53 protein-coding genes and 1 pseudogene (1 of these 54 running past the window's edge) are annotated in these 57,671 nt (G+C 37.0%); 16 read left to right on the top strand and 38 right to left on the bottom strand.

Going from position 1 to position 57,671, the window contains the following annotated elements:
* On the top strand, positions 1–269 hold the 3' portion of the coding sequence (locus MSG66_RS03940; protein WP_262474390.1) for a DUF2062 domain-containing protein. 301 nt of this gene lie to the left of the window's left edge; the window shows 269 of its 570 coding nt (coding positions 302–570); its start codon lies beyond the left edge, outside the window; the stop codon is at positions 267–269.
* Positions 270–301: 32 nt separating this feature from the next.
* Here the strand turns inward: MSG66_RS03940 and MSG66_RS03935 are convergent, their stop codons facing one another.
* The 3 genes from MSG66_RS03935 to MSG66_RS03925 all read right to left on the bottom strand — a co-directional run bounded on the left by MSG66_RS03935 (position 302) and on the right by MSG66_RS03925 (position 3,154).
* The gene (locus MSG66_RS03935; protein ID WP_133975129.1) at positions 302–1,174 is read right to left on the bottom strand and encodes a 5'-methylthioadenosine/S-adenosylhomocysteine nucleosidase; all 873 of its coding nucleotides are present in this window, start codon (positions 1,172–1,174) and stop codon (positions 302–304) included.
* Positions 1,175–1,317: 143 nt separating this feature from the next.
* Complete coding sequence (apbC, locus tag MSG66_RS03930; protein ID WP_324652440.1) at positions 1,318–2,508, bottom strand: iron-sulfur cluster carrier protein ApbC; 1,191 nt, start codon at positions 2,506–2,508, stop codon at positions 1,318–1,320.
* Positions 2,509–2,653: 145 nt separating this feature from the next.
* A complete protein-coding gene (locus tag MSG66_RS03925; protein ID WP_324652438.1) occupies positions 2,654–3,154 on the bottom strand; it encodes a hypothetical protein in 501 nt (166 codons plus the stop codon).
* A 284-nt stretch (positions 3,155–3,438) separates the two neighbouring features.
* Between MSG66_RS03925 and metG the strand changes: the two genes are divergently transcribed.
* Positions 3,439–5,505, top strand: coding sequence for a methionine--tRNA ligase (gene metG / locus MSG66_RS03920; RefSeq protein ID WP_324652516.1), 2,067 nt, complete (start codon positions 3,439–3,441; stop codon positions 5,503–5,505).
* Between the two features lie 89 nt (positions 5,506–5,594).
* Here metG and MSG66_RS03915 read toward each other — a convergent pair.
* The 3 genes and pseudogenes from MSG66_RS03915 to MSG66_RS03905 all read right to left on the bottom strand — a co-directional run bounded on the left by MSG66_RS03915 (position 5,595) and on the right by MSG66_RS03905 (position 6,885).
* Positions 5,595–5,930 (bottom strand): annotated as a pseudogene (locus MSG66_RS03915) (calcium-binding protein).
* Positions 5,911–6,099 (bottom strand): NF038215 family lipoprotein, encoded by a 189-nt coding sequence (locus tag MSG66_RS03910; protein ID WP_324652436.1) that lies wholly within the window; start codon positions 6,097–6,099, stop codon positions 5,911–5,913. Before MSG66_RS03910 ends, MSG66_RS03915 begins: the two are co-directional and overlap by 20 nt.
* 162 nt (positions 6,100–6,261) lie before the next feature.
* Positions 6,262–6,885, bottom strand: a complete 624-nt coding sequence (locus tag MSG66_RS03905; RefSeq protein WP_042896864.1) for a LysE family translocator — start codon at positions 6,883–6,885, stop codon at positions 6,262–6,264.
* Positions 6,886–7,062: 177 nt separating this feature from the next.
* Between MSG66_RS03905 and MSG66_RS03900 the strand changes: the two genes are divergently transcribed.
* From MSG66_RS03900 to MSG66_RS03880, 5 genes are all read left to right on the top strand, one after another.
* Positions 7,063–7,632, top strand: coding sequence for a TetR/AcrR family transcriptional regulator (locus tag MSG66_RS03900; protein WP_042896863.1), 570 nt, complete (start codon positions 7,063–7,065; stop codon positions 7,630–7,632).
* Positions 7,629–9,272, top strand: a complete 1,644-nt coding sequence (locus tag MSG66_RS03895) for an MFS transporter (RefSeq protein WP_262474400.1) — start codon at positions 7,629–7,631, stop codon at positions 9,270–9,272. Before MSG66_RS03900 ends, MSG66_RS03895 begins: the two co-directional genes overlap by 4 nt.
* 40 nt (positions 9,273–9,312) lie before the next feature.
* Complete coding sequence (locus tag MSG66_RS03890; RefSeq protein WP_324652432.1) at positions 9,313–10,431, top strand: HlyD family secretion protein; 1,119 nt, start codon at positions 9,313–9,315, stop codon at positions 10,429–10,431.
* Between the two features lie 64 nt (positions 10,432–10,495).
* Positions 10,496–11,374 carry a 1-aminocyclopropane-1-carboxylate deaminase/D-cysteine desulfhydrase gene (locus MSG66_RS03885; RefSeq protein WP_324652430.1) on the top strand — a complete coding sequence of 293 codons (879 nt, stop codon included), beginning with the start codon at positions 10,496–10,498 and terminating at the stop codon, positions 11,372–11,374.
* A 109-nt stretch (positions 11,375–11,483) separates the two neighbouring features.
* On the top strand, positions 11,484–12,683 hold the full coding sequence (locus MSG66_RS03880; protein ID WP_324652428.1) for an NAD(P)/FAD-dependent oxidoreductase: 1,200 nt from the start codon (positions 11,484–11,486) through the stop codon (positions 12,681–12,683).
* 1 nt (position 12,684) lies between these two features.
* Here MSG66_RS03880 and MSG66_RS03875 read toward each other — a convergent pair whose 3' ends face one another.
* The 3 genes from MSG66_RS03875 to MSG66_RS03865 all read right to left on the bottom strand — a co-directional run bounded on the left by MSG66_RS03875 (position 12,685) and on the right by MSG66_RS03865 (position 15,104).
* The gene (locus MSG66_RS03875; RefSeq protein ID WP_075431236.1) at positions 12,685–12,855 is read right to left on the bottom strand and encodes a hypothetical protein; all 171 of its coding nucleotides are present in this window, start codon (positions 12,853–12,855) and stop codon (positions 12,685–12,687) included.
* 128 nt (positions 12,856–12,983) lie between these two features.
* A complete protein-coding gene (locus tag MSG66_RS03870) occupies positions 12,984–14,648 on the bottom strand; it encodes a mechanosensitive ion channel (RefSeq protein ID WP_202743676.1) in 1,665 nt (554 codons plus the stop codon).
* A 222-nt stretch (positions 14,649–14,870) separates the two neighbouring features.
* Positions 14,871–15,104 (bottom strand): hypothetical protein, encoded by a 234-nt coding sequence (locus MSG66_RS03865; protein ID WP_202743677.1) that lies wholly within the window; start codon positions 15,102–15,104, stop codon positions 14,871–14,873.
* A 290-nt stretch (positions 15,105–15,394) separates the two neighbouring features.
* On the opposite strand from MSG66_RS03865, the gene MSG66_RS03860 reads away from it, so the two are divergent.
* Positions 15,395–15,814, top strand: coding sequence for a hypothetical protein (locus tag MSG66_RS03860; protein ID WP_171056780.1), 420 nt, complete (start codon positions 15,395–15,397; stop codon positions 15,812–15,814).
* Positions 15,815–15,862: 48 nt separating this feature from the next.
* Here MSG66_RS03860 and MSG66_RS03855 read toward each other — a convergent pair whose 3' ends face one another.
* Positions 15,863–16,624, bottom strand: a complete 762-nt coding sequence (locus tag MSG66_RS03855; protein WP_324652424.1) for a ferredoxin--NADP reductase — start codon at positions 16,622–16,624, stop codon at positions 15,863–15,865.
* Positions 16,625–16,710: 86 nt separating this feature from the next.
* Between MSG66_RS03855 and gigC the strand changes: the two genes are divergently transcribed.
* Complete coding sequence (gene gigC, locus MSG66_RS03850) at positions 16,711–17,595, top strand: LysR family transcriptional regulator GigC (protein ID WP_004641477.1); 885 nt, start codon at positions 16,711–16,713, stop codon at positions 17,593–17,595.
* A gap of 198 nt (positions 17,596–17,793) precedes the next feature.
* On the opposite strand, the gene MSG66_RS03845 is transcribed toward gigC, so the two are convergent.
* From MSG66_RS03845 to ndhC, 15 genes are all read right to left on the bottom strand, one after another.
* Positions 17,794–18,087 carry a cold shock domain-containing protein gene (locus tag MSG66_RS03845; RefSeq protein WP_202743679.1) on the bottom strand — a complete coding sequence of 98 codons (294 nt, stop codon included), beginning with the start codon at positions 18,085–18,087 and terminating at the stop codon, positions 17,794–17,796.
* A gap of 118 nt (positions 18,088–18,205) precedes the next feature.
* On the bottom strand, positions 18,206–18,841 hold the full coding sequence (gene upp / locus MSG66_RS03840) for a uracil phosphoribosyltransferase (RefSeq protein WP_262474411.1): 636 nt from the start codon (positions 18,839–18,841) through the stop codon (positions 18,206–18,208).
* A 100-nt stretch (positions 18,842–18,941) separates the two neighbouring features.
* On the bottom strand, positions 18,942–20,438 hold the full coding sequence (gene nuoN / locus MSG66_RS03835; RefSeq protein ID WP_003653461.1) for an NADH-quinone oxidoreductase subunit NuoN: 1,497 nt from the start codon (positions 20,436–20,438) through the stop codon (positions 18,942–18,944).
* A gap of 2 nt (positions 20,439–20,440) precedes the next feature.
* Positions 20,441–22,039, bottom strand: coding sequence for an NADH-quinone oxidoreductase subunit M (nuoM, locus tag MSG66_RS03830; RefSeq protein ID WP_202743680.1), 1,599 nt, complete (start codon positions 22,037–22,039; stop codon positions 20,441–20,443).
* A gap of 1 nt (position 22,040) precedes the next feature.
* Positions 22,041–23,930, bottom strand: a complete 1,890-nt coding sequence (gene nuoL / locus MSG66_RS03825; RefSeq protein WP_133975151.1) for an NADH-quinone oxidoreductase subunit L — start codon at positions 23,928–23,930, stop codon at positions 22,041–22,043.
* Positions 23,927–24,235 (bottom strand): NADH-quinone oxidoreductase subunit NuoK, encoded by a 309-nt coding sequence (gene nuoK, locus MSG66_RS03820; protein WP_003653467.1) that lies wholly within the window; start codon positions 24,233–24,235, stop codon positions 23,927–23,929. Before nuoK ends, nuoL begins: the two co-directional genes overlap by 4 nt.
* On the bottom strand, positions 24,235–24,753 hold the full coding sequence (gene nuoJ, locus MSG66_RS03815; RefSeq protein WP_014205902.1) for an NADH-quinone oxidoreductase subunit J: 519 nt from the start codon (positions 24,751–24,753) through the stop codon (positions 24,235–24,237). The genes nuoK and nuoJ overlap by 1 nt, the downstream gene beginning before the upstream one ends.
* A complete protein-coding gene (gene nuoI / locus MSG66_RS03810) occupies positions 24,753–25,247 on the bottom strand; it encodes an NADH-quinone oxidoreductase subunit NuoI (protein ID WP_420535660.1) in 495 nt (164 codons plus the stop codon). The genes nuoJ and nuoI overlap by 1 nt, the downstream gene beginning before the upstream one ends.
* A 66-nt stretch (positions 25,248–25,313) precedes the next feature.
* Complete coding sequence (nuoH, locus tag MSG66_RS03805; protein ID WP_004703499.1) at positions 25,314–26,330, bottom strand: NADH-quinone oxidoreductase subunit NuoH; 1,017 nt, start codon at positions 26,328–26,330, stop codon at positions 25,314–25,316.
* A 3-nt stretch (positions 26,331–26,333) separates the two neighbouring features.
* Positions 26,334–29,018, bottom strand: a complete 2,685-nt coding sequence (nuoG, locus tag MSG66_RS03800; protein ID WP_202743681.1) for an NADH-quinone oxidoreductase subunit NuoG — start codon at positions 29,016–29,018, stop codon at positions 26,334–26,336.
* A 12-nt stretch (positions 29,019–29,030) separates the two neighbouring features.
* Positions 29,031–30,362 carry an NADH-quinone oxidoreductase subunit NuoF gene (gene nuoF / locus MSG66_RS03795; protein WP_042896844.1) on the bottom strand — a complete coding sequence of 444 codons (1,332 nt, stop codon included), beginning with the start codon at positions 30,360–30,362 and terminating at the stop codon, positions 29,031–29,033.
* Complete coding sequence (nuoE, locus tag MSG66_RS03790) at positions 30,359–30,868, bottom strand: NADH-quinone oxidoreductase subunit NuoE (protein WP_042896843.1); 510 nt, start codon at positions 30,866–30,868, stop codon at positions 30,359–30,361. The genes nuoF and nuoE overlap by 4 nt, the downstream gene beginning before the upstream one ends.
* Positions 30,869–30,881: 13 nt before the next feature.
* Positions 30,882–32,669, bottom strand: a complete 1,788-nt coding sequence (nuoC, locus tag MSG66_RS03785) for an NADH-quinone oxidoreductase subunit C/D (protein WP_003653478.1) — start codon at positions 32,667–32,669, stop codon at positions 30,882–30,884.
* Between the two features lie 83 nt (positions 32,670–32,752).
* Positions 32,753–33,430 carry a NuoB/complex I 20 kDa subunit family protein gene (locus MSG66_RS03780; protein WP_002050353.1) on the bottom strand — a complete coding sequence of 226 codons (678 nt, stop codon included), beginning with the start codon at positions 33,428–33,430 and terminating at the stop codon, positions 32,753–32,755.
* Positions 33,431–33,436: 6 nt separating this feature from the next.
* Positions 33,437–33,988, bottom strand: a complete 552-nt coding sequence (ndhC, locus tag MSG66_RS03775) for an NADH-quinone oxidoreductase subunit A (protein ID WP_009393853.1) — start codon at positions 33,986–33,988, stop codon at positions 33,437–33,439.
* A 424-nt stretch (positions 33,989–34,412) separates the two neighbouring features.
* Between ndhC and MSG66_RS03770 the strand changes: the two genes are divergently transcribed.
* Together MSG66_RS03770 and MSG66_RS03765 are read left to right on the top strand one after the other, a co-directional pair.
* Positions 34,413–35,831 (top strand): diguanylate cyclase, encoded by a 1,419-nt coding sequence (locus tag MSG66_RS03770; protein ID WP_202743683.1) that lies wholly within the window; start codon positions 34,413–34,415, stop codon positions 35,829–35,831.
* 91 nt (positions 35,832–35,922) lie between these two features.
* Positions 35,923–36,276, top strand: coding sequence for a hypothetical protein (locus MSG66_RS03765; protein ID WP_133975161.1), 354 nt, complete (start codon positions 35,923–35,925; stop codon positions 36,274–36,276).
* A gap of 22 nt (positions 36,277–36,298) precedes the next feature.
* On the opposite strand, the gene bfmS is transcribed toward MSG66_RS03765, so the two are convergent.
* From bfmS to MSG66_RS18685, 3 genes are read right to left on the bottom strand one after another with little or no spacing between them, the layout of a single operon-like run.
* Positions 36,299–37,948 carry a sensor histidine kinase BfmS gene (gene bfmS, locus MSG66_RS03760; RefSeq protein ID WP_042896838.1) on the bottom strand — a complete coding sequence of 550 codons (1,650 nt, stop codon included), beginning with the start codon at positions 37,946–37,948 and terminating at the stop codon, positions 36,299–36,301.
* A 32-nt stretch (positions 37,949–37,980) separates the two neighbouring features.
* Positions 37,981–38,697 carry a response regulator transcription factor BfmR gene (gene bfmR, locus MSG66_RS03755; protein WP_003653488.1) on the bottom strand — a complete coding sequence of 239 codons (717 nt, stop codon included), beginning with the start codon at positions 38,695–38,697 and terminating at the stop codon, positions 37,981–37,983.
* Complete coding sequence (locus MSG66_RS18685) at positions 38,694–38,876, bottom strand: hypothetical protein (protein ID WP_016801725.1); 183 nt, start codon at positions 38,874–38,876, stop codon at positions 38,694–38,696. The genes bfmR and MSG66_RS18685 overlap by 4 nt, the downstream gene beginning before the upstream one ends.
* Before the next feature lie 353 nt (positions 38,877–39,229).
* Here MSG66_RS18685 and MSG66_RS03750 point away from each other — a divergent pair, with 353 nt between their 5' ends.
* The 3 genes from MSG66_RS03750 (at position 39,230) to MSG66_RS03740 (ending at position 43,674) form a co-directional block, all read left to right on the top strand.
* Positions 39,230–42,061: a ribonucleoside-diphosphate reductase subunit alpha gene (locus tag MSG66_RS03750; protein WP_202743684.1), complete on the top strand. Its 2,832-nt coding sequence runs from the start codon at positions 39,230–39,232 to the stop codon at positions 42,059–42,061.
* Positions 42,062–42,117: 56 nt separating this feature from the next.
* Positions 42,118–42,252: a preprotein translocase subunit YajC gene (locus MSG66_RS03745; RefSeq protein ID WP_133975165.1), complete on the top strand. Its 135-nt coding sequence runs from the start codon at positions 42,118–42,120 to the stop codon at positions 42,250–42,252.
* A 138-nt stretch (positions 42,253–42,390) separates the two neighbouring features.
* Positions 42,391–43,674, top strand: a complete 1,284-nt coding sequence (locus MSG66_RS03740; protein ID WP_262474421.1) for a ribonucleotide-diphosphate reductase subunit beta — start codon at positions 42,391–42,393, stop codon at positions 43,672–43,674.
* 725 nt (positions 43,675–44,399) lie between these two features.
* Here MSG66_RS03740 and MSG66_RS03735 read toward each other — a convergent pair.
* Positions 44,400–44,984: a recombinase family protein gene (locus tag MSG66_RS03735; RefSeq protein ID WP_324652406.1), complete on the bottom strand. Its 585-nt coding sequence runs from the start codon at positions 44,982–44,984 to the stop codon at positions 44,400–44,402.
* A gap of 844 nt (positions 44,985–45,828) precedes the next feature.
* Between MSG66_RS03735 and MSG66_RS03730 the strand changes: the two genes are divergently transcribed.
* Together MSG66_RS03730 and MSG66_RS03725 are read left to right on the top strand one after the other, a co-directional pair.
* Positions 45,829–46,416, top strand: coding sequence for a recombinase family protein (locus MSG66_RS03730; RefSeq protein ID WP_324652404.1), 588 nt, complete (start codon positions 45,829–45,831; stop codon positions 46,414–46,416).
* Between the two features lie 596 nt (positions 46,417–47,012).
* Positions 47,013–47,387, top strand: a complete 375-nt coding sequence (locus MSG66_RS03725) for a hypothetical protein (RefSeq protein ID WP_262474426.1) — start codon at positions 47,013–47,015, stop codon at positions 47,385–47,387.
* Positions 47,388–47,474: 87 nt separating this feature from the next.
* Here MSG66_RS03725 and MSG66_RS03720 read toward each other — a convergent pair whose 3' ends face one another.
* From MSG66_RS03720 to MSG66_RS03680, 9 genes are all read right to left on the bottom strand, one after another.
* Positions 47,475–47,882, bottom strand: coding sequence for a hypothetical protein (locus MSG66_RS03720; RefSeq protein ID WP_324652401.1), 408 nt, complete (start codon positions 47,880–47,882; stop codon positions 47,475–47,477).
* 600 nt (positions 47,883–48,482) lie between these two features.
* On the bottom strand, positions 48,483–49,469 hold the full coding sequence (locus MSG66_RS03715) for a hypothetical protein (RefSeq protein WP_324652399.1): 987 nt from the start codon (positions 49,467–49,469) through the stop codon (positions 48,483–48,485).
* Positions 49,423–50,937 carry a glycosyltransferase gene (locus MSG66_RS03710; protein ID WP_324652397.1) on the bottom strand — a complete coding sequence of 505 codons (1,515 nt, stop codon included), beginning with the start codon at positions 50,935–50,937 and terminating at the stop codon, positions 49,423–49,425. Before MSG66_RS03710 ends, MSG66_RS03715 begins: the two co-directional genes overlap by 47 nt.
* Before the next feature lie 10 nt (positions 50,938–50,947).
* Complete coding sequence (locus MSG66_RS03705) at positions 50,948–51,997, bottom strand: YheC/YheD family protein (protein ID WP_133975183.1); 1,050 nt, start codon at positions 51,995–51,997, stop codon at positions 50,948–50,950.
* Positions 51,997–52,791: a serine hydrolase gene (locus MSG66_RS03700; RefSeq protein WP_324652394.1), complete on the bottom strand. Its 795-nt coding sequence runs from the start codon at positions 52,789–52,791 to the stop codon at positions 51,997–51,999. The genes MSG66_RS03705 and MSG66_RS03700 overlap by 1 nt, the downstream gene beginning before the upstream one ends.
* Before the next feature lie 3 nt (positions 52,792–52,794).
* A complete protein-coding gene (locus MSG66_RS03695) occupies positions 52,795–53,520 on the bottom strand; it encodes a CatB-related O-acetyltransferase (protein WP_133975187.1) in 726 nt (241 codons plus the stop codon).
* Between the two features lie 3 nt (positions 53,521–53,523).
* Positions 53,524–55,182 carry a poly alpha-glucosyltransferase gene (locus tag MSG66_RS03690; protein ID WP_324652391.1) on the bottom strand — a complete coding sequence of 553 codons (1,659 nt, stop codon included), beginning with the start codon at positions 55,180–55,182 and terminating at the stop codon, positions 53,524–53,526.
* A 113-nt stretch (positions 55,183–55,295) separates the two neighbouring features.
* Positions 55,296–57,347 carry a type I secretion C-terminal target domain-containing protein gene (locus tag MSG66_RS03685; RefSeq protein ID WP_324652389.1) on the bottom strand — a complete coding sequence of 684 codons (2,052 nt, stop codon included), beginning with the start codon at positions 57,345–57,347 and terminating at the stop codon, positions 55,296–55,298.
* The coding region (locus MSG66_RS03680; protein ID WP_324652388.1) for a hypothetical protein at positions 57,260–57,671 on the bottom strand (412 nt) is incomplete at its 5' end. The genes MSG66_RS03685 and MSG66_RS03680, both read right to left, overlap by 88 nt.

Here is a 57,671-nt window from a genome sequence, read left to right as displayed (position 1 = left end):
GGTTTGGTGCACATATTTTTCATGTGCATATGATCAACAAAGAAATGCTACTAGGTGTATTGCACCAGATTTCCCGCTGGATTACTCATTTCGGCCATGGGCACATTGATTTTAGTCTTGCGAAAATTTTGATGACAGGCCTGATTGTAGAAGCTTTCGTCTTTGCGGTCATTTTATATTTATGCACAGAAATTTTCTGGCGTTGGATGGTCATTAAAAACTGGAAAAGTAGACATCGCCAGAAAAAGCAAAAAGAAGAAGTTTTATAAAGACTTCGGTCTTCTTGCTTAGTTTTAAATTATTATTTTGGTAGTTTTGATTTCATATATTCTTCAGCCACATTGAGAACATACTCTTGGCAAGCTTCTCCTGTGCCTGGGTCATAAGCTCCATTATTAGTAATGTTATTAGATAAAATTCGAATTCCTAGAAAAGGAACATTAAACTGGCTGGCAATTTGAGCAACTGACGCCGCTTCCATTTCCTCAACAGAAGTGCCATAACGTTGGTGGAAAAATTGAATACGATCAAGTTCATTATTCCAAACATCTGCTGAACCAATCGTTCCTTCAACCACCTCGCCTTTGTCATAACGGACTTTATGAGCCGCCATTAATAGCTCTTGGTTACCTTCAAACTTACGAATTGCAATAGGTTCTGGATCAGATTCATCAGTTGGCAAAACATCAAAAGCCTCAACCCATGTGAGTGAATTTGATCCACCACCTACTGGCTGCTTAGGCGTTCTAAATGCACCAATATTTGTCGCATATTTTCCTAAAACAATATCGTAAACGTGTAGGTCTGGGTCATGCCCGCCTGATGTTCCCTGATTAATAATCGCAATTGGTTTATAACGCTCGATAGCCAAAGCAGTTGCAGCAGCTGAGTTACTCATGCCCATGCGAGTTTTAGAGATAATCATGGGGTAACCATTGTAGGTTCCCTTCCAGAATATCCAACCACCTATAGTTTCAGCTTTCACATCTTGCAATTTAGAAGCCATCTGTTCCGACTCTACAGGTAAAGCACCTTGAATAATAATCGGTTGTAATTTCTGTTTTTGTTCCTGAACTGTTGGTGTTTCTGAGACGGTTGAGTTGTCATCATTACATCCAACTAAAAATAGGGCGCTACATAAACTGATTACGCCAAAAGCACATTTAAATTGCATTTTTTACCCTTTCTTTTTAAAAAGTGTAAAGTAGCAATCTACATGCCAATTTCAAGTTTAGCTTTGTTATTTAGATTCAGTACTTTAAATTTTACTTTTAACCAAATAATAAAAACCCGACTTAAAGTCGGGTTAGAGATGTTTTAGAAAATACGTTTGTCATCACGTGAACGCTGAGGAATTTTTTCAACCTGTTCCCACATCGCTTTGGCAATATCAATATAACTATCAGCAGCGTCATCCATTGCTACAACACTAGGTTTACCCTGATCAGCATGCTCACGGATCTGAGCATTTAGAGGCAAGCGACCTAATAATGGAATATGGTACTGTTCAGAGAGCTTGTCACCACCGCCAATACCAAAAATTTGCTCCTCATGACCACAGTTAGAGCAAATATGGGTCGACATGTTCTCAACGACACCTAACACGGGAATACCCACTTTATTAAATAGCTCAATTCCTTTGGTCGCATCAAGCAAGGCAACATTTTGTGGCGTAGTCACAATGATTGAACCAGTCACTGGAATACGCTGTGCAAGGGTAAGTTGAATATCACCAGTACCAGGCGGCATATCAATCATCAATACATCTAAATCAGGCCAAAGGGTTTGATTAAATAACTGCATTAAAGCACCCGTCGCCTTCGGTCCACGCCACGCGACAGGTGTGTTGTTATCACCAGTTAAATGTCCAATAGAAAGCACAGCCATACCGTAAGCATCTAAAGGTACAAAATTTTCACTTTCAATAAGAGGAGTTTTGCCAGCATTTCCCAGCATAGTCGGAATACTTGGACCATAGATATCGGCATCTAAAACCCCAACTTTCAGCCCCATCTTTTGCAAGGCAAGTGCCAAATTGACAGTGGTTGTTGATTTACCAACACCACCCTTGCCCGAAGAAACTAAAATAACATGCTTAATGCGAGGATGGAGTGGAACATCTCTCTGCTGTGGAGCAGCTTTTTGAATAGGAGGATTATTTGGATCTGGTTCTGATTTAGGTGAAGCATCTAACACAGGAGGTAGGTTCGAACTTTCTTGTGTAGTGCGCTTCTGTTGAACAACATGTAGGTTCAGTTCCTCAATACCACATTTTTCCAAAGCCCCAGCCAAATCATCATGAATTTGCTGCAAATGCTCTTTTTCATCAGGAAATGTATTAATAGTGAGTTGTAATACTCGACCTTGAACTTGAAGCTGACTAATGCGCTCTTTTAAAGCATCTTTTGAATGCGGTAGTAAATAATTTTGGAGTACGGTTTGGATTTCATCTTCTTTCACTTCTTGTGCAGGTGAAAAAACAGACTTTAATGAAGAAAGCCAAGACATATTGTTTACTCCAAAAACAGATCATTACAGCTTAATGGAGATAGTGTAACAGTATTGGTCCGCACTCGCTCGCCTTGGGATGAATAATTACTAACTTCCAATCTCATCTTTTAGGTAAGGAGTGCAGATTTTAGATTAAATAAACTTATTCATCAGAATCATGGTGCTTTAATTTATTTAACTTATCAGTTGCTGTTTTCTTCAACTCATCAAATTTCGCTGTTGCTTGCGTTTTTAACTCATCGAATTTTGTTGCAGCTTCATCTTTTAACTCGGCTGCTTTGGCTTTGGCATCATCAAGTTTATGGCTTGCCTCAGTACGCAAATGATCAAACTTATCTTGCAAGGTGTGTTGAGCATCCTCAAGTTTGCCTTTCAAATCACTTGCTTTATCTTCAACCGCCTCTTTACCAGCAGCTTGTTTCTCTTTTACATTTTCTTTTAAATCATCCAAAGCTTTTTCACCTTGAACTTTTGCGTCTGCCGCTTTTGCTTTTAATTCATCTACTTTATCTTGAACCGCTTCTTTACCAGCAGCTTCTTTAGCTTTTACATTTTCCTTTAAATCATCCAAAGCTTTTTCACCTTGTACTTTTGCATCTGCCGCTTTTGTCTTTAAGTCATCTAATTTATTTTCAGTAGTCATCGTTGTTATCCTCGTAGTTAATTAAAAAATTACCTGAATAAGTTATTAGTTATACATCTTTATGGCTTATTTTCTGAACGTAACTGCAATTTGAAACAAAGACAATACAGGAAGATTCAAATATTTTTCGATTTGTTTATCTGTTCTAAAGAGAAGCAACTTTTCAATTAAAATCCGTTTTTTACAAATTGCTTGTTCTCCAGCAAAGATTATTAATCTTTGCTTATCTCCCTGCATCAGTTAAAATCTTCCACCTTATAAATACGAATGAGAGAATGAAATCCGTGCGTAAAATTTTAGTCACTAATGCCCTCCCTTATGCTAATGGTCCAATTCACATGGGTCATTTACTCGGTTACATCCAGGCAGATATCTGGGTTCGTGCCATGCGGGCAATGGGTCATGATGTGACTTATGTATGTGCGGATGATGCTCATGGTACTGCCATCATGCTACGTGCTGAGGCAAATGGTATTAGCCCAGAAGAACAAATTGCGAATGTTCAAAAAGAACATATCCGTGATTTTGATGGCTTCGGTGTACATTTTGATCACTATGATTCAACTCATAGCGATGCCAATAAAGCACGTTCAACAGACATCTATATTAAAAACCGTGAAGCTGGAAATATTGCAGTTCGCCCTGTAACTCAATTATTTGACCCAGAAAAAGGCATGTTCCTGTCTGACCGTTTCATTAAAGGTACATGCCCAAAATGTAAGGCAGAAGACCAATACGGCGACTCATGTGAAGTTTGTGGTACGACTTATAATGCAACTGAGTTACTCAACCCACGCTCAACGTTAAGTGGCGCAACACCAGTTGAAAAATCTTCAGATCACTATTTCTTTAAACTACCGAATTTTGCTGAGTATTTACAGAAATGGACCCGTGATGAAGGTCGCTTACCTGTTTCGATTGCAAACAAACTCGATGAATGGTTTGAGTCAGGTTTAACCGATTGGGATATTTCCCGTGATGCACCTTATTTTGGTTTTGAGATTCCAGATGCGCCAAATAAATACTTTTATGTTTGGGTAGATGCGCCAATTGGTTATATGTCTAGTTTTGAAAATTACATCAAAGCGAAACGTCCAGATTTAAGTTTTGATGATTTCTGGAAAAAAGACAGCCAAAACGATGTGTACCATTTCATTGGTAAAGATATTGTTTATTTCCATGCATTGTTCTGGCCTGCAATGTTAGATGGTGCAAACTATCGCACTCCAACAGGCTTGTTTGTAAATGGTTTCTTGACTGTGAACGGACAAAAAATGTCTAAGTCTCGTGGTACTTTCATTAAAGCTGAGACTTATTTACAGCATTTAAATCCAGAATATTTACGTTACTACTTTGCATCTAAACTTTCAGATAAAGTTGAAGACTCTGACTTGAATCTTGATGATTTTATTCAAAAGGTAAACTCTGATTTAGTCGGTAAAGTCGTCAATATTGCGAGCCGTTGCGCTAAATTTATCAATAGTAGCTTTAACCATACCTTATCTGCTGAATGCGCAGAGCCTGAATTGGTACAAAGTTTTATTGATGCAGGTGACTCAATCGCTCAAGCTTTTGAGGCTCGTGAATTCTCGACCGCTATTCGTGAAATTATGGCACTTGCTGACCGTGCAAACCAATATATTGATGAGAAAAAGCCATGGGCTCTTGCTAAACAAGAAGGCCAAGAACAACAAGTTCTTGATGTGTGCTCGGTTGGTATCAACTTGTTCCGTCAATTAGCTGTGTATTTAGCTCCAGTTCTTCCAACTTTGGCTGAGCAAGTTCAAAGTTTCTTAAAACTTGAAAGCTTCAATTTTGAGTCACGTAAACAAATTCTTGTAAGCCATGAGATTGCACAGTTCCAACCACTCATGCAACGTGTTGATCCAAAAGCTGTTGCCGCAATGGTGGATGCATCTAAAGAATCTTTAGGTACTCCTGCTCCAGAAGCAACTAAAGCGACGGTGAAAAAGGACAAAGCTGCCGAGAAAAAAGCGGCTCCAGTTCCAGCAGTTGGTGAAGCAGAAATCATTGGTATTGAAGACTTCTTAAAAGTTGACTTACGTGTTGCTCAGGTCGTTGAAGCAGGCACTGTTGAAGGTTCAGATAAATTACTTCAACTTACTTTAGATGTTGGTGAAGCTGAACCACGTAACGTATTCAGTGGTATTCGTAGCCAATACGCACCAGAAGATTTAAAAGGCAAACTGGTAGTCATGGTTGCTAATCTTGCACCACGTAAAATGCGTTTTGGTATATCAAACGGAATGGTACTTGCTGCTGGAAATGGTGAAGGTATTTTCATTATTTCTCCAGATAGCGGTGCAAAACCAGGCGATAAAGTTTCTTAATCTGCCTTAATAAAAAAGCTTCCTAAATTGGAAGCTTTTTTATTTTTTAAAATCTGATTTTTAAAGAAACATAAATAAGTAAATTTAAATTACGACCAAGGCCATCCTTCACAAGGGTTATTAAATAAAACATGTATATTTCCTAACTCCTCACTTGTTAAATAGCCGTTCTTATTTTCATCTAAATAATGAAATAACTCTGTATGCTTGTTTTCGCCTTGAAAACGTTTATCGGTAGGCCAGTTATAAGGATAAAAATCCTCAATACGTTGAAATTCTTTTAGGCTGTATATTCCATCATGATTTAAATCATATTTTTCCTAAAAAAGCTCCCAATCTAAAGATGCAGGTTCACATGCATTTGCCACATTCAAAATACAGTAAGTTAAGCATCCAGCAAGTAACTTAATAGTTGGATTGCTCATGATTATTCGCTTGGATATCGGAAATTTTATAATCCTTTTCATGAACCGGAGTACCAACAATACTCATGGTCCGCTCATTTGCCAGTGGTTGCTTGCTCATCATTTTCATCTCACATCCTGTAGTTAAGATGAGAAAAACTACAGAAATGCTCACCATTAGTTTTTTCATAACGTGATCCTCATTTCTTTTTGTTTTATTTATTAAGTTACCACTTTTAAAGTGTTTAAGTGCTAAAAAAGATATTTCAAATTATATATATTTTACGCAAAAATAAAGCCAGACGATGAATGCCTGACTTTCTATTCTTTAGATATTTTAATTAAAGACTTATCATTTGAAGAAAATTAACTTTAAACCCAATAGGCTAACAATGCTTCCAGCAACTCGGTCAACACCAGTTTTTGCCTTTAAATACATTGTTCTAGGCTTCTCTGAAGATAACAACATCGCAACACATGAATACCAACCAGCGTCGATCATAAAACAAATAACTGGTAATGCTACGTAGTAATAATTTGGGATTTCTTTCGGCAGTAAAGCAGTAAATACACTTGCTAACACGACTGCGATTTTTGGATTACTTAACTGAGTAATCAAACCATATCGATATGCTTGTTTATAAGTCATTTTCGATTTTGAATCGTTTTCAACTGCAATTGGTTCTTTGGCGTGTTTAATAATTTTAAAAGCAAGCCAAAGTAAATAAAGCCCACCGCCAATTTTTAAAATTAAATATGCAGAAGGCACAGCCAATAAAACTGCCTGTAATCCCATAACAGCTAATAGGCCAAACAGAGCCGCACCTGTACCCGTTCCTAATGCTGTAAATAAACCATGTTTACGTGATTTGGAAATTGAATTTTGCGCTACATAAATAAAACTTGGCCCTGGGCTTATTGCTCCAAGCATCAATGCCATTGCAATTGAAAAGAGAGGAATAAGAGAGTCAAACATTGGGCTAGCCTAGCATCATGTAATTGCGCGGTATTCTAGCAGCTTTTTATGACGCATTTAAAAGAGCACAAAATATAAATGATGAAAAATGAATTTTCATGTTTTTACAATTTTTATCTTCACAACGGACAAAAATGTCCGTTAAATATCTAACTTCAAAATTCTCTAAACGATGACATGAGTAAACGTCAAAAAATTGCTGCCCATAATCGGGATGAATTACTCAATGCAGCCGAAGAATGTTTTCGTATTCATGGCATTAATGTCCCTTTACAAGTCGTCATTGATTATGCAGGGGTAGGAAGAGCGACGTTCTATCGTAATTTTGGTGATCGCAAGGTGTTAATTAGCGCCCTTTTAGAGCGTGCGATTACACAGCTAGAGCAAAAAGCAGCTTATTTTCAACAATTCGAGGATGGTTTATTTCGTTTAATTGAAGGACATATTGGACAACTCCCCAAGCTCGCAATTTTGCAAGATTTTTGGAGAGTAATTGATCGACAAGACCCAATTATGTTAAAAATTTATGAACGGCGAAATAATGCACTTAACCCACTGATTGAAAATGCGATAAAACAACAACTGTGCAGAGCTGATCTTACTGCCGATGACTATGCAATGGTCACAGCAATGTTAGGTTCTTCATTTCAAGGACATGAGCCAGAAGAACAGACTCGCTTAGCAAAACGAGCAATTGAATTACTATTTCATGGTATTCAAATACAAAAAATTCGAGGGATAGAATGAGTAAAACGCCTCGTTACTTAGAAACACCTCCAGATTGGACTCCAGAAGAACAACCAACTCTGCCTGGTTCACCAGCCGCCATTGTACATTCTGTACCTAAGCGATTTATTTACTTTTTTATCGGTTTATTTGTCGCCCTTTCGGCAAGTTTAAGTAATGGCTTTATTACGGCAAATTTACCTTTAATTCAAGGCGAGTATGGGCTCACTCCTTCTGAAGCGGCTTGGCTCCCTGCTGCCTATGTCATGGCAAATGTCAGCTCAAATCTAATTTTATTTAAAGCCAGACAACAATATGGTTTACGCCTATTTTCAGAAATAGGCTTAGCAATTTTTATTGTTGTGCTTATTTTACATATTTTTGTGCATACCTATGAAATGGCGTTATTTGCTCGGGTCGTTGCTGGTTTAGCGGGTGCGCCACTAAGCTCTTTAGGTATGTATTACACCATGCAGGCCTTTAAAAAAGCAGACATGGCAAAAGGAATATATATTGCCTTCGGTTTTCAGCAGCTCGGCGTACCTCTAGCCTGGATTATTTCTCCATTTCTTGTAAATACAGACAGTTGGTCTGTTCTTTATACCTTTGAGCTTGGTTTAGCGCTTTGTTGTTTAGCCATGGTCGTTTCATTGAAATTACCACGGAGCTTAAGAATATATGTATTCGAGAAACAGGATTTCTTCACCTTTGCTTTGCTAGCCCCAGGTTTTGCATGCTTATGTATTGTGCTGACACAAGGTCCAATTTTATGGTGGTTTAATAGTGAATGGCTTGCTTACGTATTAATTGCAGGTTTTAGCTTAGTTGTGCTCGGTTTACTCTACGAACACTATCGTGCTAACCCACTCATTATGACCCGTTGGCTAGGCGCCTCTTCAACTCTACGCTTTATTTTTGGTGCATTTGCAATCCGACTATTAATGTCAGAACAAAGCTATGCTGCCGTTAATTTTTTAAAAACGATGGGAATGGGTCCTGATCAGTTTGTTCCACTCTATGTCATCATATTGGTGGGAATTTTAAGTGGAACACTTTTTAGTGCGCTTACTTTTTCACGCGAACGAATTATCTTCCATTTACTTTTCGCAGAGTTTCTGATTTTGGTTGCATGTGGACTAGATTATCACTTAACCAGTGATGTTCGGCCGGTGAACTTCTTTGCGAGTCAGTTCTTGGTGGGCTTTGCAGGTGGCTTATTTATTGGACCATTACTTTTAATTGGCTTTGCACAAACACTGGCTAAAGGTCCATCTTATGTAGTGACCTTCATCGTATTATTTTCTGCTACGCAAACTTTCGGTGGCTTAGTCGGCTCCTCCTTCTTCTCGACCTATCAACAGCATCGTACGCAAAACTATCAAGCAGAGATGATTAAAGATTTAGAACAAGCAGACCCTTTAGTCGCTCAAAGACTTTCAACCTATCAACGTAGCGCGGCCATCACAACGAATGATCCAGCGTTACAAACTGCTCAATCCATGCGATCACTCAATCAAGTTGTGACTCGTGAGGCTCAGGTACGCGCCTACAATGATGTTATTGCATTAAATGGTATTTTTGCTGTCGCTCTGCTCTTATGGGGTGGATTTAATATTGCACGAAGCAAATATCTACAGCGCAGAGGAATTAGCCGTCCTTAATGGCTTTCATTTTTGATGAAATAGAAATTGAGATTTATATATGTCAGATGATCAAAACAAACCAGAACAAACTCCACCTCAAGCAGCCCCTGCTCCGTCTAACGAACCAGCACCTGCAAGTAAACTCATTCCGACCAAGCGCTCTACTTTATTGTGGATGCTGGTAGTTCTAATAGTCGGTATTTTAGTAATTTTATGGGCTTGGAGAATTGGACCTTTTGCAACCAGTGTCCAACAAACTGACAATAGTTATGTCAAAGGTAAAACTACCATTTTATCTTCTCAGATTAATGGCTATGTTAAAGACGTATTAGTAAAAGATTTTGACCATGTCAAAAAGGGTCAAGTGTTAATGCATATTGATGCAACCACTTACGATCAAAAAGTCACACAAGCTGCTTCAGGCGTTGAACAGGCTAAAAATACCTTAGCCAATCAAACCCAATCCATTGCTCAGAAACAAGCTGATATTGTGGCAGCACAAGCCAAAGTTGATCAAGTTAAAGCTCAATACCACCTCTCTTTAGCGCAGCTCAGACGTTATCAACAGTTGGGTAATAGTGGAGCTGCATCTAAATCTGAACAAGATAAAGCAGCAGCAGATGCAGAAAATAACCTTGCGGCACTCAAACAGGCAGAAGCAAATGTTTTAGTAGCCGAAGAAGCTTTAAAAACAGCACAAGTGGCTAAAGCGGGGTTAGAGGCACAGGTCTCTAGTGCTAAAGCTCAATTAGACCAAGCACAAACCACCAAAGACTATAGCGTTATTGTTGCCCCAATGAATGGGCAGCTTGGTGAGGTAAACCCTCGTGTTGGTCAATACGTAGCTGCTGGTTCACAATTACTCTATTTGATTCCCCAACAAACATGGGTAATTGCCAATTTCAAAGAAACTCAAATTGCCAATATGCGAGTTGGGCAAAAAGCATGGTTTACAGTCGACGCCATGAAACACAAAAAATTTATAGGCCATGTTGAACAAATATCACCAGCTGCTGGTTCAGAATTTAGTGTCTTAAAACCGGATAACGCGACTGGTAACTTTACCAAAGTGGTTCAGCGTATTGCAGTACGTATTACGATAGATCCAAATCAAGAAGGATTTGAATACTTACGTCCAGGTATGTCAGTTATTACCTCTGTCGACACAAGCTCTTAATTAGTTTTTTAAAATTCTGTTTAAAAAGCTACAATGTGATCAATCATTATTTTCTCAATTTCTAATGTTTGATCACATTGCTTCATCTGTTCCCTATCAGTCTATTAACCTACCTTATTCCGTACATCTCGATATTAAACGATTAGATTTAATTCACCCTCAAATTTCGGGTAATAAATTTTTTAAATTAAAATACAATATATTAGAAGCCCAAAAACAAGGGTTAACCCGTATTTTGACATTTGGCGGAGCTTATTCAAATCATATTGCTGCGACCGCCTATGCTGCTCATCTTTATGGCTTAAAAAGTGTAGGCATTATTCGTGGAGAAGAACTCGCCACACAACCACTTAACCCAACATTAGCAAATGCTCAAAAGTTAGGAATGCAGTTGCATTTCGTCTCACGCAATGAATATCGTTTGAGAAATGATGGGAATTATCTTCAACAATTACACAATCATTTTCCAAAAACCTATCTCATACCTGAAGGCGGTACTAATGATTTAGCAGTACGAGGCTGTCAAGAAATTCTCAGTCAAAGTGATTTGCAAAACTATGATGTCATTTGCTGTGCAGTCGGAACTGGAGGGACTATTTCTGGGCTGATTGAACGAAGTGCCCCACATCAAAAGATTTTAGGGTTTTCTGCATTAAAAGGTAATTTTCTAAAACGAGATATTATGCAGTGGACTAAAAAACAGAATTGGTCACTGACAGATGCCTACTGCTGTGGTGGTTACGCTAAAACTTCACCTGAGCTACTCGCATTTATCCAAAAATTTGAAGAGCAACATGTGGTACCACTTGAACCGATCTATACGGGAAAAATGATGTTCGGTCTGTTTGACCTTATCAAAAATAATTACTTTCCTGAAGGAACTCGTATTCTGGCAATTCATTCTGGTGGTTTACAAGGGAAAATCACATCAATAACTTACTAGTTTTTAGGTCACATTGTTCACTACCGTGATAAATGTCTTTAGCATGACTAAGCCTTAGCATGATAGTATATGCCCCTTTTAAATTTTCAAGATTAATCGAGAATCTCTTATGTCTAACAGTCATGTCGATGTCATTGTCTTAGGTGCAGGTGCTTCTGGACTCATGTTGGCTGCACATGCTGCTAAACGAGGGCGCTCGGTTTTAATTTTAGAAAAAGCCAATAAAATTGGTAAAAAGATTTTAATGTCAGGTGGTGGTAAGTGTAATTTTACAAACCTGTATGTCGAGCCTGATAACTTTATTTCTCATAATCCGCATTTTGTTATTTCTGCCCTGTCACGCTACAGTAACTGGGACTTTATTGGCTTGGTATGTGACTATAAAATTGCTTATGAAGAACGTAAACATGGACAATTATTTACTCTAAACGGTTCTAAAGAAATTTTAGAAATGCTTGTGAGTGAATGTAATAAAACTAAAAATGTGGATATCCAAACCCATTGCGAAGTTGGACAAATTACACCCTTGGAAAAAGGTGGATTTTCACTAAACACCAATCAAGGTCAATTTACTTGTGAATCATTAGTGGTGGCTACTGGTGGACTATCGATTCCAACTTTAGGCGGTTCTGGTTTTGGCTATGAACTGGCACAAAAATTTGGTCATCAGGTTTTCCCAACTCGTGCAGGTTTAGTTCCATTTACTTTTTCAGATCACATTAAAGAAGTAACCACACGCTTAAGTGGTAATGCTTTGGATGTGACGTTAAGCAACTCAAAAAATAGCTTTACTGAAGCGTTATTATTTACCCACCGTGGCTTGAGTGGACCAAGTTCTTTGCAGCTTTCAAATTATTGGAATTCAGGAGAAAGTTTTAAAATTGACTTTTTCCCGAGCCAAGATTTGGCAACTTATTTAAAAGATAAAAAGAAAGCGCAGCCTAAAGTTTTATTACGCACCCTTCTTAATGAGTTTACAGCCAAAAGTATTGTCCAAGAGTTACAACAACTCATCTGGTCAGAGCAGAGCGAAACAGCGATTGGTAATATCAGTGATGCGCAGCTAGATCATATTGCCGAGCAGTTACATGGCTTTGCAGTTAAACCGTCTGGAACAGAAGGATATCGTACCGCTGAAGTTACTTTAGGTGGAATAGATACAACGGAAGTATCTTCCAAAACCATGGAAAGTGAAAAGCAGAAAGGACTGTTTTTTATTGGCGAAGTACTTGATGTGACCGGACATTTAGGAGGCTACAACTTCCAGTGGGCATGGTCTTCTGCCTATGCTGCTGCCCAATACGTATAAGCTAATTTGAGTTTTTCGAACTATTTGATGCATTTTGTGCATCTTGCGGCTGAGAAGTAGCTTGTTTTGAGCTTTCGGACTTACTAAATACAAATTTATAAGCACTTGCTAAAAAACCTACCGTAATTCCGGCAATGACAATCGGTGCTAAAAAACGACCTGGTTTCTTCATCGTATTTTCCTCACTTATTTGTTTTTATAACGGCCAAAAAAGAACGACCACTCAATATAGAGTGGTCGAACTTATCACAAAAATCAAAGATTTTTTGTACTGTTTATCTGAAATTTAATTTAATTCCCTTAAATTTCATCATTTTCGCCTGTCGAACCAAACGGTTTATTCACTGGCGGTTGCGCTGGATTCACCTGTACAGAATCCGCTGGTTTTGCATCAGATGAAACTGTTGATGGTGGAGTTGTTGGCGTAGAGGTAGTGGTGGCTGGAGCTGCACTACTGGTACTTGAAGGTGGTTGGTAAAGAGGGTTTGGTTGATTCGCTTCTTTTTTAGCTTTATCAAGCAAATCAGTTAAAAGTCTTTCTGCTGGTTGGCGACCACCTAAACCGAATGCAAGAGCGAAAGCCACTGCAACCGCGCCTAGAGTCAAACCAAATGCAAGATTAACAATTGAATCCGCAATGCCCATCGCTCTTAAACCAAGCGCAAGTACAAGACCAATAATTAAGACACGAACTAAACTACCTAACCAACGCGAGCTATTATATTCGCCACGTTGAACCACATTCGCCACAATATTCGCTAGCCAGAAACCAATTACTAGAATTACAGCACCCAATAGAATGTTTGCACCGAAATGGATAAACATTGCGATTAGACCACTGATTTGGTCGAAACCAAGACGATCTGCTGCTTCAGATACTGCAAAAAGCATGGTGAAGAATACGATTAGGCAACCGACAGCACTAGAAACTTTAGTTTGACCTAAAAAGCGTTGTACATCTAATTTGGCCGGAATTTCATCAACACCAGTACCTGCAATTAACTCTGCAACCAAACGCCCAACAAAACGAGAAACAATATAGGCAACCAGTAAAATTAAACCAGCCGCAATAATGTTTGGAATTGCTTGTAAGATTTCATTCAGCATTGCTGTTGCTGGCTGAGAAATTGTCTCAATACCTAAAGCTTCGAACGCTACAATCAATGTGGTAATAATAATGATGGCAAAAACAAACGAACCTAGGAATTTACCTACATTAGAGCTTTTGAAAAGACCAATTTTTTCCGCTTGAGCCTGAACTCCTAAGCTATTAATTAGACCTTCAACAATGCCGCGTACAATTTTTGCCAAGATATAACCAACAAAAACGATAACGCCAGCAATAAAGATATTTGGTAGGAAAGCAACTGCTTCATTTACCATATTCTGAACTGGGATGAGTAAGCCGGTTAGTCCTAATATTGAAAGAACAATCGGAAGGAAAAGTAATAATACAAGCCAGTAAAGAATCTCACCAATATTTTGGCTAATTCCACCTACACCTACTTCATTACTTAATTTATCGTCGAGTTGAGTTCTGGATAAAAGATTGGTAACCCCTGCCCGCACCAGTCGAGCAACGATCCAACCAATAAAACCCACCACCACAGCAGCAATAATATTTGGAATGTAAACAAGTACCTGATTCACCATATTGCTGAACGGGCCACTCACTCCACTAATGTTGAGCACATTTAGAGCCGCTACAACAGCTAAGATCAAAATAAACCAGAATACAACCTTGGATATCAGTCCTTCAATATTTGGGGCTCGGCCAGTGGCTGAAGATAGTTTGGCATTAGTATTTACTTTTTGTAGAAGCTTTTTCACACCTGCTGCTACCAATAAAGCAATGATCCAACCAACTAATAAGATTACTATTGCAGCCAGAATAGGATGAAACTGGTCCCAGTAATACATGGCATCAAATTGAGCGCCGCGAGGCCCATCAAAAAAATCATTCATATTGTTATGTCCTCACTTGTTATGTTCTTTTTCAGTGTTATCTCTAGGAAACACCATTCGTTGTAAAAAATGACGATGAATGCGGTCTATCTCACATTATGTTTTGAATATTTTCTAATCAACACACTTCTGCATAAATACAACAAATTGATGCAAAAGGTTGCAAAAAAGCCTTCAGGTTTACACCTAAAGGCTTGATATCAAGATAAACTGATTCGTTTATTATCCTATATAGGTCTTTAAATTTAAATCAGTACTACCCTTAATTACATGTGGTGTGGTCTCATTTTGAAAAGCTCCCTCTTCTTTAGGAGTCTGTTTATGGTCAGCGACCATATAGACAATAAGTGCAAGAAGAAAAAGCCCAACAATAATTAAAATATAAACTGGCAATCTTCTTTTTTTCGCAGTTTCTTCAGGACTCGTCACATGAGGTGGTTTTGAAAAGTCATGCATCTTCTTTCCCCTCTTCTATTATCATTAGCTTTATATTCATCATAGCAATTTGCTTTGTTGCGTTGTGTGAAAAAGCATTATGCTAAGGTGTCTGTGATTGCAAAACTCTACTTTTAAAATAATAAAAATAGTATAAAATTTGCACACACAAATTTAGACAATTAAAAATAATTTCTAATTATTCACCCACTTCATCTATATCCCATTTGTAATACAATATGTTTTAGCGCTTACTTTTTAGAAAATAGGCTATAATAAGCCCCCTTGTTTTAAAGCCGCTCTATTTTATGATGTATCGTCAGCAAAACGTAACTCTTGATCTCGACACTGACGTCACACATCAATGTTATATCCACCAGACAAGAGATGAGCATCTCATTGGTATTATTGAATTTAATAAACCAAGTTATGAACTCAAATGGGGTGATCTGGAGTATTTTCGTCGTCGTACTGAAGAGTTTTCAGTCATGCCATTTCCTGACTGCATTAACGCCATGATTGTTGATATTCGTAATATCAATATTTTTCTGGACAATGAAGTTCCGATTTTGCCTTGGCGTTTACTTGAAGAAGATTGTCCTGTTCGCTTAGTTGTTCCCCAAGACCGTTTAGAACATTATGCAGGCCTTTTTGAACCGACTTGGCTTTCAAGCGATGTAGACAGCGCAATTTCTGAAATTCGTGAATTTATGGATATGTTTGTCCATTAATAAACATATCCATAAAAATAATTTTAAAGTTCTTTTAATTATCGTTTGTTACCAGTAATTTTCTACTGCAATATTTCCCTCACCTCGACGATTCATCGTCAAACCACGGCGCTTTAAAGCTTCTTTCGTGTCATCTACCATTTGTGGATTTCCACAAAGCATGACATGGCTTGTGGCAGAGCTCAATTCGATACCAGCAACTTTTTCTAATTCACCATTTTCAATCAAAACCGGCAAACGGTCATGTAACTGTACCAATGGGTCACGAGTAATAATTGAAATAAATTTAAAACCGACGTGCCCTTCTCCAAAAGTTTCAGCAATCTCTTGAATACGATCGACATAAGCTAACTCGGCTGCGGTACGTACACTATAAATCAAATTGATCTTTTGATATTTCGACCATGTATCGAAGTCTTGCAGCATCGACAAAAACGGCGCCAAACCAGTACCCGTTGCTAATAGCCATAAATCATGCGGTAAAGGCTGTTGATAACGAGCTAAAGTAAGGTAACCATAAGGTATTTTTTCTAAATAAAGCTCATCTCCTACCTTCAAATGTTGAAGATTTGAGGTAAATGCACCATCAGGTACCACAATTGAGAAAAATTCTAGCGTTTCATCAAATGGTGAAGACACGACCGAATAGGCACGAACAACAAGTTCTTCTCCAACTTTCAGTCCAATACGTGCAAATTGCCCAGCAGTAAATTTAAAATGTGCAGGGCGAGTCATGGTAAAACTGAAAAGAGTTGGGGTCCAGCGGTGTACAGATAAAACTTTTTCTACGCTAAATTTTTCAATTGACATGATTTCAACGTGGCATGAAATAGTGCGCTCATGTTAGCATGACAGCCGAAATAATGAATACTTTTAAACGTTAAGGCTTTTTAAACATGCGCATGACATTACGCCAGTTGGCTGTTTTTGTAGCAGTCGCTCAAGAAGGAACTGTCACCAAAGCCAGTGATGCGGTCAGACTGACGCAAAGTGCAGCAAGTATGGCTTTAGCCGATTTAGAGGATGGTCTTGGTGCCCCTCTATTTGATCGTTTAGGTAAACGCCTACAACTCAATGATCTTGGTCGCTTTCTATTGCCACAAGCGCTAGAAATATTGGGTCGCTGTGAAGCTTTTGAGCAAGCTGCAAAAGGTGAGTTACAAAGCATTGATTTACGTATTGGGGCAACTCTAACGATCAGTGATTATCTCATGCCAGATTTAATGGCGAACTTTTTACAATATCACCCTAAGGCACACTTGCAATTACAGGTGGGCAACACACGTCAAATGATTGAAGCGGTCAATCAGTTTCAGCTTGATTTGGCATTAATTGAAGGCTCGTGTCACCTGCCTCAACTTCAATGTATTCACTGGCGTGATGATGAGCTTGCAGTATGTTGCTCCCCAGATCACCCTCTAGCACGTTTAAATCGACCTTTAACAGCACATGATTTCTATCAGGTTGAATGGATTTTACGTGAAGAAGGTTCGGGAACTCGTGAAGTGTTTGATAATGCTATTTTGCAAGATCTACCAGACGCTAATATTCGTCTTACCCTAGGTCACAATGAAGCGATCTTGAAAATCGTTGCTGGTGGTTTAGGAATGTCTTGTATCTCTAAACTCGCTATTGAACCTTTAATTGAAAAAGAACAATTAGTTATTTTAGAAACGCCATTCTGGCAACTTACTCGCCCACTTTACATGTTGGTACACCGTCAAAAATACCAAGGTCCTGGCCTCAAAGCATTCTTACAATTCTGTGAAGAGCAGGTTTAAGACCTGATCTTCTAGTGCCATCTTGAGTTGTTCTCAGATAACTCACCATTCTTTTCATTTTATTATTTAAGACAATTAAGGGAAGCTTACACCTCCCTTAATTTATATTACTTACTCATTCCACACACTATCAAAAATCTTCCTTGCTGGTCTTAGCTAAACTCTGCCCTAAGATAGCCTTGAAGATTGAGAACACTATTAGCGTCGAAAATGTGATAACAACTCTGTTGTAATCGCTTTATTATGATCGGTGATTTGTGTTTTTTTGGTTTTAGACGGATTAGGATCGATACGCTCAATCTTTATAGCCTTAAATTTCCCCTGATTATCTACAGCAAGAAATTTTACTTTTTCATTTCTTTTCGGTTCGCCTTCTGATGCAGGAAAATCCGAAATATGAAAGAAAATATCTCCTTCAACCGTTCCAATAAAACCAAATCCTTTTTCAGGATCATATTGTTTAACTTTTCCAGTATAAAACTCTTGCTTCATGATCTTCACCCTACTTTTTCAATACTGACATTACAGTAGAAAATTAAAAAAGAGACTTTCAATCCGCCCTCAAAACTTTACGGTTTGATTAAGTCTCTTTTTATCGTTATTTCAAAAATTAGTCTTTTTGGACACTACCAAAAATTTTATCGCCCGCATCACCTAAACCAGGAACAATATAGCCTTGTTCATTTAAGCCATTATCAATAGATGCTGTATAAATCTGCACATCTGGATGAGCGGCTTCAACTTTAGCAACGCCTTCTGGGGCAGCTACTAATACCATAACACGTATATCTTTACAGCCACTTGCCTTTAACACATCAATGGCAGCCACTAATGAGTTACCTGTTGCCAACATTGGATCGATAATCATTGCAAGACGATTAGCGACATCTGGAACTAGTTTTTTATAATAAGTACGAACTTCTAATGTTTCTTCATTACGCTCAAGACCTAAAACACTCACTTTTGCACTTGGAATCAAATTAAGTACGCCATCCAGCATACCAATTCCTGCACGTAAAATCGGTACAATCGTTATTTTTTTGCCAGCAATACGCTGGGTAATAACAGTGCCAGCCCATCCATCAATTTCACAATCCACAACTGGTAAATCTTTTGTTGCTTCATAAGTCAACAACATAGTCACTTCCTGAGCAAGCTCACGGAAATTCTTAGTACTGATGTCAGAACGACGTAACAAACCTAATTTATGACGAATAAGTGGGTGACGAATTTCTTGAATGGCCACAGATGTTACCTAAAAATATAAAAACGTATTTATTATAATCTTTTTTTAATGCCCAATAAAAAAAAGCCTCCAGATTTGGAGGCTTTTTTGTACACTAGGATTATTGTTGTTGTGAAAGCATGAAATGTAATGGAGATAATATTTCGGCTTTTAATGCCAAATTAATCATTGGATCTGGGTAAACACCCAAAATAATAACTAATGCAGCAGCAGCCAATACCATTAAACCACCTACTTTTTGACCCCAGTGAGCATCTGCATCAATACGAGGGGTTTCTGGTGGTGTCATATACATTACAACCATCACACGTAAGTAGTAGTACAAACCAATACCACTACCCACAATAATCATTGCAGCCAAGAACCAGTGTTGAGTTGTTACAGCAGCCATTACAACCAAGAACTTACCAATGAAGCCTGCGGTTAATGGAATACCAGCCAAAGATAACATCATGACTGTTAAAGTTGCTGTAAGTACTGGACGACGCCAGAACAAACCACGGTAGTCTGCAAGGCTTTGTGCTTCATCTACGTTGTTATATGGGCTAGACATTAACGCTACCGCACCAAAAGCACCGATAGTTGTTAATACATAAGACACCACATATACAGTTACGCTACCCAAGCTCGCATAAGTCATGCTAATTAAAGCAATTAACAAATAACCAAAATGAGCAATAGATGAATAACCAAGAATACGTTTTAAGTTAACTTGACGAACAGCGAGTAAGTTACCCACTAAAATCGACAATACTGCAATGATTGTCAAAATAGTAACTAACGAGTCCACCATAATTGCGCCTGAAGCAAGCATATAACGCACGAACAAACCAATGGTTGCAACTTTAGCAGCGGTCGCCAAGAAAGTTGCCATTGGCGCTGGTGCACCTGCATATACATCTGGTGTCCATTTATGGAACGGCGCAAGCGATAATTTAAATGCAACAGCAAAAATAATGAGTGCTAAACCTAATAACACCATTGGCTGTTTGATTGCACCAAATAAAGCCTGTACAGAATCATAAAATGAAAGCGAACCAGTATATGCATAGATGTATGCCATACCCATCAACAACATTGCAGAAGCTGTCGCTGAAAGTACAAGATATTTAATACCAGCTTCAAGTGAACTACTACGTTGATAAGTATAAGCAAGTAAGCCATATACAGGAATCGACATTAACTCAAGGCTAATGAAGAACGATGCATAGTGAGAACTTGCAACCATCAACATTGCACCTGCTACTGAAGCAAGTAACAAAAGATATAGTTCTTCACGGTTATCTTTATAAGTTTCGATGTAAGCGTGAGACAAAGTACAACAAGCCAATGCCGCAATCAAAATCATAAATTGATAGAACATGGTAAATGGATCAACCATAAACATGCCCATCACATTTGCCGGTACAAACTTACCGCCAAATACTGCAAATAAAATATAAAGTGCAGCGAGGTTTAAACCAACAACAGAAGTTGTTGCGATTAAATTATGATTACGCTTAATAGAAATTAACAGCATGACGACGATTGTTGTCAAAGCAACAATCATCACCGGAGCTAAAGGCATAAGCGTAGAGAGTGATACTGTGAAGTTCATGATTATTGGATCTCCACATGGTCAAGTTGAGTAGCTGTTTGCTGAACAGTTTCAACGACTTCTTGAACTGGCATATAACTATTGACCAACCACTGCATACTTGAATGAGACATATCCAAGAATGTTTGTGGGTAGATACCAAGCCAAACGAGACCAATCGCACAAATCATCAAAATACCAACTTCACGAGCAGATAAGTCTTTTAGTGGACTAGTGTAATGTTGCTTTTGTTCAGGGTTTGGTTCACCAAATAAAGTACGGTGAATCAAAATCAAGCCATATAAGCCTGCAAATACAAGGCTGATAGAAGCAAGAATCGTGAAGACAGGATATTTATTAAATGAACCCATCAAGATCAGGAATTCACCAATAAAGTTACCCAAACCTGGCACGCCTACAAGAGCAGCCACGAAGAACATCAAGAAGAATGGCAAGTACTGAAGTTGGCCACGAAGACCACCCATTAAACGCAAGTCACGTGTATGCAAACGTTCGTAGATCTGACCAGACATAATGAACAATGCAGCTGATGACAAACCATGTGCCAACATCATGATCATTAGACCTTGGAAGGTCAAAATGTTACCTGCGTAGATTGCAAGTAAAATGAAACCCATATGTGAAATCGACGTATACGCAAGCAAACGTTTCATGTCAGTTTGCTGGTAAGCACACCATGCGCCGTAGAAAATACCAATCAAACCGAAAATAATCGCAATATCTGCAAACTGTGCAGAAGCTGTCGGGAAGAATGGAATAACAAAACGAAGCAAGCCATACGCAGCTGTCTTAATCAAGATACCTGCCAAGTCTACAGAACCTGCTGTAGGAGCTTGAGCATGCGCATCTGGCAACCAACCATGTAATGGAAATACTGGTAACTTCACTGCAAAACCAATGAAGAAACAGATCATGAAACCATACGCTAAGCTCGGAGGTAAGTGGTTTGCTACAGCTAATAAATAGTTGTAATCGAAACCGATCATTCCGGTCATCATGTAGCCATAGACTACAAGACCAAGAATACCGATTAACATCACTAAACCAGCGATTTGCGTGTAAAGGAAGAACTTGGTAGCTGCGTAAACACGTGAACGACCGTTTGAACCTTTATGACCCCATAACGCAATCAGGAAGTAGATTGGTACAAGCATCATCTCCCAGAAGAAGAAGAACAAGAACAGGTCAATCGCTAAGAATACACCGATAACGCCACCTAAACTCCATAAGAGGTTTAAGTGGAAGAAACCAACATTCTTTTGAATTTCACCCCATGAACAACCAACAGCAAGTACACCAAGTAATGCTGTTAATAACACCATGAGTAAAGATAAGCCATCCACTGCAAGGTGAATGCCAATACCGAGTGATTGAATCCACGGTAAATAGAACTCAGCAGACCAAGTTGGGATTTTTGAACCCAACTCATAGGTATAAGTTCCACTTTGCCAAAGTGCAAGACCTAAGCCCAAAGTAATGAGCATACCAATTAAGGCAATCCAGCGTGGCAAGGTTTTGTCGAGCTTATCGACTAACCAACAAATAAAACCAGCAATGAACGGAACAAGAATCAGCGCGGGTAAAATTAAATTGTTTTCCATTTTATTTCCCCACTACCTGAATAACGATCAAGATCATCAATAACACCACTACACCGAGTGACATACTTGATGCGTATTCACGCAATGAACCAGTTTGACGTGAGCTTGTAAAACTATTTCCGCCTTTCACAAGTGCAGGAAGAACTAACCACAAACTGTCAATCGGATCACGGCCAAAGATTTTGGCGAAGAATAAATAAGGTTTAACAAAAACGATGTCATACAATGCATCAAAACCAAAAGCGGTACGGCAAATATGTGCCAGACCTGCACCCAAACTTGTTTGAGCAAATGATTTCACTGCACCATAAGCAAATGTAAATAATGCTATACCAACAACTAGACCAACTAGCGCAATTCCTACTGCTAAATGCTCTGCCCCATGCATGCCTTCTACAAATTGTTCAGCCACATGGAATTCAGGAATTTTTGCAGTATTAAGAATACCAGCGACAGGTGCTTTTAATACGGCACCAACAAAAGTAGACAGTACAGCTAAAATGCCCAATGGAGCCCAGTAAGTTGCACCTTTAATTTCATGGTAAGGCGTGTTTTCTTGACCAAAAAATACAACCCAGATTAAACGGAATGTATAAATTGAAGTCAGGAATGCACCTGCTACACCCACCCAATATAAGGTGTGATATAAAGCAACTGATTGACCTTGTACCCATACTTCACCAAGAATCGCATCTTTAGAGAAGAAGCCAATTGTCAAGAATGGGATCGCTGCTAATGCACCGCCACCAATCGCGAAACAAGCAAATAGGAATTTGTTACGTTTGAACAAGCCACCCATTTTGAAGATGTTTTGCTCGTGGTGGTAAGCCAAAATCACCGCACCAGACGACAAGAATAATAATGCCTTAAAGAATGCGTGAGCCAACATGTGGAACAAGCCAGCTTGATAAGCTTCAGCACCTACAGCCATAAACATATAACCCAACTGACTCATTGTTGAGTAAGCCAAGATACGTTTGATGTCTGTTTGAACGAGTGCAGCAAAACCTGCAACTAACAAAGTCACAGCACCTGTTACCGAAATGAATTGCATCACTTCAGGCGCAAGTTCAAATACGCTGAATAGACGGCAGCATAAATACACACCAGCCGTTACCATTGTTGCAGCGTGGATTAATGCAGAAACAGGTGTTGGACCTGCCATTGCATCTGCCAACCATGTTTGTAATGGAATTTGAGCAGATTTACCAGCCGCACCCAAGAACAACATTAATGCAGTCCAGATGGTAAGTGACGAACTCTTCGTCATTACTTCTGCTGCATGTTCAACGATGTACTGAGTATTCAACGTACCAAATTGTTGGTAAAGCAAGAATAAAGCGATAAGTAAGAATACGTCACCTACACGGGTAACTGTAAATGCTTTGATCGCAGCCCAACCATTTGCAGGGTTTGCATAATAGAAACCGATCAGCAAATAAGAACAAAGACCTACGCCTTCCCAACCTAAGAATAACAACGCTAAGTTGTCGCCCAATACAAGCACAAGCATGCTGGCAACAAACAGGTTGAAATAAGAGAAGAAGCGCGCATAGCCCTCTTCACCACGCATGTACCATGATGCAAAGATGTGGATTAAGAAACCAACACCTGTAACCATGCCCATCATGAGTAAAGATAAGCCATCTAAATGTAAGCTAATGCCCGGTGCAAAACCGCCAACATTGAACCATGTCCACAGGTTTTGAACAAAAACTTGCTGACCACTGGTGGTAAATGCCATTCCAGCAATCAATGCAAATAATGCAGAGAAACCTACAGAACCCACACCAATAATTGCTGCAACATTTTCAGAGAGTTTGTCTCGTCCTGCCGCCAATAAAATAAAACCGATTAGCGGAAATAATACTGTTAGATATAAATAACTCATCCGCGCATCTCACTAGCAGCATCCACATCCAAATGATGGAAGCGATGATAGAACTGAAGAACAATCGCAAGACCGATACATGCCTCTGCTGCTGCAAGGGTCAAAATCAGAATGAACATGACTTGTCCATCTGGTTGTGCCCATACGCTACCCGCAAGAACAAATGCCAATGCAGCAGCATTCATCATGACCTCAAGGCTCATTAACATAAATAATAGGTTGCGTCGCACCATTACACCGTAAAAACCGAGTGCAAAAAGGATGGTTGCAACAATCAAACCATGTTCTAAAGGAATCTGGCCCATTATTCTTTTTCCTCTTCTGCACCTGGTTCACGTTTACCTAAGTGGTATGCTGCAACAAGGGCTGCTAGCAATAACATCGCGGCAACTTCAACCAATAGTAAATAGTGAGTAAAGAGTGCTTGACCAACTACTTTTGGTCCAATCACTTGTGCCCCAAGTGGTGCTGAAATTGTGGTGTATTCACCACCAAGCATCCAAACCAAAAGCAAGCCGAGTAAGAAACTCATGAGTGCTGGATATGCCCAAGCATCCGAAGAAAGCCATTTACGTTCTTGTTCAACGGTGTGTTGACCTAAATTCAACATCATCACCACGAATACAAACAGAACCATAATTGCTCCGGCATAAACAATGATTTCAAGAGCACCTGCAAAAGGCGCCCCCACGATCATGAAAATACCAGCAACAGCAAGCAATGAAACAATTAGACTAAGTAAAGCGTGTACAGGGTTCGTGTTAGTCACTACACGAACCGTAGAAACGATGGCCACGAGTGCCATCAAATAAAACGGCCACATCATGGTAATAGACTCCGTACATCAATTGGTGCACTTTCTTTCTGCGCCTGACCTTTCTCTTTACCGTTAATTGCCATACCCGCTACACGGTAGAAGTTGTAGTCTGGGTATTTACCCGGACCTGAAATGAGTAAGTTTTCTTTCTCATAAACCAAGTCTTGACGTACATATTCACCAAGTTCGAAATCTGGTGTCATCTGAATCGCAGTTGTTGGACACGCTTCTTCACACATACCGCAGAAAATACAGCGTGAAAAGTTGATGCGGAAAAATTCCGGGTACCAACGTCCATCTTCTTTTTCTGCTTTTTGCAATGAGATACAGCCAACCGGACACGCAACCGCACATAGGTTACATGCCACACAACGCTCTTCCCCATCTGGGTCACGCGTCAACACAATACGACCACGAAAGCGTGGCGGCACAATCTGTTCAGCTGGTACTTCTGGATATAAAATCGTGTCACGTTTACGAGTTACATGGCTAAATACCATAAACAACGAACGTACAATCGATCCGAATCCAGCTAGAAATTTATACATTTTGTACTCCCTGCTGTCCTAGGCCTGATTCATCAGAATCACAGCACCAGTCACTAACAAGTTGACCAACGCCAATGGCAAACAAATTTTCCAACCAAAGTTCATGACTTGGTCATAACGTGGACGCATTAAAGAACCACGAGCCAAAACAAACATCATTACAAAGAATGCTGTTTTAATCACAAACCAGAATACTGGCGGAACAAATGGAATTTCTAAATTGAATGGCGCTAACCAGCCACCGAAGAATAAAGTTACGATCAATGCAGAAATAAGTACTACGTTGACATATTCAGCAACGAAGAACATACCCCATTTCATACCACCATATTCAACATGGTAACCTTCAGCCAATTCTTGTTCTGCTTCGGGTTGGTCAAATGGATGACGGTGAGTTACCGCAACACCAGCAACCACAAAAATCAAGAAACCTAAGAATTGTGGAATGACGAACCAAACATCTCGTTGTGCTTCAACAATTTCACGAAGGTTAAATGAGCCTGCAATTGCAACCACACCCATCAATGAAATACCCAAAAACACTTCATAAGAAATGGTTTGAGCAGCTGAACGTAAGCCACCAAGCAATGAGTATTTGTTATTTGAAGCCCAGCCACCAAACAATACTGCATAGACTGCAATACCAGCCATTGCCATGAAGAACAACAAACCGATGCTCATGTCGGCAACACCCAGTGAAGGACTCACCGGGATTACCATGAACGAAAGAACCGCTGTTGCCATTGCAACAGCTGGTGCTAAACGGAATGTAAGTTTGTCAGCAAATTTTGGTGTCCAGTCTTCTTTGAACATGATCTTGAGCATGTCGGCAACGATCTGGAACATACCACCAGGACCGACACGGTTTGGACCATAACGGTCTTGCCACCAAGCAAGCAAACGACGTTCAATAAAAGACATCAACGCTGCAACTAAAACAACAACAAGCAAAATCACAACTGCTTGAACTACAGCGTAGGCAATTGGCCAGTTTTCAGCCCAAAGTGGCGTTTGACGTATAATTTCTTGATTCATGAATTACACTCCTAAAGCCACTGAAACAGGCTCAGCTAGGGACACCATTGGTGCTAAACCAACTGGGTAACCAATATAACCTGTAGGTAAATATTCAATTACTTGTACAGGCAAGCTCACACTGGTTTCGCCTGCTTTTACTGTAATGCGTTGACCTTCTTGAAGGTTCAAACGAGTTGCATCTTGTTCACCCACTGCAAACATTGCTTCTGGAATACGAGTTTCCATTGCAGGTGTTTTAATTGTGAATTCACCAGAACCAAAAATATGATGCATTGGTACTAAACGGAAACTTTCAGGGTTTGCAACTACTGCTACTGGAGCTACATAGCTACGTGCAGGACGTTTTACTAAGCGATCGAATAAACGAACACCAGAATCACCACCTTTTAAGTGACCACCCACTTCATCTTGGTATTTGTTCCAAGATTGTGGAGAGTTCCAGCCCGGAGCCCATGCAAATGGTACTAATGATGATGCTTTTTGCGGACCAACATAACCTTCCATCGAGAATGTTAATGCTGAATCTAAATCTGTAGGCTGTTTAGGTTCATGAACCGATAACGGCGCACGCATTGCTGTACGACCTGAATAACGACGTGGTTCACGTGCAATTTTCAAACCATGTACACGGTAACCTGCATCAGGTGCCACATCTTGAATAGCTTCAAGTACTGGTACATTTTTTACGATGCTTTCAATCACATCATCAAGCAATGTCCAGTCTACAGCTTTACCTTTAATGCCAGTTTCAATGGCATGTAACCAACGCCATGATTCTTTAATTGCATATTCAGGTTTGTAGTAACTTGGATCGTAAACTTGATAGAAACGCTGTGCACGTCCTTCTTGGCTTACAACAGTACCGTCACCTTCAGCAAAACTTGCTGCTGAAAGTACAATATCAGCCTGTTTCACAGTTTCAGTTTCACTGTGATCAAGCACAATGACTGTTTCAGCTTTATCAAGTGCAGCCTGCACTTGTACAGCAGGTAAGCGACGGAACAAGTCATTTTCAACAATAACAAGTGTGTCGTAGTCTTGAGCAAATGCTTGTTCAAGGCTTAAGCCACCAAACAATGCCAAGCCCATCGAGTTCACTTCAGGAACCACAAGACTTAAACCAGCTTTAGAACCCAAGTTCTGAGTCAACTCAGCCGCAGCTTCCATAATAGAAGCATCTTGCAAGCTAGTACCCGCAATGATTAATGGCTTGTTTGCCGCTTTTAACGTATCAGCAATGGTTTGAGCAAATGCTTTTGCATCGTCATCTAAACCATTCACTGTTTCGCCTTTCACTGCCGCAGCGACTGCAAAACCTAAACGAGCAATATCATTTGGAGAAGCAACAACTTCACCAGTTGCAACGTCGGCAAGACGAGTTTGAGTTGCAGCCAAGATATAGATCGGAGATTTTGCATCTTGACCAATACGTTGTACAGGCTCAGCCAACCATTCTGGCGTACGTGTTTTTGCAGCCATTTCGCGAGCTTTATTTTTCGCAGCTTGACGAACTGACAAAGCCATACGCGGTGCAGTTTGAGTCAGGTCTTCACCTAAAATCAGAACAGCATCATAACTTTCAATTTCACGCATGTTCGGGTTGTAAATACCCTCGGTTTGCATGATAGATGCAGCAAGTTCAACAAGGCTTTGCTCTTTTTGCGCAATACCAGTTGAGTAATTTGCCTGACCTACAAGCTCACGTAATGCATAGTTCGATTCCAAGCTTGCGCGCGGAGAACCGATACCCAAAACTTTTTTGCCTTGAAGCTTAGCAATCGTTTGATCTAAAGCTTGATCGACAGAAACAGTTGCAACAGTTTCACTGTTACGGAACTGAGGCTGACGTGGACGGTCTGCACGGTTTACATAACCTGTGCCAAAACGACCTTTGTCACAAAGGAAGTACTGGTTAACCGAGCCATTGAAACGGTTTTCTACACGACGGATTTCACCATAACGTTCACCCGGAGAAATGTTACAACCAGAAGAACAGCCTTGACACACACTTGGTGCATACTGCATGTCCCATTTACGGTTATAACGCTCTGAATGTGTCTTATCAGTGAATACACCTGTTGGACATACTTCAGTCAAGTTACCCGAGAATTCAGACTCTAAAGTACCTGATTCAGGGCGACCAAAATACACACGAGATGCATTGGCATACACACCAAAGTCCGTACCACCCGCATAGTCGTTGTAGTAACGAACACAACGGTAACAAGCAATACAGCGGTTCATTTCATGTGCAATGAATGAGCCGAGCTCTTGGTTGTAATGCGTACGTTTTGTAAAACGATAGCGACGACGGTCATGACCAGTCATCACAGTCATATCTTGTAAATGACAGTGACCACCCTCTTCACAGACTGGACAGTCGTGCGGGTGATTCGTCATCAAAAATTCAACAATAGATGCACGGAAATCTGTTGCTTCTTTGTCTTCAATCGAGATATAGGTATTGTCAGATGCTGGTGTCATGCATGACATGACCAAACGACCACGCGTATCTTCTGGATTCGCATATTGCGTAACAGCACATTGACGGCAAGAACCAACCGAACCTAAGGATGGATGCCAACAAAAATATGGGATGTCGATGCCCAGACTCAAACATGCTTGTAGCAAGTTTTCCGAGCCGTTGACTTCATACGATTTTCCATCGACATGAATTGTAGCCATAAGTCGAATTCCTTAAGCTTGTTCTACGTTGCTGGTTTGCACGACAGGACGAGTCGTCACTTTCGCTTCAAACTCACCACGGAAATGTTTGAGTGCGCCCATAAGCGGCTCCATCGCACCTGGTGCGTGGGCACAGAAAGTTTTACCGATCCATAATTTACGAGTCAATTCTTGTAAATGATCGATATCTTCTTTCTTACCTTCGCCTGCTTCAAGTGATTTAAGCGCTTTAACAGCCCATGGCAAACCATCACGACATGGTGTACAGAAACCACATGATTCGCGCGCAAAGAACTCTTCTAAGTTACGAGTGAGCGATACCATACATTGAGTTTCATCTACCACCATCAATAAACATGTTCCCAAACGAGAACCTGCTTTCATAATCGTGTCTGCATCCATTGGTAAATCAATGGTATCTGCCGGCAAAAAGTCAGTTGAAGCACCACCCGGTAACCATGCTTTAAGCTTTAAGCCTTCTCGCATACCACCAGCATGATCTTCAATCACTTCACGTGCAGTTGTACCAAATGGCAACTCCCAAAGACCCGGGAATTTCACTTTACCTGACGCACCATAAATTTTAGTGCCTGGGTCTTTTGATTTACCAGCAGATAGGCCGATATACCACTCTGGACCACGAAGCATAATTGCTGGCAAGTTGTTATAAGTTTCAACGTTGTTCACAATTGTTGGACGGCCCCATGCTCCTGCAACTTGTGGGAACGGTGGCTTAGTACGTGGGTTAGCACGACGGCCTTCAAGCGAGTTAATCAATGCAGTTTCTTCACCACAAATATAACGCCCTGCACCCGTATGTACATGCAGATCAAAATTCCAGCCAGAATCTAAGATATTTTCGCCTAAATAACCTTTAGCACGAATCTGTTCTAATGCTTCATTTAGATATTGAGCTGCCTCAATATATTCACCACGGATAAAGATATAGCCTTGAGTTGCCTCTAAGGTATAACCCGCAATTAACATACCTTCGATCAATTGATGTGGAAGTTTTTCCATCAACAAACGATCTTTAAAAGTACCTGGCTCCATTTCGTCGGCATTACAGATCAAATAACGTGGACCACCATCATTTGGTGCCATTAATGACCATTTAATACCCGCTGGGAAACCCGCACCACCACGACCTTTTACGGTTGCAGCTTTAATGACATCTAACACTTCAGCAGGTTTCATGCCTAATGCTTTTTTAAAGCCTGCATAACCTTCAAGTGCTTCGTAATCATCAGCACCACGAACTTCTTCACGTTTACTTAAACGCCAAGTTAGTGGGTGAGTTTCTGGATTACCGTCGCCATAAATTGGTTTTGGTTCAGTATTCATACATACTTCTCCAATAACTGTTTGACTGATGACACTTCAACTAAACCGTGAGTATCTTCATCAATCATTAAAGTTGGGCCTTTGTCGCAGTTGCCTAGGCAGCAAATTGGAAGTAGCGTAAAACGACCATCTGCTGTCGTCTGACCATACTGAATACCTAATTCGCGCTGGAATGCTTCAGCAAGTGTTTCTGCACCCATCAAGAAGCAAGCAATTGAGTCACAAAGCAAAATTACGTGACGACCTACCGGTTGGCGATAGATACGGTTGTAAAATGTTGCAACACCTTCCAAATCAGCAACACTCATCGACAATAACTGTGCGATGGCATTCATTTGAGCGTCATCTACCCAACCATTACGGCGCTGTACACACTTCAATGCATCCAAAGAGGCTGCACGAGGGTATGGATAGTGACCAATGTGATGTTCGATGTCGTGAATTTCTTCCGCAGTCAAAATCCCTTCAACATTCACACGTGGCTTTTTATCAGTCAAAATCATCATTATGTGTTACCTCTTAGCGATCCACGTCAGCCATAACCACGTCAATGGTCGCTAGATAAATGATTAAGTCAGATACCAAACTGCCGTTAATCACTGCAGGCATTTGCTGTAAGTGAGTAAAGGTCGGTGTACGAATACGAGTACGATAACTCATCGTCGATTTATCTGAAGTCAAGTAATACGTACTTGCACCTTTAACCACTTCAGTCATAAATGATGACTCGCCCGCTGGCATGACAGGACCCCATGAAACGCTCAAGAAGTGCGTAATCAAGGTTTCAATATCTTGTAATGTCTTATCTTTCGGTGGTGGAACAGCCAATGGATGATCCGCTTTATATGGACCAGAAGGCATGTTATCCAAACACTGTTGAATAATTTTTAACGACTCAGTAATTTCACGGAAGTGAACGAGTACACGTGCATAAGCATCGCCTTCATACTCAACTGGCACATCAAAATCGAAGTTTTCATAGCCACTGTATGGACGATATTTACGAACATCAAAATCAATACCTGTCGCACGTAAACCAGTACCTGTCACACCCCATGCGAGTGCAGACTTAGCATCGTATTGCGCAACGTTACGCGTACGACCAATAAACACAGAGTTTTTCAATGCTGCTGTGTAGTATTCGTTTAAGCGCTTAGGCATCCACTCTAGCAAGTCTTTAACAAGTTTTTGCCAGTTATTTGGAAGATCGTGTGCTGTACCACCAATACGGAACCATGCTGGATGCATACGGTAACCCGTGATTGCTTCAACAATGTCGTAAACTTTTTGACGGTCTGCGAACATATAGAATACTGGTGTCATACCACCGGCATCCTGAATTGCCGTACCACAGAACAACAAGTGGTTATTAATACGGAATAATTCGTTCAACATGACACGAATGACTTGAGCACGTTCAGGAACTTTGATTCCTGCCATTTGCTCTACAGCCATCACATACGGCATGTTCTGAGCGCAACCACCCAAGTAGTCCACACGGTCTGTATAAGGAATGAAAGAATGCCATGTTTGACGTTCAGCCATCTTTTCCACACCACGGTGGTGATAACCGATATCAGGAACACAGTCCTTCACTTCTTCGCCATCTAACTGCAATACAACACGGAACGCACCATGTGCAGATGGATGGTTAGGACCCAAGTTCAGAAACATGAAATCTTCGTCAGCGTTACCGCGCTTAAGACCCCAGTCTTCTGGAACAAAACGTAAGTGCTCTTGTTCAAAGTCTTGTTTCGCTTTGTCTTGCATGTACGGCGTATATTCTGTCGCACGTGCTGAATATTCTTTACGTAACGGATGACCTTCCCAGTACGTTGGCAACAAGATACGACGGAGCATTGGATGCCCTTCGAAATTGATACCGAACATATCGTAAGCTTCACGTTCATACCAGTTGGCATTTGGCCAGATATTGGTCGCTGTCGGAAGATTAAGATCATTTTCGTTCAAGGCAACCTTGATACGAATGTCACTATTACGCTCAAGCGATAATAAATGATAGAACACAGTGAAGTCAGATGCTGGCAAACCATCACGATGAACACGTAAACGCTCATCCATCGCAGATAAGTCAAACAGCATTACATATGGACGTTCCACTTTACGTAGGAACATAAGGACTTCTTGCACGCGTGCGCGCTCAACCCAGACTGTTGGAAACTCTTCAAAAGTCGCCTGCACGTAAAAGTTCTCACCAAATTTAGTTTTGAGCTCTTCTACGATTGCAAATGCTGGGCGTGAATCAACTGGTGTTGACTCTGGCATAGCAATGTCAGTTTCAGCCATTGGCTTGGCTTCCTATTTAATACAAATTCTGTCAATTTTCTCGATGAACATATCGTTAGATATGTCAACGCACCGTCAAAAAATTATTTAATCTCATCCATAGAGCGTAAGTTTTTAACGGCAATACGCTGCGCATTCTTACGGTCACGTTCTGGCATCATCTTTGGCTTATACACTGGCTGAAGATCATCACCGATCACGGCAGAAAGCGGGCGTCGCTCTAATTGAATCTGGTCTTGTAAAAGCATTAAAGCTTGAATTAATGCTTCAGGACGAGGCGGACAACCTGGGACGTACACGTCAACAGGAATAATTTTGTCTACACCTTGTACTACTGAATAGATGTCGTACATACCTCCAGAGTTTGCACAAGCACCCATCGAGATGACCCATTTAGGCTCTAACATCTGTTCATATAGACGCTGAATAACTGGTGCCATTTTTACGAAACAGGTCCCTGCAACAATCATCAAGTCAGCTTGACGAGGTGAAGCACGGATAACCTCTGCGCCGAAACGTGACAAGTCATGCACGCCTGTTAAGGTCGTTGCATACTCAACGTAACAACATGAGGTACCGAAGTTAAATGGCCACAAGGAGTTTTTACGCCCCCAGTTTACTGCTGTATGCAAGACATCCTCTAAACGAGTCATGAATACGTTTTTATTCACTTCCTCTTCGAGTGGATCTGTCACGATTTGACGTTCTTGCAATGGGTATTGGTCAGCATCCGGATTCGCGCGGGTCAGAGTATATTTCATCCCGACTTACTCCTTTTCAGATGACAATGCAGGTGTATTTTTTGACTTAACACGACCTGATGATTGAGCTGGAATCTGGCCTGTAGGGTCAGTTACGAGCTCTTCAATAGAGTTAAAGCGTGTAATTTCAGCAATGTTCATTGTTGGTGAACCGATTTTAATCGCCTCACCTGCTGATTTACGGCGATCTGCTGGTGACCAACTTAAAGCACCTACAGAGAAGGCATAAACAAGCGCAATCAATAAATCAACGACAAAGATCACGACAGTGGTATATCCCAACCACCCTACTTCACGCACAGAAGTAGACCATGCATAGAGGTAAAGTGCCTCTAAGTCGAAGACAACAAAGAAAATTGCAACTAAATAGAACTTTGCAGACAGGCGAATGCGAGCGCCACCAGCACTCACGACACCCGATTCAAACTGCTCTTGCTTAGCACGCCCCCACGATTTCCCCCCGAGGAGTAAGGGAACTGTGAGCATAAAGACGCAAAGAAATGTAACGCCGATCACGAAGGCGATAATCGCCCAGTCGTATGGAGTAATGGCACTCATGCGGGGATAACTCCTGGCAGGCCTATTATTTAACAAAGAATGTATGTATTGGCCTTCAAATACACCAAACACAAAATTAATCCCGCCAATTGTACCTGATTTCTAATTTCGCATGCTAGTTGAAGCGTCTTAGTCTTTCGGATGATTTTCTAAACAAAACTATTCTTCTATGGGTTGTAAGGGGGGTTTCACCGCACATAATCGGTTTATTTAATAGTTTTTTTGTTTATGATGATTTTTTTCATTTTTTAATTTTAGAATAATTACACAGTTCATCAACCATTAAGTTTTTATAACTTACTTTTTTATAATATTAGTTTGTTTTTTATTGTATTCAACTTCCCCTCTGAATTATGATGAATGTTTAGTCATGCATAATATTTTATTACTCTTGGATAAGAGTGTTTATCATTAAGGGCAGCTGATGCCATACTCACTTCGTGAATTTTCATTTTCCTCTTCTTTAAAATTTTTTCTCCTGTTTGGTTTTATTATTACGGTATGTTGTTTTATTGGCATCGCATCTCGTCCTTTAAGTTTTCTGGCGTTCTTTTGGCCTGCCAATTCTGTTTTGCTCGGGTTACTGATTCGCTTTCCAAGTACGCGTCGACCAAGCACATTATTAGGGGCCTATATAGGGTATTTGATTAGCGATCTATTTCAAGGTACTCCATTTACCCTCACACTTGTTTTAACAACGTCAAATTTTATTTATGTTGTCACTACCCTGGCCCTCTATATGTTTTTTAATCAGCATATTAAAGCGGCCTATCGAGGCTATTCCTACCTCTTTTTATTTGGTCTATGTGGTATAGGCAGCGTAGCAGGTGCATTGTTTGCAGCAACTTTCGTTCCTATGTTTAATACCAAATTTATGCTTGGGAGTTTGTGGGATGAATTCGGTTATTGGTTTACTTCAGAATTACAAAACGCTTTACTTCTTTTGCCAATCATATTGAACCTACCTCAATATAGTCAGGTAAAACATTACTTTTCGAGAAATCATGGCTTACAAGCAATTGACCTTTTACCTTTTTTAGCTGTCATTATTTCTATTGCCGCAAGCTATTATGACTCTGGCCCTGGTTCATTACTTTACCCAATTGCCGCACTCATCTGGTGTGCTATACGCTACAAACCGATCATTGTTGCACTCATTACGACCTTTACCAGCGCCTATATTATCTATCATGTCTCTGGACACTACCTTTTGCTTTATCCAAACGAATATTTAAGCAATACCATTTCAATTCGTATTGGACTAATTATGATGACGATTGCACCTCTTACCGTCTCTAGCATTAGTGTTTTACATTCAGAATTAATCCAAAAGCTTCAACACGCCATTGCACATGACGAACTAACTTCTAGCCTCACTCGACGCCAGTTTTTGCAATCGGTCAGACTACTTCAAGAAAAGGTACACAAAGAAAATAAAACCTCAGCCTTTTTCATGCTTGATGTAGACCATTTCAAACAAGTTAATGACAACTATGGCCACCAAATAGGTGACCGCGCTCTACAAACTTGTGTCACCACCATTCAAAATATTTTGCATCCTCATGATTTGTTGGGCCGTTTTGGCGGTGAAGAATTTGCAATTTTCATTGCAGATACCACCAAGGAAAGTGCCTTTGACCTTGCAGAGCAAATACGAATTAAAATTAGTCAGCAACCGATTTATATCTATGGAAAATTACCAATTTTCATACAAGTCAGTATTGGCATAAGTTTATATTCCCCCTCTTCTCATAGAGCAATTGAAAATTTATTTAAAGAAGCAGATGACGCTTTATATCAAGCAAAACGCCAAGGGCGTAATCGGGTCTTTATATCTTTATAGGTTTTCATTTAATCATCTAGTGTAATGAATTTTATACAATATCCCATATTTTGCCATGTATGCTAATAACAGATAATAAGGAGAAAAATGCATGACTCTAGAATATACGCATAAACCAAACTACTACCTGTTTGCACAGTTACTTGTGCGACATATAGAAAGCTATATTCACAAACATCCAGATGCTAACAATGCAATTTTTGACTTACGAGATGTCTATGAAATATTTAGGCAGGATTTTGCATCAACGACAACAAACCTAGAAAGTATTTTGCATATTGCAGATGAATATAAAATAGAAACGATTAATGGAGATCAACCTCTTATTCAAAAATACCAGATTGATGCAAAAAATAATTCATTACTGATCGACTTTAATTCCGATGCGTTGACCAGCTTAAGAAGCGGAAAACCTATTTTGGAACCAGATGCGACTCGATTATAAATGATGCAATAAAAAAGCACCTTTATGAAGGTGCTTTTTTATTGGCTTTCAACGGAGGTTGTTTAAAGCGTTTTGCAGGCCATGTCATGATAAAGCGAGCTCCACCTAAAGTAGGACTTTCATCTACTTTAATTTCACCACCGAACCAATAAGCAATACGACTCACAATTGACAACCCTAAACCATAGCCACCCGATGCACGAGTACGGCTATCATCTAAACGGGCAAACGCTTCAAATACTCTTTGACGATCTTGCTCAGGAATTCCAGCGCCATCATCTTCAACACAAACAAAAGCCATGCCATCGCTGTGAATACCACCGGTAATTCGAACTTTATTATCACAATAACGAACAGCGTTACCTACTAAGTTTTGAACAACCCGATGTAAATAACGACGTTCTGCATCTACCTTCACATAAAGAGGAGGAGCAACAAGTTCAATTTCTTTTTGCGTTTTTAAGGCTTCAGTTTCTACCGCAACCTGATCTAATACATCAAATAAAGTAATTTCAGCAAAATCTAATGAAGGTGTACCCTGCTCTAGTTTTGCATAAGTCATGATTTCATCGATTAAGGTATTGAGCGCCTCAATGTCTTTATCAATCATGTCGACCTGATGCATACGATGATTGTAATCATCTTCTTCTGCCAACATCTCTGTACCAAAGCGTATACGGGCAACTGGCGTTCTAAGCTCATGAGATACGGCTCTCATCAACTCACGCTGTGCCTCAATTAAACGCTGAATATGATCCGACATATTGTTATAACTTGATGCCAAGTTTGCCATCTCGTCACTTCCCTCAATAGGAACACGCAATGACAAGTCACCTGACTTCATACGGTTTAACGCATAACGCACTTGGCGAATTTTACGCTCTAACGGCAAGATGAGACCATAAACACCTAAACTCAGTAAGAATAGGCTAAATAAGGTAATCCCGGCAGAAAGCTGTAGCGGCATCCAGTTAAACATTGGAACCGGTCCAAGAACCAGAACTTGTGTCGGATGATTTGGGATTGGAGATACGATTGAAATGGTTGTACCACGCATTGTTGCACTATCTTTGTACAACATGACACTTTGATCTTGGCGTAAACGACCAATTTGCTCAGAGTCCAAATTAATATCTTGAATATTGTAGATATTAATTGGATATGAGAAATGTTTTTGAATCTTAGCAAGATATTCTTGTTCTTGCCCCGGATAAAACATTAAATAATCAAGTACAAAAATAGGGAGAGCCTTCATTTGGCGCTCACTAATTTTGTCCACTTTTATAGATAAAAAGTGCTGAGGATCATCACGTAAACCGATAATAATATACGCAATACTATTACTGGCATCGTAACGGACAACAGACTTTTGGGCTTCGATTCGTTTTTTCTCGGTACGAGATAACTCAACCTTGCTCGCATCAGTATAATAAATTGGAAGTTCCAATAAATCTGATGCATCTGAAACCCAGTCTATTTTCTGTTGCTTCCCCGGTTGTCGAGCGACTCCCTCACTAATGACATAAGAAATACCATCAGTTAAAGACTCTCTGTATTCTTGTGCTCGTTGATAATTGATAATTTGTACAAGCAAATAGCCAAAAACGGCAACCAAAACAACAAGAATTACCAGTCCCGCATATATTCGCAGGAATATGCTGTGTTTAAACACTCGACCAACCTTATAGGAAGTTTATACAGACCTTATAACCCGTTGGTTTCTTTAACGAACAAGTAACCTTTACTACGTACTGTTTTAATACGTTTTGGATTTTCAGGATCATCGCCAATTTTTGGACGAATACGTGAGATACGAACATCGATTGAACGGTCCTGACCATCGTATTCGATACCGCGTAAACGTTCGAAGATATCTTCGCGCGATAAGATACGGCCAGCATTTGATGCAAGCAACCATAATAGGTCATATTCTGCGCTAGTGAAATCAACAAGCTCACCATGCAACGTTACTGAACGACCGCCATTATCAATCACAAGGTCATCAAACTCGATACGTTGTGCAACTTCGTCCTCTACAGTTTTATCTGTACGGCGTAATAACGCACGGATACGGGCTAAAAGTACACGTGGCTGAACTGGTTTAGCGACATAGTCGTCTGCTCCCATTTCTAGGCCAAGTACCTGATCCATATCTTCTGTACGTGCAGTCAACATAAGAATCGGTTGATGATAATGTGGGCGAACTTCACGACAAACGGTTAAACCATCGGCACCCGGCAACATGACATCCAAGACCACTAGATCTGGTTGTTCACTAATAATACGACGAATTGCACGGTTACCATCAGTTTCTACACCAACTTCCAAGCCGTTGCGGATTAAATATTCTTGAGTTAATCGTGCTAAACGCTCGTCGTCTTCAACGATCAGAATCTTTGGTAACTTTTCTTCTTGGCTCATATCATTGCCCCTATAAATCTCATTACATGCATCTTAAAAATCTTGCAGATACATTCGTTTATCATTTGCAATATACACACGTTTACATTGTAAACAAGTAGGCGTTCACCAAACTGATACATGACAACCATGTTTTGTTGCATTTTATTAACCTTTGAATTTTCTCGTGTTTTTAGTATTTAGTTATTGTTATTAAATTTCATATTCTATTCATAATTCCAATGTATGAATATTAAACAAATTATTTCTTTAATTACTTTAATTGTATTTAAGTGCTTGTTTTTTGAGTTATCCACAAAGTTATCTATAAGTGTTTTTTGATAGCTTTGCTATGCTATCTCCCATCAAATCATACAGATAAAAAATTACTAAAAAGTCAAGATTGATCTGCTATGAAAAATCCCGTATCTTGTGTTCAAAATAAACTTTAACTACTAAGTCTTGTGTTTATCCCTCAAACATCGTGGCATACTTTTTGCTCGGTTCAAACGGTCTATAAACATAACAAAAGTGACAATGGAGCTATGCTGGCATGAGCGTAATTACTTCGACTCCCGGTCAAATTCAGGTGATCAAACGCACTGGAGATGTTGCTGCATTTGATGCAGAGAAAATTTCTGTTGCGATTGGTAAAGCTTTTCTTGCTGTGGAAGGTCAACAGAGTTCGGATTCAAGCCGTATTCACGACCGTATTACCCAACTGACGGAAATGGTATTAAATACTTTCACTCGCCGTTTACCATCGGGCGGTACGATCCATATTGAAGAAATTCAAGATCAGGTTGAACTTGCTTTAATGCGTACCGGAGAACAGAAAGTTGCCCGCGCTTACGTGATTTACCGCGAACAACGTACGACTGCTCGTCAGCAAACGAACTCAAACCACCATCCTACTTTACAAGTGACCGATGCAAACGGTCAGCTTCAGCCACTTGATTTAAGTGCATTGCAAGCGACTGTAGCTAAAGCTGCTGAAGGTTTGGAAGGTATTGACGTTCAAGCCATTGTGGATGAAACCGTTAAGAACTTATATAACGGCGTAAAAGAGACTGATATTGCCACCACCATGATGATGGCAACACGTACTCGTATTGAACAAGAACCAAACTATACTTACGTGACTGCTCGTTTGCTTTGTCATGAGTTAGTGGGTACAGGTTTAGCATTCTTAGGCTTATCAACAGACACGCCTGAAAATGAAGCGCTTGAAGCCTTCTTGAAAAAAGGTGTAGAGCTTGATTTGATCTCACCAGATTTACTCAATTTTGACTTAGAAAAACTGGCAGCCGCTATTCAGCCAGAACGCTCTAACCAGTTTACCTATTTAGGTTTACAAACTCTATTTGACCGTTACTTCATTCACTCAAACGGCGTGCGTTTTGAATTACCGCAATTATTCTTCATGCGTGTGTCAATGGGTCTTGCATTAAATGAGCAAGATAAAGAAGAACGTGCAATCGAGTTCTATAACTTATTGTCTAGCTTCGACTACATGGCATCTACGCCTACCCTGTTTAACGCTGGTACGTTACGTCCACAGCTTTCAAGTTGTTATTTAACCACGATTGGCGATGACCTCTATGACATTTATGGTGCAATGCGTGACAACGCAATGCTTTCTAAATGGGCAGGCGGTTTAGGTAATGACTGGACACCTGTGCGTGCCTTGAACTCTTACATTAAAGGTACAAACGGTAAGTCTCAAGGTGTTGTTCCATTCTTAAAAGTTGCGAACGATACAGCTGTTGCAGTAAACCAAGGTGGTAAGCGTAAAGGTGCTGTTTGTGCGTACCTAGAAACTTGGCACTTAGACATCGAAGAGTTTTTAGAACTTCGTAAAAACACTGGTGATGACCGTCGCCGTACACACGACATGAACACTGCGAACTGGGTTCCAGACTTGTTTATGCAACGTGTATTTGAAGATGGTGACTGGACATTATTCACCCCTTCTGAAACACCAGACCTACATGACCTAACAGGTGCTGAGTTTGCTGAGCGTTATGCTTACTACGAATCTGTAGCAAAAGAAACAAACATGCTACATAAGAAAGTACGTGCTAAAGACTTATGGCGCAAAATGCTTTCTATGTTGTTTGAAACTGGTCACCCATGGATTACATTCAAAGATGTGTGTAACTTACGTTCACCACAACAACATGTGGGTGTAGTTCACTCATCTAACTTATGTACTGAAATTACGCTTAATACAAATCAAGATGAAATTGCAGTATGTAACTTGGGTTCGATTAACCTTGTACAACACGTTCAAGGCGGTGTATTAGACCGTGAGAAGTTAGCTCGCACAGTTAAAACAGCAGTTCGTATGCTCGATAACGTTATCGACATTAACTATTACGCTGTTCCACAAGCGAAAAACTCTAACTTGAAGCACCGCCCTGTTGGTATGGGTATTATGGGCTTCCAAGATGCACTTTATGAAATGGGCATGGCTTACGGTTCTGACGACGCAGTTAACTTTGCTGACGAGTCAATGGAAGTGATTAGCTACTACGCTATTGAAACTTCGAGCAACTTGGCTGTTGAACGCGGTGCTTACTCAACATTCAAAGGTTCATTGTGGGATCAAGGTATCCTTCCAATTGACTCTTTGGAAATTGTTGCGAAATCTCGTCCAGAACGTATGTTCGAAGTTGACCGTACTCAACGTTTAGACTGGGACACTTTACGTGCCAAAGTTCAAAAAGATGGTATGCGTAACTCAAACGTGATGGCAATTGCTCCTACTGCAACCATTTCAAACATTTGTGGTGTTTCTCAATCTATTGAGCCAACTTTCCAGAACTTATATGTGAAATCTAACTTGTCTGGTGAGTTCACTGTTATTAACCCATACCTCGTTCGTGCATTAAAAGAACGTGGTCTTTGGGACACAGTGATGGTAAATGATCTTAAACACTTCGAAGGTTCAGTACAAAAAATTGCTCGTATTCCTGAAGAATTAAAAGCAATCTTTGCAACTGCGTTTGAAGTAGATACACGCTGGATCGTGGATGCTGCATCACGCCGTCAGAAATGGATCGATCAAGCTCAGTCGCTTAACCTTTACATTGCTGGTGCAAATGGTAAGAAACTTGACATCACTTACAAGATGGCATGGTTACGTGGTCTTAAAACGACTTATTACCTCCGAGCTTTAGGCGCAACTTCTGCTGAAAAATCTACAATCAACACAGGTGCTTTAAACGCTGTTAAGCCTGCATCTGTTGAAGTAGCTCCTGTAGCTGCACCTGTTGTAGAAGCGAAAAAACCTGAAGCAGTTGAAGAAGACGGTTTTACCCAAGCAGCTCCAGTTCCAATGGCTTGTTCAATCGACAATCCTGATTGTGAAGCTTGCCAATAACATTCAATAAAGTTGCTCTTTTTCACTAAAGAGCAACTTTAAAAGAGGTAAAGATTATGCTTTTTCATCTTAGTCATAACTATATGCTTGGTGTAGGAGTTTTAATCTTTGCCTTTGTTTTCTTTTATATGCCACTGGTTTACGCATTTTTCACAATACGTAAGCAACAGCGTAAGCAAAATAAGTTGTAGGGAGTAGAGACCAAAGGCCCAAAATTTGGTCGTGCATCAATAAAACTTAATTTTGTTTACACATTAAAAGCGTATAGTAGGGACATCTTCGTTTTAGAGATGTCAAATACAGATATATACAACGAAGAGAGAAGAAAAATGTCTATCCTTAGTTGGGACGATTTTGAAGATGATTCGCAAAAACCGGTTGCTCCTGAACTCAAGTCTGCGCCCGTCAATACGGAAAAAACGACTCATTCGCAGAATGTATCTTCTGCGGAGTCATCATCGCAGAGCTTGGCAACTTCACAACCCGCTGGAACCCATTCCGTGCGACCAACAGTTGCCTCCGATACGGTGGCTAGAGCCGCTGCTGCCCTAGAACATTTAGATGCTGCCCCTGGCCTAGAAGAGCTAGAAATGGGTGCACAACGTGTTCAGGTTGACGACAAAGCCATGATTAACTGTCGTGCGGACTTGAACCAGCTTGTTCCATTTAAATATGAGTGGGCTTGGCAGAAATATCTTGACGGGTGTGCAAACCACTGGATGCCTCAAGAAGTTAACATGAACCATGACATCGCGCTTTGGAAGTCCGAAAATGGCTTGACCGAAGACGAACGTACTATTGTTATGCGTTCTTTAGGTTTCTTCTCGACTGCTGACTCTTTGGTTGCAAACAACTTGGTATTGGCAATTTACCGCCACATTACTAACCCTGAATGCCGTCAGTACATTTTACGTCAAGCATTTGAGGAAGCGATTCACACTCACGCTTACCAATACTGTATCGAATCTTTAGGTATGGATGAAGGCGAAGTCTTCAACATGTACCGTGAAGTTCCATCTGTTGCGCGTAAAGCAGCTTGGGGCTTGAAATATACTCACTCTTTAACCGACCCTAATTTTCACACGGGCACGCCTGAAAATGATCAGCTTTTACTCCGTAACCTGATTGCATTCTACTGTGTTCTTGAAGGGATCTTCTTCTACTGCGGCTTTACTCAAATTTTGAGTATGGGTCGTCGTAACAAGATGAATGGTGTTGCCGAGCAGTTCCAATACATCTTGCGTGATGAGTCTATGCACTTGAACTTTGGTATCGATATGATTAACCAAATCAAGATTGAGAACCCTCACCTTTGGAGTGGCGAGTTCCAACAAGAAGTGATTCAAATGATTGTTGAAGGCACAATGCTTGAAATTGAATATGCTCGTGACACTATGCCACGTGGTGTATTGGGCATGAACGCAAGCATGATGGAAGAATATTTAAAATTCATCTGTAACCGTCGTTTAGCACAACTTGGTTTACAAGAGCAATTTGCTGGTGTAACGAACCCGTTTGCTTGGATGTCTGAGATGATGGACTTGCGTAAAGAGAAGAACTTCTTTGAAACTCGCGTAACTGACTACCAAACTGGTGGTGCGTTAAGCTGGTAAGTTTAAGCATGTGCTAAATAAAAAACCGCTATTAATGGCGGTTTTTTTATTCAAGATATAATTCATTAATTTAGATAGAATCAGTAGTTAAAAAAGATTCAAATAAATAATAAAAATCAAAAACATAGAAATTAAAATTCTACGCTAATCAATCAGGCAAATATAAAAATCTTTTTAACATTCAGAAACTAACAACCGCAAATCCAAAACATATTATAGATAATAAGAGCTGGAGCACTTATAGGATAAGTATCACTATCGAGAACTTTATATAGCCTACTTTTATATTTAATAGTTAATAATTTTTCTTTTCGGCTAACTACCAAACCAACTCTATAAATAAAATAAAAAGAATTATTATTAGTTATTCGCCTGTATATAAATTGTACTGAATCTTCTTTTTGAATTTTTGAATGATCAATCTCAATAAAACCATTACATATAGAGCACCTCCATTTATTTAAATCAATATTCGTATCCATATTTTATTTTATTACATCCTATGATTAATCGTATAGTTAGGCAACACAACTTTCAATTAATTAAAATTACACTATAAAAATTATATAACAATATCAATAGAAAAATAAAAACATCAATATGAATTTAATTTAAAAATTAAGATTTAAATTAATAAGTATTAAATTAAAGATTAAAACACAATTTAATACACAACAAGCAACCAAAAAATAAAAAATATTTTAATCTAATATTAATATTTATAATTACTCACTAGATTTTTCAATTATTCTTTGTATCACAGTCCTCGACACAGCAAGATCCTTAGCTAAAGAATATACACTAAATCCTTTTTTAAACTTATTAATGACTTCCTGTTTTTGATCATTTGTTAATTTTTCTGGTCTACCAACTTTTTTAGATAAGCTATGTTTTTTTTGTACAGTTTGATCAGACAAGAAAAGTTTCTCAAAATCAATGCAAATTTCTAAAAAATGGATAAGGTTGTTTTTAATATCACCTTCCAACTCACTATTTATATAATCCAATATAAGCAATTTAATTTTTTTTCTTTCAATTAAAATAATTGTAGATAATATTTCTTTAAAACAATTTCCTAAACAGTCAATGCTTTTAACAATTAAAAAGTCACCCTCTTCCAAAGAATAATTAATTAAATTAAAAAATATAGTTCTAAAAGTAATGGTCTTATCAACTGAGACTAACTCTAACACTACTCTACTATATTGAACTATATGGTTAAAATCATTTAACAATGAAATAAAAAAATCTTTTTCTTTATCAAATTCATCAATATTAGAATTAAACCGCATATAAGCATAAGTACGCATACTTCCCCATTCCTTAGAGTTATGTGAAGTACATTTCCAAAGTATGTTCAAATCAAAGAATTGGTTCTTAACACTTTTAGAGCTTCACTTATTGTTTGTTTTATAATTAATATCTTAAATTTATACTTATTTATATTAATATAAATCTTTTTATAGTTCCACTCATTAAAAAAACAAAAAAATATATAATATCAAAAAACATTATATAAATGACAAGATAAAAGCATAGTAAATTAATTATTATTTTTAACGTTAGATACCATTAATCAAAATTAGAAAAATATTAACAATAAATTTTAAATAATATTAGAATAAAATATTAAAATTTTAAAAAACCATGGATAAATATATTTATAGCTACAAAATAAGTAATTCTTATAATTAATTATTTGAATCTGTTTTAAACCTATGTATTTAATTTTTAATAAATTTATACACCCAATCAAAAACAAAATAAAAACAAAAAATAAGTTATTAAAATTCAAATACATAAGTTGATAATCAACAAGCAAAAAACTAATAACATTTTATTTTCTTATATTTTATTTACTTAAATTAATTTAAATAACAAATAAAACTAGATTTTAATATCAGATTTATATTAAATTCATAAATATTTAAAGTAAATGGTTAATTCAAAATGCAATATACTATATCAAAAAAAATATTAATTAATATACTTATAGATATTAATAAAAGTTAGGAGGAAATAATTATTAGTTATGTACTTAATTTATATGTTTTAAACACTGTATAGTACACTTTTGTGATTTAGTTCATGTTTTTTTTAAAAAAATAAGATGCTAAGATTTGTTTTGTTTTTGTTTAATTTTGGTGTTTTAATATGCGTACATATGCCTATGTTAGAATAGAGCCTAATTTGCAATTTGAATTTTCTAGATATATCTCTTTTTTTAGTGAGTATGGCTATAAAATCCAAAAGAATAGATTAGTAGTAGAAGAAGTATCTGTTGATAAATCTATTGTTTATAGAGATAAATTTCTTAATTTAATAAGCTATTCTTTAGAAGAAGGAGATGCTTTAGTGATAAAAAGCATGGATTGCTTAGGTAACAGCTTTGAGGAAATTTTAGGAATAGTTGATAAAATTGATCAAAAAAAGATCCGATTAATATGCTTAGATTATTCTAAAAATGAAATTAATGGTGACTTGAAAATTTTTTTCCTCCATTTTTTAAAGTTATCAGCCGAATTTGAGAAGTTGTTCAAGTCTGACAATAAGATATTTAAGGATCACAAACCAACAAGAAAAGTTGGTCGGCCAGAAATTTTAAATAATGAACAAAAAAATAGAGTGATTGAATTATTTAAGAAAGGCTATAGCGTATATTCACTCGCTAAAGAATTTTCAGTTACAAGAACAGTAATCCAAAGAATTTTAAATAATGCAACGAAAAGTAATATATTGTAATTATTAGGATTTATATTCTATAACGCACATGGAATAATATAGAAAAGGAAGAGTAATGATTCATATAATATTAGCAAGTATTAGGCGGCTAAGTAAACTCAACTTCAGATAACGCTAAATTTTAGGAACCAAACAAAATAAAGCATTGACATTTATAAATTCAAAATTTATTTCCGTTTGAAATTTAGATATAAACTATTATATATTAAATTACTTTTTTCCTTATAATTCGTTAAAAGTAATTTTTATAGTTTTTATTATAATTATTTTTGCTTTAAATCTATAATTATCCAACTCTAAATATATCAAAAAAATATTTTAATTTTCAATAATTTAGCACAACTACTTTAAATAAAATATAATTTATATAAATTTTCTATTGATTATATTATATTTACATCGTAGAGTTGCTTCCTATGAATTAAAATGATTCAACTCTCAAGAAAATCTTTATAGTATAAATCTATTTAGAAATATGGCTTAACAATTTAACCATTTGAAATTTATAAATTTTGGCTTTCAACGAGAGCAATTTTATGCTTTTAAAGCATATATTATGAAAATTTATTTATTTTAAAATATGATAAATATTTAATATGAATGATATTTTTTGGAATTCTTCAATAGGCCCAACAACAGGTAAGATTTATATTCCTACAGGAATTGGACCTTTTCCTACAATTATTATTTTTGATACAGGTTTAATAAAAAGTACAAAAACTTATGCTAGCTTCTATGCAAAAAAAATGAAAGAAATAGGTTTTTCAGTTTTTATAATAAAAATAAATATAAGTAAAAAAAATGAAATAGGTTCAATAATAGAGTATATTTTAAAAAGAAATGAAGTAAACAATAATAAAATATACTTAATAGAAATTGAAAAAAATAATTTGATAGATTTAAATATAGAATTATATAAAAACTATTTTCAGGCTATTGCTTCAATTAATTACTTTAGTTTAAATAGCTAACGTTTAAAAAACTTTCTTAAAATTATTTGAATGTCTTATAGGCAGACTAAGCAGCTAAAGCTTAGTCTACTTTTATGTACTTAATTATTAAAAACCATGACTAACAGATGATTTAGAGACATAAATTGAATTTTGTGGCTTTGCATCTTCTACCCAGCATGATTTAGAGACATCAATCTCTTCACCACTTACTAAAATAATTTTTGTCTGTTTCAAATCACTACTAACATTACTCGCAGCATAGTAATGATGCTTATCACAAATCACTGTTTTCTTATGATTACTTGCATATTGAGCAGCTTTATCTTCGGTAACCTCACCCGTACCTACGCTAGCATAGCCTGATTTTTCTGCTATCAAGTACAACTTATGATTAGCAATGGTATTAATAGAAGCTGGCGAATAAACCGATTGATGCCCATACGGTTGATTCACGCATCCAGCTAAGATTAGTGTTAATGAAAATATGATTTGAGTTAGAATTAAATTCTTCATTAATTTTAATCCTCATGTTAAATATATAAACATCCATTTTTATAAAATCCATCTTAAATTAAATTTTATAGAAGTAGGATTATTAATAATAGATATGTCACTAAAATAAGTTTAAGTGAAGTTTAACTTTACACTCTTAAATAAAAATAAAAGAAATCAATATAGTTTAAATTCTTTATCAATTAAGAAGAATCCACACCCTAAAAGACTGTGGACTTAGTGAATATCACTCAAACCTGAAATACGAGGATAATTATATAATAAGCATCCTCAAGATTATCTTCACATGAGAGCTAAGCCTTATCAATTACAAATTAATTAAGTGCAAAATAAATTTTTATAAGAAAAAAATTATCCTTATTTTACATGGAATAAGCTCACTAACAACTTAAAAAATGTTTTAAAATTATGTTTTAAATCCACTTTTTAAGTCACCTTTCAATTAAAAAAGTAATTTTTTTAATAATTTAAAAAACTATACTTTTAGAAAAATATTAAAAATATAATAAAACTATTTTTTAATTTTTATATTTAAAATTAATTAAATATAAAAAATTTCTTATTTTCAAGCTTAATAAAACAAATTATAGACATCAAGAATTACAAAGATAAAAAATCTTTCTCATCAGAATTTAGTTTTATTCCAGATTCTAGGATTGTTTTTTTAAGGCATTTAATAACTATTGCTGAGTTATAAAAATTATTATATCTATTTAATGGAAGTAAGACACTTCGATCACTTGCTACTAGTGATAAATTTGATAAAAAATTCCTCATAAATATATAACCAGAGAAAGACTTATCTTTAAAAACTAAACTATCATCAACATACGTACGCTTTATTATGCTATCTGGTAAATTCAATTGACTGTCATTCATCTTAGACAAAAAAGCTAACCTATACCACAACTTATTGTAAGGTACTTGGTAAATATTATTTTGTAAACTGCTACTACTTGTTGGTAAAAGAACTCTCCCCTTTATATCAATGTCATCTTTTCTTAATAATCTTTCTGACCAGTTTGCCATACCTTCAAGATACCAACTTGGTTTTAATGGACTATACCCATATTGATAAAGATGAAATATCTCATGAGCAACAACTGTCCAGTAATTACCCGGAAAATTTTTTAATCTACTATTTAATTTGATTAATAATGCTTTTTCTTTTTTTGCCCCCTCAAAACTGGATAAATAGGGTTTATCGTAGGCAATACCATTATAACTTAGACCAACTACATGAATATCAATATACCTTACCTCAGATTTATATCTAGGGCTATTGAGAGGATTAATAAAACCTAGATAGTCAAGTGCATCTATAGTTGCATTAGCTTGAATTGCGATGTTTTCTATATAATCTGGAATATTATTCTTATTGATATCTGTCTGTTCTATCTCATTCAGACTATAGACTACCCTGATTTTTCCAGATTTATAATATTTTTTTTCTTCTTTGATAGCCATATTTTCTTTATCCGCCGCTAAACAAGCCAAGCTCAATGATGAGATTAAAAATAAGAAAATAATCTTCAACATATTATTTAAATATAATATTTTTCCATAACTTAAAATTATTTTCATCATTGAATCTCCATACAGATTTAGCGCAGTTTTTATGGAATAAACTTATTTTCTCTCTATTTTTTAATAATTCTACAGTAGTATTAATAAATTTTTCCGTGTTATTATCCTCAATCAAATACCCATTATAGTCATTAATAATCATTTCACTGGGTCCATAATCAATATCAAAAGAAATTACTGGACAATTATTCTTTAGAGAATCTAATATAGCCATACAAAACCCTTCAGATCCGCTAGTAAATAACATTAGATCTGCATTTTTGAGTACGGAATTTACATCGGAAACGAAATCTCGTAGTCGGACTATTCCTTCCAAATCATTATTTTTTATAATTTTTATTAAGTTTTCTTTTTCAGGTCCAAAACCGTAAATATCTAAATTTGCTTGAGGAATTTTTTTGTGAATTTCACCAAATATTTCGATAAGTAAATCTAGCCTTTTTACTTTATCAAATCTTGCTAAGCATACACATTGATATTTCTGTCGTGAAGTTGAACTATCACCAAAGCTTGTACTTTTGTAGAAATGTGGGATAACGGTATAGTTAGAATAAAAACCAAATCTTTCACTAAAATCTATTTTTTGTTTCTCTGTTAGAAAAATAAGATGATCTATTTTATTTAAGTTCTCAATATAGCTATTGTAGTGAGCATTAGCTTTTGAGTCTTTTTCTCTAGCTTTTGAATAATGTGCAGCATGAATAACCCCAATCACAGTAGAATTTTCTTTTTTATTCAATAGAATTTTTTTTGCAAAAACTATAGCTCTGTCAATAATATAAACCTTGTGTTCATTCATATTAATTTTGGATAAAGTATATTCAAACAATTCAATTTCTGAACTAAACTTTCGTGAAATTACACCCTCCGCTTCATATAGATATAGACTAACTATCTTTCCTTCCTTATTATAATTTCTAGATAGAACAAGATGATTATTAATATCATAGAAGTCTTCTGTGATAACTAATCTATTACTATCTAAGACTTGTGATGAGCTCAAAACTCCCTTTTCATTAAATTTCAATCTTTTAACTATTTGTCCGGATTCAAAAATATTTATATGACTTAAAAGTCCTTGCTTATTTTTAACATAATATTTACAGAGTTTATTTTTATCATCAAAGACTTTAAAATTTCCTAAACTATCACTTTCAATATTTTTTTCTTCTATAGTAAATTTATAATTTTCTTCAGCTTCAAAATTAATTGAAAATTCATTTTTTTGATAAAAAGAATATAAATTTAAAAAATTAATATTTTCATTGACTTCAAAATCCAACAATTTACTTATATACAGATCCTTATAAAGTAAATTAATCATAGGGTTATACGAAAGAGTACATATATTTACTTTAATTCTATTTCTACTAAATAAATCTGCTCTCTTGATCAACGCAATTAATAGACCATTTTTTTCCTGCTTAATTGCAGGATAAAGCATATATATACTCTTTTCCTTTAACATTATGATTCCCTTATCTTAAATTGATAGGTAAAAAATTATTTTTGAAAGGGGGTTTTGCATTTTCTTGTAACCACTCATAGTAATCAACCTGAGCTTTAGCTACAGGATAGGCCATAAATCCAATTCCGGGGCCTGCATTGACTTCAAATATAGCAATATTCCCTTCCTGATCAATGCCTAAGTCTAATCCTAATGAGTCTAAACGCCATGCATATTGCTTTTGAAAAGCGAGTGGAAATTTTTCGAAGATCTTCTTTATACTTTTATTAATTTTTTCAAATGAGTCTGGATAAAATTGTTCTAAAAACATTTTTTCACGTGTGGTAATTAAGGCTCCTTGCATACCATTTGTAATATCAATATTTTTATTAATATTTACGTAGGGAAAGAATTTTATTAATTTCCACTTTCCACCTGCGCCTCTACTAATTTGCATCCGAAAGACTGTATTAAGTGAATTATTTGTAGAACTATTAAAATATTTACTTAAGGAGTAACCTTTATTTTTGATATCTTTATCAAAAAAATTTCTAAGTTCATTTTTATTAAACTCATATCTTTTATCCAATTGTTTTACTATATATTTTTTACCTAAAAATTCTACAGAAAAAATTCCTTTTCCTTGATTACTTGATAATGGTTTTAATATCACTTTTTTATATTTTTGAATTGCATTCGAAAGATCATCAAATTCTTTACAGTCATCAACACTTATCAAGAATTCATTGATATCTTCGATTTTTTTAAGTTTTAGATCAACATTTTTTTTTGTTCCAATTCTATTTGAAGTAAAAGGAATTATTTCTGCTAATTTTAAATATATTTCTTTATCCTCAGCCTTAACAGCTAGCCTATTTTGAATTACATCAGGAAAGTTAAATTCTTTTTCTAAAACTTTTCCATTTAATATAGTCTTACCTACTATCTTTTCAGTTTCAAAACATACATCTTTTGCTGTAAAAACATAAGCTTCGTGCCCTCGGCTTTGGGCAACAATAATGAAAATTTCCTCTACATCTGTTAGATTCTTTGCTGGTTTTAAAATTCCAAATATAGACATTATATTACTCCCATTAAATCATTAATTATTTCTTGATCAATCAATCTACTATGATCACTTTTTGAATATCCTAGACAAGCAACAAAGTAATTATTGCGTATTTTTACTATCTGTATACTATTAAATACATTGGGAAAAAGTGTTCCTGTTTTAATAAATATTTTTTCATTTGTTTCAAAATCAATATTGATATAATTTTTATTTCTCTGAACAACGATACTCTGATGAGCATAAAATAAGAAAGATTCTATTTTTTTGTTCTTCAACATATTAACAACTAGTTTCAATAAATCATCAACAGTTGTATATTGTTTGTTTTTATATAAGCCATGGGAATTTAAAATATTTGTAAGTTTCATCCCGAGTTTATTTATTAATTTTATTGCATGCTCTTCATAAGAAATTTTCGTTTTTTCTTCAATTACTTCTTTTAAAACCTCAGCACTTGTATTACTTGATTTAAATAACATATTTTTAAGTAAGTCATTAATTGTTATAAGATCATTTTCAAATAAGTTATAACCACTTCCAACAATTAGATTATTTTTTTTAATTTTCACAATCTCTCTTAAAGAAATATTTAAATCGAATACCAAAAAGAGTGTTAATAATTTTATAACTGACCCAGGTACAATTTTTATATTTTCATTCCTAGAATAAACCTCAATACTATGCTCTTCATTAACAATATAGATTGATAATGATTTAGCAGAGATTCTCTCAATTTTTTTCATAATTGAGTTAAATTCGGCTAATCCTATTAATCTAGTATCAATACTTGTAATAGTGCTCATCCTTCACTCCACTATTAATTTTTCTAAGTTCATTTTTACTAAATTGTTTTTTTGTAAATTAAATTCAATTAAAAATTTTTGAATATTATCTATTTCCAGTTTTTGAATATCTGAAAATCCATATTCCCACCATTTTGATTTTAATAAATGATTAATAATATCATCATCAAATCTGTATTTTATAATTTTGGCTGGATTACCACCGACAATTGCATAAGGGGGAACATCCTTTGTAACGACTGAATTTGCAGCAATTACAGCTCCATTTCCGATAGTTATTGTTGGTTTTAGCAACACCCTTGCCCCTATCCAAACATCATGACCAATATCAAGTATTTTGAACTCAGGGTTATTTGGTAACCTTCGGGCATTTTGATCCATCTTATTAACTTCCAAATATTTTTGATAAATTATAAAATTTCGATCATATGTTGTTGCTGAGGTTGTGAGCCATTCATGAGGATGCCTTAAACCAAGCACTCTTACTCCCTCTGCTATTGAGCAATACCGACCTACTTTAGTCGTAATTGGTAATACAGACCAGCTATAAGAAAATGCCCCCATACTCCAAACATTATTACCGACTAAAAATGCACAAAATGGTTCAATTTCTACTTTTTCGAGAAAATTAATGTAATCTTCATCAAGAAACCTTGAGTTACCATTACGAGTAAAATATATATTATGTTTACTCATATTTTTTTTTAGCTCTATATATTGTCTTTTCATATGTCACTCAAAATATTTATAAAAAGCTACTAAACCAGATAAATTATGCTCTTGATCATCTATTCTTGCTCTAAAACGATCATGCCTAACAAAGAATGCATTCTTAATTTTGTCTGGCCTAGCCATATACATCGCTAATTCTGGATAAAAGAAACCTGTAGAAAGTTGAAATTCAACTCTATATTTAATTAATTCTTTTAATTCATTAAACTTAGCTTCATTAAATAAATCTAGATAACCATTATCTCGCATATATAAAACCATTTTATATGCTGACATCATCATTTCTAAAAATGTTGCATAAGCAGTTTTTCTATTTTTAATAAAATCCATGTGATTCAGATAATTATTCATTCCGAATTTAAAATATTTTTCTTCAGGACATATTTTTGTTAATTCATTTGTACAATAACTTAACCAATGATCATGATATTTATCATATTTTTTAACAATAAAATTATCAAATATTAGTTTAACTGTATTTAGTAAATCTTCATCTTTATTAATCTGATATAAACGTAAGAGCCCTAAAGCAGCTTCACCATCATAATATACAATTCTAAATTTTTCTTTTACACTTAATGAAGGATAATTTAAAATATGACTAGTCTGTCCATGTTCATCAATCATATATTGTATCCCTTTTGCTAACATTTCAGCATTTTTAAGATACTTATCATTACCCGTTATTTCCTGATATTTAGCAAGCATAAAAATTGTAGTTGCATTTGATCCTAATTTTATTTCTAAATCTTGTTCCCCATCAATCATAAATCCTTTTTCTTCTATAATTTTATAAAATTTTTCGAATGCATACTCTATAGATTTTTCAATTTTATCTAAATATTTTTTATTAAAATCCACTTCCAATGTTTCTAACAATGCATATAAAGATGTACAATGTCTGACAGTATTATAGCTTTTAATCTCCCTATCATACGCGGGAAAATATCCATAAACAAAGCGACCATCATCCATAATTTGATTATACAAAAACTCAGCATTATTAATAATAATTTCTTTAATATCAGCATTATTAATTTTAGAATTAAATCTTATTCCATTTGCTACACCTCTAGTCTGCAAATCAATAAACACCCCATTTTCATAAAAAGCAGCTATAGTATCAAAAACCCACACTTTTTTTATATCATCTAATTTAAAATACTTAGTAATATTTTTATATTTTGCTTTTATCGCATCATTAAGGTTCTTTTCATCAAAAAAATTAGGTTTATCAAATGAAATACCTTTTATAATAGCTTTACTATATATTTCTTGTTCTAAAAAACATATATTAAATTTTTCATCAAAGCTAACACCTTTTCTATAATGATTATTATGCTCCTGATTTAAAACAGAAAAATCAACATCTCCCCAGTTCTCCTCACTAATATTATATGCAATATCTATTTTAAAAAACTCAGGTAATCCTCTATTTTTAGAATATAATTTATCTAAAAAAGAATATATTCTTTTTAATACAGTATTAATATTTTCATCAAAAGTATTCCATACTTCACAGCGTTTTTTTTCATTTCCAACAGATAAGAAAATACATATATATTTCTCAATTTCAGAGTGGCTTTTTAATTGAATTACCAACCAATCTTTTAATTTTCTTTTGAATTCCTCAAATTTACTATATGTATTAATTTCCATATTATCTCTTTAAAAAATCTTTTAACTTATTATAACATATCACATTTAATTTAAAAATTATTTAGACAAAATAAAAAGAGGATCCGTAGATCCTCTTTTATTAAGTAATCAAATTAAAATAATATTTGACTATTTTGTAGTAGTTCATCAATCGTAGTATTAGTATTTTTAATAGTTAAGATTTCTGTAGAATTATAAGATCCTCCACTTCCATCTCTATCTATATTAATTACTGTATCACTACCTACTTGAGTAGCAGTTACATATTGACCAATATTTGTATTATTAACAGACTGACCTGATAATAAATTACTTATATCGATTTTATCTCCTTCTGCTTTATTAAAATCACTCCAAGTATCTGAACCATTTCCACCTGTAGGATCCGTAGTATTTAGAAGTTTAAATATAACTGTATCTGCACCAGTACCAGTTGTATAAACATCATTTCCTGATGTACCAGAAATTAAATCATTTCCAGTGCCCGTTTCATAATGTCTACCCAAATTAATTGCTAATGTAGCTACATTACTTTCATCACCATTCGCAGCTATAAGTTTATAATTGAAACTTGTAGTTTGACTTCCGTCTGCTGTGGCATTTGGAGTAAATGTATATGTACCGTTTGCAGTAATATTTAATGTTCCATTACTGTAAACTAAAGTTTGACCAGTAGCTTCAACAAATACACCAGCTGCATTTTCCACAAACAATTTAGTACCCACACCTCCTGTTACGTCAGTACCATTACCACTATCATCAGTAATTATGTTACCTGTCGCTGGAGTAAACTCTCCAGAAGCAGTAAATGCATCATAATGTGTCACTGTTGGTTGAACTGAAGTTTGTACTGAAGTTGTATTAGTGCCATTAATAAGGAATGACTCATTACTTTCGGTACTTGTATAAACTACACGCCATTGTGTCGCTACACTATCCGCTGGTATTGAATAACTATTATCAATGATCGTAGCATTCGACCCACCTAGGAATGGATGACTATAAGTTGTAGTTGGTGAAACATATACAGTTTGCCAGCTACCCCCTACCAATTTTTGTACGCTATAACCGAAGGTATCATTATTAGCGCCAGATGAATCAGTTGTAGTAACTTTGATAGATAAAACAGCTGAGGCATTTTTATCTACAGTAATAGCATCTGAAGTATCTGTTCCAGGATTACGCGTATAAGTATAACCACCAAATAAGCTACCAGTACGAGTAACCGAAGCCGTCATTGAACCAAGATCTGCTGATTTTGTTGCAACAAAGTTTGTGTAATCTACTTGAGCGCCATTGATATCATTAGTAGCAACTAAATCAACTGTACCATCCAAAGTAGGGTCAGTTGGCCAGTTAATGTCTACTTGAGAACTATCAATTCGGATATTGAGATTAGCTGTCGCTGTATTTCCATCAACATCTTGAATTGTATAAGTAAACGTATCAACTTTACCTACTGAGTTAGGAATTTCCGGATTTCGGATGTATTCATAATTCCCATCCTTATCAATATAGAGGTCACCATAAGCACCTTCTATTTTTTGGAAACCATTATCAGATTGATTCACTGTTAATGTATTACCAGTCTCAGAAACTACTTGCGTAACGACTAATGGCTGACCTTCAGGATCAACATCCGCTACATCTCCTAGTCCTTCAGGAACAATGACATTGCCACTTACAACAACCTCACCATAATCAGTTGCTACGCCACCTGATGGAATAGTTAAAGTTGGGAAGCCTAAACCTGTAAAGTTAAGCCCTTGGTCATTTGTCATGACAATGGCATATTGACCTTCAGGTAAATCATTAATTGTCGTTCCGCCTGTATAGAATCCTACAAGTGCTGCAAAAGCAGTTCCGGCGTTTGGAATATGCTCATAAAGTTCATACTCTCCTGTATTTTCATTTAGGCGAAGAACATCGAGGCCTAAACTCACAATACCCACACCTGCATATAAGCCACTGATATTTACATTAAAGTCCTGCAATGTTCCTTGAGGAACTTCTACTTGCAAGGCATTGTTCGCAGCCCAAGTCCAATCCAAAATCAAACCATCATAAGAAGGTAAAACTACAGACGTCTTAGATTGTGTAGGTACAGAGCTTGTCGTCGGATCAATATTGGCATCGAGCGTTGCCAAATCATCATTCGCAACCAAGTCCGAATCCGAGTCACTGTCAGAATCGCTGTCGCTATCCGAATCAGAGTCACTGTCTGAATCCGAGTCGCTGTCAGAGTCCGAGTCACTATCAGAATCAGAATCGCTGTCCGAGTCAGAATCGCTGTCCGAGTCAGAATCGCTGTCCGAATCCGAATCGCTGTCGCTATCAGAATCGCTGTCAGAGTCCGAATCGCTGTCAGAGTCAGAATCACTGTCCGAATCAGAGTCGCTGTCCGAATCAGAGTCACTGTCCGAATCAGAGTCACTGTCAGAATCAGAGTCACTGTCAGAATCAGAGTCGCTGTCAGAATCAGAGTCGCT

Source organism: Acinetobacter sp. IK31, from assembly GCF_035615195.1.
In the GTDB taxonomy this organism is placed as follows: Bacteria; Pseudomonadota; Gammaproteobacteria; order Pseudomonadales; family Moraxellaceae; genus Acinetobacter; species Acinetobacter calcoaceticus_C.
Note: the sequence above shows the minus strand (reverse complement) of the source record. Positions and strands in the feature narration are given on the sequence as shown.

Bases quoted from the DNA above. Each gene is read 5' to 3' on its own strand.
- MSG66_RS03745 (WP_133975165.1), top strand. From the start codon at position 42,118: ATGCTTTTTCATCTTAGTCATAACTATATGCTTGGTGTAGGAGTTTTA.
- MSG66_RS03910 (WP_324652436.1), bottom strand. From the start codon at position 6,099: ATGAAAAAACTAATGGTGAGCATTTCTGTAGTTTTTCTCATCTTAACT.
- MSG66_RS03885 (WP_324652430.1), top strand. From the start codon at position 10,496: ATGTTTGATCACATTGCTTCATCTGTTCCCTATCAGTCTATTAACCTA.
- nuoJ (WP_014205902.1), bottom strand. From the start codon at position 24,753: ATGTGGCCGTTTTATTTGATGGCACTCGTGGCCATCGTTTCTACGGTT.
- nuoE (WP_042896843.1), bottom strand. From the start codon at position 30,868: ATGATGATTTTGACTGATAAAAAGCCACGTGTGAATGTTGAAGGGATT.
- MSG66_RS03705 (WP_133975183.1), bottom strand. From the start codon at position 51,997: ATGTCTATATTTGGAATTTTAAAACCAGCAAAGAATCTAACAGATGTA.
- MSG66_RS03690 (WP_324652391.1), bottom strand. From the start codon at position 55,182: ATGGAAATTAATACATATAGTAAATTTGAGGAATTCAAAAGAAAATTA.
- MSG66_RS03865 (WP_202743677.1), bottom strand. From the start codon at position 15,104: ATGCATGACTTTTCAAAACCACCTCATGTGACGAGTCCTGAAGAAACT.
- MSG66_RS03905 (WP_042896864.1), bottom strand. From the start codon at position 6,885: ATGTTTGACTCTCTTATTCCTCTCTTTTCAATTGCAATGGCATTGATG.
- MSG66_RS03780 (WP_002050353.1), bottom strand. From the start codon at position 33,430: ATGAAATATACTCTGACCCGCGCGAATCCGGATGCTGACCAATACCCA.
- ndhC (WP_009393853.1), bottom strand. From the start codon at position 33,988: ATGAGTGCCATTACTCCATACGACTGGGCGATTATCGCCTTCGTGATC.
- nuoI (WP_420535660.1), bottom strand. From the start codon at position 25,247: ATGGTATTTAGCCATGTAACTCGTAAACGTGACACGATTTTATATCCA.
- MSG66_RS03935 (WP_133975129.1), bottom strand. From the start codon at position 1,174: ATGCAATTTAAATGTGCTTTTGGCGTAATCAGTTTATGTAGCGCCCTA.
- MSG66_RS03695 (WP_133975187.1), bottom strand. From the start codon at position 53,520: ATGAAAAGACAATATATAGAGCTAAAAAAAAATATGAGTAAACATAAT.
- MSG66_RS03860 (WP_171056780.1), top strand. From the start codon at position 15,395: ATGTATCGTCAGCAAAACGTAACTCTTGATCTCGACACTGACGTCACA.
- nuoL (WP_133975151.1), bottom strand. From the start codon at position 23,930: ATGAGTTATTTATATCTAACAGTATTATTTCCGCTAATCGGTTTTATT.
- nuoM (WP_202743680.1), bottom strand. From the start codon at position 22,039: ATGGAAAACAATTTAATTTTACCCGCGCTGATTCTTGTTCCGTTCATT.
- MSG66_RS03750 (WP_202743684.1), top strand. From the start codon at position 39,230: ATGAGCGTAATTACTTCGACTCCCGGTCAAATTCAGGTGATCAAACGC.
- MSG66_RS03735 (WP_324652406.1), bottom strand. From the start codon at position 44,984: ATGCGTACTTATGCTTATATGCGGTTTAATTCTAATATTGATGAATTT.
- MSG66_RS03710 (WP_324652397.1), bottom strand. From the start codon at position 50,937: ATGTTAAAGGAAAAGAGTATATATATGCTTTATCCTGCAATTAAGCAG.
- nuoC (WP_003653478.1), bottom strand. From the start codon at position 32,669: ATGGCTGAAACTGACATTGCTATGCCAGAGTCAACACCAGTTGATTCA.
- nuoF (WP_042896844.1), bottom strand. From the start codon at position 30,362: ATGAATACTGAACCAAAACCAATTTATGGCGACGGTAATCCAGAAACT.
- MSG66_RS03890 (WP_324652432.1), top strand. From the start codon at position 9,313: ATGTCAGATGATCAAAACAAACCAGAACAAACTCCACCTCAAGCAGCC.
- MSG66_RS03845 (WP_202743679.1), bottom strand. From the start codon at position 18,087: ATGAAGCAAGAGTTTTATACTGGAAAAGTTAAACAATATGATCCTGAA.
- nuoG (WP_202743681.1), bottom strand. From the start codon at position 29,018: ATGGCTACAATTCATGTCGATGGAAAATCGTATGAAGTCAACGGCTCG.
- MSG66_RS03720 (WP_324652401.1), bottom strand. From the start codon at position 47,882: ATGAAGAATTTAATTCTAACTCAAATCATATTTTCATTAACACTAATC.
- nuoN (WP_003653461.1), bottom strand. From the start codon at position 20,438: ATGAACTTCACAGTATCACTCTCTACGCTTATGCCTTTAGCTCCGGTG.
- MSG66_RS03895 (WP_262474400.1), top strand. From the start codon at position 7,629: ATGAGTAAAACGCCTCGTTACTTAGAAACACCTCCAGATTGGACTCCA.
- MSG66_RS03765 (WP_133975161.1), top strand. From the start codon at position 35,923: ATGACTCTAGAATATACGCATAAACCAAACTACTACCTGTTTGCACAG.
- MSG66_RS03715 (WP_324652399.1), bottom strand. From the start codon at position 49,469: ATGATGAAAATAATTTTAAGTTATGGAAAAATATTATATTTAAATAAT.
- bfmR (WP_003653488.1), bottom strand. From the start codon at position 38,697: ATGAGCCAAGAAGAAAAGTTACCAAAGATTCTGATCGTTGAAGACGAC.
- MSG66_RS03700 (WP_324652394.1), bottom strand. From the start codon at position 52,791: ATGAGCACTATTACAAGTATTGATACTAGATTAATAGGATTAGCCGAA.
- MSG66_RS03875 (WP_075431236.1), bottom strand. From the start codon at position 12,855: ATGAAGAAACCAGGTCGTTTTTTAGCACCGATTGTCATTGCCGGAATT.
- MSG66_RS03730 (WP_324652404.1), top strand. From the start codon at position 45,829: ATGCGTACATATGCCTATGTTAGAATAGAGCCTAATTTGCAATTTGAA.
- gigC (WP_004641477.1), top strand. From the start codon at position 16,711: ATGCGCATGACATTACGCCAGTTGGCTGTTTTTGTAGCAGTCGCTCAA.
- MSG66_RS03880 (WP_324652428.1), top strand. From the start codon at position 11,484: ATGTCTAACAGTCATGTCGATGTCATTGTCTTAGGTGCAGGTGCTTCT.
- MSG66_RS03855 (WP_324652424.1), bottom strand. From the start codon at position 16,624: ATGTCAATTGAAAAATTTAGCGTAGAAAAAGTTTTATCTGTACACCGC.
- MSG66_RS03740 (WP_262474421.1), top strand. From the start codon at position 42,391: ATGTCTATCCTTAGTTGGGACGATTTTGAAGATGATTCGCAAAAACCG.
- MSG66_RS03925 (WP_324652438.1), bottom strand. From the start codon at position 3,154: ATGACTACTGAAAATAAATTAGATGACTTAAAGACAAAAGCGGCAGAT.
- MSG66_RS03900 (WP_042896863.1), top strand. From the start codon at position 7,063: ATGAGTAAACGTCAAAAAATTGCTGCCCATAATCGGGATGAATTACTC.
- nuoK (WP_003653467.1), bottom strand. From the start codon at position 24,235: ATGGGCCAGATTCCTTTAGAACATGGTTTGATTGTTGCAACCATCCTT.
- nuoH (WP_004703499.1), bottom strand. From the start codon at position 26,330: ATGAATCAAGAAATTATACGTCAAACGCCACTTTGGGCTGAAAACTGG.
- MSG66_RS03725 (WP_262474426.1), top strand. From the start codon at position 47,013: ATGAATGATATTTTTTGGAATTCTTCAATAGGCCCAACAACAGGTAAG.
- MSG66_RS03870 (WP_202743676.1), bottom strand. From the start codon at position 14,648: ATGAATGATTTTTTTGATGGGCCTCGCGGCGCTCAATTTGATGCCATG.
- apbC (WP_324652440.1), bottom strand. From the start codon at position 2,508: ATGTCTTGGCTTTCTTCATTAAAGTCTGTTTTTTCACCTGCACAAGAA.
- MSG66_RS03770 (WP_202743683.1), top strand. From the start codon at position 34,413: ATGCCATACTCACTTCGTGAATTTTCATTTTCCTCTTCTTTAAAATTT.